This window comes from Armatimonas sp. (assembly GCF_043757465.1).
Taxonomy (GTDB): domain Bacteria; phylum Armatimonadota; class Armatimonadia; order Armatimonadales; family Armatimonadaceae; genus Armatimonas.
The window spans coordinates 57,672-100,593 of the sequence record NZ_JAYVPL010000145.1 but is presented as its reverse complement, the minus strand read 5'-3'; the positions used below and the strand labels follow the sequence as shown (position 1 = coordinate 100,593).

The 42,922-nt window shown below is 56.6% G+C and carries 32 protein-coding genes and 1 pseudogene; 18 read left to right on the top strand and 15 right to left on the bottom strand.

From position 1 onward, the window contains the following. Positions 1-151: 151 nt before the first annotated feature. The 6 genes and pseudogenes from ACH2ED_RS20315 to ACH2ED_RS20290 all read left to right on the top strand — a co-directional run bounded on the left by ACH2ED_RS20315 (position 152) and on the right by ACH2ED_RS20290 (position 9,795). Positions 152-3,358, top strand: a complete 3,207-nt coding sequence (locus ACH2ED_RS20315) for a helicase-related protein (RefSeq protein WP_395094554.1) — start codon at positions 152-154, stop codon at positions 3,356-3,358. Continuing rightward, positions 3,355-7,161, top strand: a complete 3,807-nt coding sequence (locus ACH2ED_RS20310; RefSeq protein ID WP_395094553.1) for an Eco57I restriction-modification methylase domain-containing protein — start codon at positions 3,355-3,357, stop codon at positions 7,159-7,161. Before ACH2ED_RS20315 ends, ACH2ED_RS20310 begins: the two co-directional genes overlap by 4 nt. A gap of 26 nt (positions 7,162-7,187) precedes the next feature. Continuing rightward, positions 7,188-8,137: pseudogene (locus tag ACH2ED_RS20305) on the top strand (YhcG family protein). Positions 8,138-8,211: 74 nt separating this feature from the next. Beyond that, positions 8,212-8,412 (top strand): hypothetical protein, encoded by a 201-nt coding sequence (locus ACH2ED_RS20300; RefSeq protein ID WP_395094552.1) that lies wholly within the window; start codon positions 8,212-8,214, stop codon positions 8,410-8,412. Further along, positions 8,413-8,718, top strand: coding sequence for a hypothetical protein (locus ACH2ED_RS20295; protein ID WP_395094551.1), 306 nt, complete (start codon positions 8,413-8,415; stop codon positions 8,716-8,718). Between the two features lie 36 nt (positions 8,719-8,754). Beyond that, entirely contained in the window at positions 8,755-9,795 is a 1,041-nt protein-coding gene (locus ACH2ED_RS20290) for an NAD-dependent epimerase/dehydratase family protein (RefSeq protein WP_395094550.1), read from the top strand. On the opposite strand, the gene ACH2ED_RS20285 is transcribed toward ACH2ED_RS20290, so the two are convergent. Next, entirely contained in the window at positions 9,782-10,771 is a 990-nt protein-coding gene (locus ACH2ED_RS20285; protein ID WP_395094549.1) for an aldo/keto reductase, read from the bottom strand. The genes ACH2ED_RS20290 and ACH2ED_RS20285 overlap by 14 nt on opposite strands. Before the next feature lie 38 nt (positions 10,772-10,809). Here ACH2ED_RS20285 and ACH2ED_RS20280 point away from each other — a divergent pair, with 38 nt between their 5' ends. Further along, positions 10,810-12,162 (top strand): peptide-N-glycosidase F-related protein, encoded by a 1,353-nt coding sequence (locus tag ACH2ED_RS20280; protein WP_395094548.1) that lies wholly within the window; start codon positions 10,810-10,812, stop codon positions 12,160-12,162. Positions 12,163-12,171: 9 nt separating this feature from the next. On the opposite strand, the gene ACH2ED_RS20275 is transcribed toward ACH2ED_RS20280, so the two are convergent. After that, positions 12,172-13,005, bottom strand: coding sequence for a helix-turn-helix domain-containing protein (locus ACH2ED_RS20275; RefSeq protein WP_395094547.1), 834 nt, complete (start codon positions 13,003-13,005; stop codon positions 12,172-12,174). A gap of 43 nt (positions 13,006-13,048) precedes the next feature. Here ACH2ED_RS20275 and ACH2ED_RS20270 point away from each other — a divergent pair, with 43 nt between their 5' ends. Beyond that, entirely contained in the window at positions 13,049-13,873 is an 825-nt protein-coding gene (locus tag ACH2ED_RS20270) for a phytanoyl-CoA dioxygenase family protein (RefSeq protein WP_395094546.1), read from the top strand. Between the two features lie 17 nt (positions 13,874-13,890). Here the strand turns inward: ACH2ED_RS20270 and ACH2ED_RS20265 are convergent, their stop codons facing one another. Beyond that, a complete protein-coding gene (locus ACH2ED_RS20265) occupies positions 13,891-14,718 on the bottom strand; it encodes a nitronate monooxygenase (RefSeq protein ID WP_395094545.1) in 828 nt (275 codons plus the stop codon). A gap of 171 nt (positions 14,719-14,889) precedes the next feature. On the opposite strand from ACH2ED_RS20265, the gene ACH2ED_RS20260 reads away from it, so the two are divergent. The 4 genes from ACH2ED_RS20260 (at position 14,890) to ACH2ED_RS20245 (ending at position 18,109) form a co-directional block, all read left to right on the top strand. Beyond that, positions 14,890-15,354, top strand: coding sequence for a hypothetical protein (locus ACH2ED_RS20260; RefSeq protein ID WP_395094544.1), 465 nt, complete (start codon positions 14,890-14,892; stop codon positions 15,352-15,354). Positions 15,355-15,450: 96 nt separating this feature from the next. Then, on the top strand, positions 15,451-16,185 hold the full coding sequence (locus ACH2ED_RS20255) for a hypothetical protein (protein ID WP_395094543.1): 735 nt from the start codon (positions 15,451-15,453) through the stop codon (positions 16,183-16,185). Continuing rightward, a complete protein-coding gene (locus ACH2ED_RS20250; RefSeq protein ID WP_395094542.1) occupies positions 16,182-17,060 on the top strand; it encodes a hypothetical protein in 879 nt (292 codons plus the stop codon). Before ACH2ED_RS20255 ends, ACH2ED_RS20250 begins: the two co-directional genes overlap by 4 nt. A 17-nt stretch (positions 17,061-17,077) precedes the next feature. Continuing rightward, positions 17,078-18,109 carry a hypothetical protein gene (locus ACH2ED_RS20245; protein ID WP_395094541.1) on the top strand — a complete coding sequence of 344 codons (1,032 nt, stop codon included), beginning with the start codon at positions 17,078-17,080 and terminating at the stop codon, positions 18,107-18,109. A gap of 17 nt (positions 18,110-18,126) precedes the next feature. Here ACH2ED_RS20245 and ACH2ED_RS20240 read toward each other — a convergent pair whose 3' ends face one another. Continuing rightward, positions 18,127-19,227 (bottom strand): HEAT repeat domain-containing protein, encoded by a 1,101-nt coding sequence (locus ACH2ED_RS20240; protein ID WP_395094540.1) that lies wholly within the window; start codon positions 19,225-19,227, stop codon positions 18,127-18,129. Further along, positions 19,224-19,991, bottom strand: a complete 768-nt coding sequence (locus ACH2ED_RS20235) for a polysaccharide deacetylase family protein (RefSeq protein ID WP_395094539.1) — start codon at positions 19,989-19,991, stop codon at positions 19,224-19,226. Before ACH2ED_RS20235 ends, ACH2ED_RS20240 begins: the two co-directional genes overlap by 4 nt. Positions 19,992-20,020: 29 nt before the next feature. Here ACH2ED_RS20235 and ACH2ED_RS20230 point away from each other — a divergent pair, with 29 nt between their 5' ends. The 3 genes from ACH2ED_RS20230 to ACH2ED_RS20220 are packed head-to-tail and all read left to right on the top strand — an operon-like array spanning position 20,021 to position 22,769. Then, entirely contained in the window at positions 20,021-21,061 is a 1,041-nt protein-coding gene (locus tag ACH2ED_RS20230) for a hypothetical protein (RefSeq protein ID WP_395094538.1), read from the top strand. Further along, entirely contained in the window at positions 21,058-21,897 is an 840-nt protein-coding gene (gene rarD, locus ACH2ED_RS20225; RefSeq protein ID WP_395094537.1) for an EamA family transporter RarD, read from the top strand. Before ACH2ED_RS20230 ends, rarD begins: the two co-directional genes overlap by 4 nt. A gap of 5 nt (positions 21,898-21,902) precedes the next feature. Further along, positions 21,903-22,769, top strand: a complete 867-nt coding sequence (locus tag ACH2ED_RS20220; protein WP_395094536.1) for a hypothetical protein — start codon at positions 21,903-21,905, stop codon at positions 22,767-22,769. Between the two features lie 40 nt (positions 22,770-22,809). Here ACH2ED_RS20220 and ACH2ED_RS20215 read toward each other — a convergent pair whose 3' ends face one another. The 6 genes from ACH2ED_RS20215 to ACH2ED_RS20190 all read right to left on the bottom strand — a co-directional run bounded on the left by ACH2ED_RS20215 (position 22,810) and on the right by ACH2ED_RS20190 (position 29,230). Next, positions 22,810-23,247 (bottom strand): hypothetical protein, encoded by a 438-nt coding sequence (locus tag ACH2ED_RS20215; RefSeq protein WP_395094535.1) that lies wholly within the window; start codon positions 23,245-23,247, stop codon positions 22,810-22,812. Between the two features lie 169 nt (positions 23,248-23,416). Continuing rightward, positions 23,417-24,286, bottom strand: a complete 870-nt coding sequence (locus ACH2ED_RS20210) for a hypothetical protein (RefSeq protein WP_395094534.1) — start codon at positions 24,284-24,286, stop codon at positions 23,417-23,419. A gap of 51 nt (positions 24,287-24,337) precedes the next feature. Further along, complete coding sequence (locus tag ACH2ED_RS20205) at positions 24,338-25,696, bottom strand: hypothetical protein (protein WP_395094533.1); 1,359 nt, start codon at positions 25,694-25,696, stop codon at positions 24,338-24,340. Between the two features lie 31 nt (positions 25,697-25,727). Beyond that, on the bottom strand, positions 25,728-25,874 hold the full coding sequence (locus ACH2ED_RS20200; protein WP_395094532.1) for a hypothetical protein: 147 nt from the start codon (positions 25,872-25,874) through the stop codon (positions 25,728-25,730). 50 nt (positions 25,875-25,924) lie between these two features. Then, positions 25,925-26,851, bottom strand: a complete 927-nt coding sequence (locus tag ACH2ED_RS20195; RefSeq protein ID WP_395094531.1) for a hypothetical protein — start codon at positions 26,849-26,851, stop codon at positions 25,925-25,927. 150 nt (positions 26,852-27,001) lie between these two features. Continuing rightward, a complete protein-coding gene (locus ACH2ED_RS20190; RefSeq protein WP_395094530.1) occupies positions 27,002-29,230 on the bottom strand; it encodes a BTAD domain-containing putative transcriptional regulator in 2,229 nt (742 codons plus the stop codon). Between the two features lie 140 nt (positions 29,231-29,370). Here ACH2ED_RS20190 and ACH2ED_RS20185 point away from each other — a divergent pair, with 140 nt between their 5' ends. The 3 genes from ACH2ED_RS20185 to ACH2ED_RS20175 all read left to right on the top strand — a co-directional run bounded on the left by ACH2ED_RS20185 (position 29,371) and on the right by ACH2ED_RS20175 (position 33,468). After that, positions 29,371-30,813 carry a rhomboid family intramembrane serine protease gene (locus ACH2ED_RS20185; RefSeq protein ID WP_395094529.1) on the top strand — a complete coding sequence of 481 codons (1,443 nt, stop codon included), beginning with the start codon at positions 29,371-29,373 and terminating at the stop codon, positions 30,811-30,813. Between the two features lie 73 nt (positions 30,814-30,886). Next, positions 30,887-32,329: an Asp-tRNA(Asn)/Glu-tRNA(Gln) amidotransferase subunit GatB gene (gene gatB / locus ACH2ED_RS20180; protein WP_395094528.1), complete on the top strand. Its 1,443-nt coding sequence runs from the start codon at positions 30,887-30,889 to the stop codon at positions 32,327-32,329. Between the two features lie 131 nt (positions 32,330-32,460). Then, positions 32,461-33,468 carry an RNA polymerase sigma factor RpoD/SigA gene (locus ACH2ED_RS20175; RefSeq protein WP_395094527.1) on the top strand — a complete coding sequence of 336 codons (1,008 nt, stop codon included), beginning with the start codon at positions 32,461-32,463 and terminating at the stop codon, positions 33,466-33,468. 11 nt (positions 33,469-33,479) lie between these two features. On the opposite strand, the gene ACH2ED_RS20170 is transcribed toward ACH2ED_RS20175, so the two are convergent. From ACH2ED_RS20170 to ACH2ED_RS20155, 4 genes are all read right to left on the bottom strand, one after another. Further along, complete coding sequence (locus ACH2ED_RS20170; RefSeq protein ID WP_395094526.1) at positions 33,480-35,531, bottom strand: invasin domain 3-containing protein; 2,052 nt, start codon at positions 35,529-35,531, stop codon at positions 33,480-33,482. A 63-nt stretch (positions 35,532-35,594) separates the two neighbouring features. Next, complete coding sequence (locus ACH2ED_RS20165; protein WP_395094525.1) at positions 35,595-36,341, bottom strand: hypothetical protein; 747 nt, start codon at positions 36,339-36,341, stop codon at positions 35,595-35,597. A gap of 43 nt (positions 36,342-36,384) precedes the next feature. Then, positions 36,385-39,402 (bottom strand): FlgD immunoglobulin-like domain containing protein, encoded by a 3,018-nt coding sequence (locus ACH2ED_RS20160; protein WP_395094524.1) that lies wholly within the window; start codon positions 39,400-39,402, stop codon positions 36,385-36,387. 220 nt (positions 39,403-39,622) lie between these two features. Further along, on the bottom strand, positions 39,623-42,472 hold the full coding sequence (locus ACH2ED_RS20155) for a S8 family serine peptidase (protein ID WP_395094523.1): 2,850 nt from the start codon (positions 42,470-42,472) through the stop codon (positions 39,623-39,625). Between the last annotated feature and the right edge of the window lie 450 nt (positions 42,473-42,922).

Genomic DNA, 42,922 nt, shown 5'->3' with positions numbered 1-42,922 from the left:
ATTCCTATTTTGTCCCCCTTCGCAGGGAGGAACGACCGAGAGCCGGAGGGGGAAGCCGAGGAACGAGGCAGGGGGAGGTTAAAACTGAATGACCGTGTCCTCACCCTCCGGCAAGCAGGAACGAGAGCTATAGACGGCGAACAAGATCGTAATGTCTACCAGCAGTATCATTGATAACCACGAGCTAAATACCCTCCTTGCTAAGTTAAAAGAAATTGGTACAGGGGGTAAAGAACTCTGCATTGCAACAGCGTTTTTTTCGCTGGACGCGCTCTTTTTAATTGCGGATGCCCTGGAGGGATTTGATAAGGTCAGGATTCTTTTTGGGGGTGATGCGGATGCAAAGCAGCGCTTACGGCTCCTTCAGTTGCTTCGGACTCAATCTGATGAGGATCTTCTTACTCAGCGGGAAAGTGTGCCTAATCTGTCGCCGTTGAAGCAAGTGGAAGCACTTTTTGTGGCAGGCAAGATCGAGGCGCGTTGCTACACGACCAAGAAGTTCCATGCCAAAGCCTATCTGGTTCGCCGTCCCATGTTTCCGCCTGAACTGGGTGTTCTAGGCAGTGGTAATTTTACCCGCGCCGGGCTGACTCAGAATATCGAGCTGAATGTCTTGCTGACCACCGAGCAGACATCGCAGCTCGGGGTTTGGTTTGAAGAGCGCTGGAAGGAAGCCATCAAGGACGACGTGACCGCCGATGTACTCCACGAGATTCGTCGGCAGATTGACCTGTACAATCCGTATGCCCTCTATCTAAAGGCACTTACACTGTGGGGGCAACAGCAGCAAGACAACTCCGCGCTGGTAGGCAGCACACTGGCACAGATGCTCGACCCGCACCAGGTTCAGGGGTACCGTCAAGCACTTCGGATCATCGAGCAACAGCACGGGGTGATGGTCTGTGATGGCGTGGGGCTGGGAAAGAGTTTTATTGCCCTGGCCCTCATGGAGAAGTGCTGCCGTGATGGGCTGAATGTCTTGCTGATCGCTCCTAAAAGTATTCTCGTTTCGAGCTGGCAGGGTTATCTAAAAGAATATTTGGGCTGCTACACCCAGCCCTTCGGCTCGATCTACGATATACCGATGACCTCTTTCGGCTTTGATCTGGACGAGGAAAAAGCCGACGAGCCCACACAGGCGAAGATTGAGCAGCTACGACGGCTGGCGGAGCGGGCGGATGTGCTGGTGATTGATGAGTCCCATAACTTCCGCAAGACCTCGGCTTTGCGCTACAAGAACTTGATGGAGATTGTCGCACCCAGCCGAGGACGCCGTAAGAAGACGATTCTGCTGACAGCGACTCCGATCAATACGGCCTACCACGATATGAGCGCACAGCTCGCGCTGATCACCCACCAGGAGGGAAGCATCGGGGGGTACAGCATTGATCAGATTCGGCGTTTTGCCCGTGAGCTGGACAAAATAGCTTCTCCGACAGACGTTCCCTACGGCCAGCTCTCGATGGAGCTTTTTGAGACTCCGAGTGAGTCTCTGAACCGGGTATTGGAGAGCGTGCTGATCCAGCGGAGCCGCAAGACCTGTAAGGCACTCTCTGAGGCGGCAGGGAAGCACCTAATGTTTCCCAAGCGCCGTGACCCGGAGTGTGTGGAGTACGAGTTCGGGGAGCAGAGTTCAGGCTACAGCGCTCTGGTGGATCTGACCGACAAACGTTTTCGCCCTGGAGTAAACCTCTTCAAGAAGCTCAAGAAGACACTGGACGATGCCGAGGCGGAGATCAATGTCGCGGCGCTGACGAAGCTTATCAAGGCCAAGATCGAAGGCATCAAGCTGGCGGCGTTTCTGATGGAGCAGTACCGCTACGAACCTAAGCCAGGAGGCAAGGTCTATCAGGACGAGGTGCGGCTGGCAGGTCTGGTGTTCTCCAACACGCTCAAGCAGCTTGAGTCCAGCCCGGTGGCGTTCCAGGGGATTCTTCAGAGCCTCGGCACGGGACTAATCGCTCGCCTGAAACAGTCACTTAAAGAAGAGGCCGATGGTCTGATCCAACCGCATCTGGACTGGGTTCGAACGCCACTGTTCCCCAAGCAGATCGAGGAGGAGGAGACCGAGGAGGGGCTTGGGCTCTTTGCCGATCCCGATCTTTTAGATGATGGCGAGGCGCTTGATACATCGGGGGATGAGGTTGATGCGTGGCTCGATAAGGCGATTCGGCAGCGTGGTCTGGGGAAGAAGCTAGAGGACTTCAACGCGCAGGACTTCGATGTGGAGCGATGGCGCGAGGATATTCTTGCCGATCTGAAGTTTCTAAAAGAGATTCACGCCGCAACGCTCAAAGTACGCCAGCAGCCGGACCCGAAGCTCGAAGAAGTTATCACACGGCTGCGCTTTGACCTGGCGGAGGGGAAGCGTATTCTGGTCTTCACGCAGAGCCAGCGGACGGCGGAGTACCTGGAGCGCGCACTGAAGGCACGTCTGGACGGCGCGGGTGTTGCCCGGATTGACTCACGAGTGGAGAAGACACGGGCAGCGATTCTGCACGCCTTCTGCCCTGGCTATAACCCCCCGCCCTATGGCTATTGGCCCTACTCGATTCCGCGTCGGGTGGATATTCTCATCTCGACCGATGTGCTTGCAGAAGGGGTGAACCTGCAAGAGGCGGGGGCGATCCTGAACTACGACATTCACTGGAACCCGGTACGCTTGATCCAGCGAATCGGGCGTGTGGACCGCCGCCTGAACCCGAAGATCACACCGGAGACGCACGAGTTCTCTATCTATAACGTACTTCCGCCCCCCGAGATTGAGAAGATTATCGGGCTGGTGGGGGCTGTGGAGAACCGGACACTGAAGATTAGCCGGACTCTGGGACTTGATGTCTCGTTCTTCAAGTCCAATGACCCGGCGGGGAACCTGAAGGAGTTCAATAGCCAGTACGAGGGTGAGCTGAGCCGCACGGATAAGGCGCTGACCCAGTACGTCCACCTGACGACAATCGAGCCGCCCGATCCCGCCGTGCAAAACTTGATTGACCAGCTTCCCCTCGGCGCGTTTGGTGTTTGGAAGGGCGCACCGGAGGCGGGAGTCTTTGCCCTCTTCACACTGGAGCCGACGAGGAAAGCGACCGAGGCGGATAAAGAGAAGTTCGCCGCCTTGCTCGGCTACCCCGTTCTGGGCCTGGCCTACGCCAGCGGACGCACGAGCTTTGACGCGGGGCGGATTCTGGAGGTTCTGAGCGGCACCACACCGGGAGAGCACTCCGGGAACCCGTCGGAGGAGGCGATACTTGCAAAGCAGCTCAAGGCGCTGAAGAATCTGGCGCGTGATCGCTTCCGGGATATTAGCCTACCGGGTACCATTGTCCCGAAACTTGTCTGCTGGATAGAATTAAAATTATGAGTATCACACCCGAAGACCTGAGCCAAATTGTTGACCGCGAGAGCCTCTTTGCCCTCTTAAAGGACAAGCTGAGCTGGCCGCTCGACCCGGAAGACCCCTATACCTACAACGAGCAGGAAGTCGCCGGGCGCACGTCGGCACGGGCGCAGGTGAGCCGCCTGATCCCCTTCACGGGAAGCGATCCGTTCGCGATTTTCCTCGTTGAGTTCGCCACGCCCTTCAAGCGCACGGACTTACGCGAGATTCTCCGGGGAGTTCGCCAGAGAGTCCGCGAGCGAGCCGCTTACAACAATGCCGCGCTGGAGAGCCTGGTTTTTGTCTGTGCCACGGAGGACTACAACGGGCTACGGTTCTGTCACTTTGAGGAGCGCGAAGGGGGGCTACCTCGTCTGCGGACGTTTGGCTTCGACCGTGACAGCCTCGCGGAGACGTATACGCTACGCAACGTCAACTTGCCCGCACTGGAGCTCACGGCGAATCTTGACTGGGGGAAGTGTCGCTCGGTCTGGCTGACGGCCTGGGATGTCGAGAAAGTCACGCGGGCGTTTTTCGATGCGTATGAGCAGGTCTTTAACGCAACTCGAAACGCGATTGTCGGTTTTTCGGGTCAGCCCAAAGCAAAACAGCTCTTCACACAGCTTTTCTTTAACCGCTTGCTTTTTATCCACTTTCTCTCAAAGCGCGGCTGGCTGACGGCTCCGAACGGGGGAACGGACTACCTCCGCGACCTGTGGGCGGGGCGTGACACCAAAGAGAGCTTCTATGTGGCACACCTTGCGCCCCTGTTTTTCGCGGGGCTGAACAATCCCCAGGCACTCAATCTGGTCAAGGACAACCCCGCTCTGCACGCACGAATCGGTAGAGTCCCGTTTCTGAATGGCGGGCTTTTTGAGAAAACGCCCGAGGAAACCTCCGATATTGTGATCCCCGACGCGGTGTTTGCGACGATTTTCACGGACCTTTTCGCACGCTATAACTTCACCATCACCGAATCGTCGCCCGATGATACCGAGGTTGCCGTTGACCCGGAGATGCTGGGCAAGGTCTTTGAGAAGCTGATTCTGAAGGCGGATCGTGAGGCGACCGGCGCGTTCTACACGCCGCGCTCGGTGGTGCAGTTCATGTGCCGGGAGTCACTGAAGGGCTATCTTACCAAAGCTCTGCCGAGTCCCGAGAAGCCCGATGCGATTGTCCGGCTGGTGGATGAAGAGGACGACCAGGCGATTTCTGTGCGCGAGGCAAAGCAACTGATCGGGGCGCTGGAGCGGCTACGCGTGGTTGATCCGGCGTGCGGCTCCGGCGCGTTTCTTTTGGGGATGATGCAGAGCATCTTCACGCTGATGGGCCAGCTCGACACCCGCGCCGCCAATACTCGCGAGCGCGACAACTACGACCGGAAGCTCTCGATCATCCAGAAAAACCTCTACGGCGTGGATTTGGAGCCACTGGCGGCCAATATCGCGATGCTCCGGCTCTGGCTCTCGCTGATCGTGGACTACCGGGAGAGTGCTATTGATCGCCTCCCGCCGCTCCCCAACCTGGACTTCAAGATAGAGGTGGGCGACAGCCTCTCCGCGCCCGACCCACGGGTGCAGGGCGACATCTTCCGCAGTCGCGCCCTAGACGATGCTGACGCACTGGCGAAGAAGAAGCGCGATCACTTCCACGCTATCAATAGCAAGAAAACCACGCTGGCTGCCGAGATTCGTGCCGAGGAGGCCAAGATCGCTGCCGAGCTGGCGAAGAACGCCGCCGTGGCGCTTCCGACGGACTCCTTCGACTGGCGCGTGCAGTTCATCGAGGTTTTCAAGCCCGATGAAACCGAGCGCGGCGAGGCGGGCGGCTTCCACATCGTGATCGCGAACCCGCCCTACGGCGGAACGCCCGTCCCTGATGCTGTTCGGTACCGTATGTTCCCGAGGGCAGAAGGCTCGATCAGCAAAGACCTCTACGGCATCTTTATGGGCCGCGCTCTGGAGCTGCTCGTCCCCGGCGGAGTCGCGTGCTACATCGTCTCGAACACCTGGCGAACCATCAAGTCGTTCAAGCCGCTACGGGTACGTCTGGCACAAAAAACATCGCTGTTGCACGTCTTAGACCTGCCCAACTGGATCTTCGAGGCCACGGTGAACACGGGAATCGTGACGCTGACCAATACGCCGCCGCCTGCGGGTCATTCCCTGATCGCGGGGGATTTGACGGGAATCAAGAAAGACGACTGGCAGACACTCGAAGCCAACCTGCGGCTGATTGCAAGCCAAAGCCCCGACATACAAACTCCCGCCTACGCCCGCTACACCTATCCTCAAGCGACAATTGCAACCTACGAAAACCATTCGTTCTTCATTGCGTCACCGAAGCTGTACGGATTGATGAGCGATGCAAGATTTACTAAACTCGGAACGCTAGCCGACGTAAAAGTGGGCCTTCAAACGGGATATAACGAGTATTATCTCCGTAAAAAAGATGGAGTTCGTGGTAGCTATCAGATTCTGAACGAAGCAGAGATATTGACGGAGAAAGAGATTGCAAATCTGACTGACAATGAAAAACAAAATGGTGTCGATCTTAAAAAATATGGAGGAAGATTTATAGTTCCCTTCGATAAGGGTGGTGAGAGTGAAGCTAGTGAAGGCTGGATACCTAATTATTATGTACCAACTGGATATTTTATTGATTGGTCGAAATCGAGTGTTGACGACCTGCGAACTCTGACTATCGCTGATGTAAAAGAAGATAAGAATGAAGATAATAAGATACAACTAGATGATAATGAAAAGCGCGCTGCTGTTATTCGCAATCCACAATATTATTTTCGAAAGGGAGTTACTTTTTCACCAACAGGGATTTATAGCCCGTCCTTCCGAATAGGATGTGGAACAGTATTTGGAAATAAAGGCAGTACGATATTCTCAGATAATATATCTCCAGAAGGAGTACTCGGATACTCAAGCAATCTTATTGCACGATACGTATTAAAATCATATCTATCTCATACTGTAGAAACAGGTGAGGAAGTGCTTTCACAATTGCCCATACCTCTGTTGGATGTCAATATTACATCACAAATCGAAACACTCATCTCTTCTATTATCGAAAAACAAAAAGCTGATCTACGTTATCCGTACCACCTTCACGAACAAAGAGAAATTGATGCGCTTGTCTATTCCCTCTACGGCCTCACCGACGACGACATCCGCGAAGTGACGCTCTGGTACTGCCGCCGCTACGACAAATTGGCACGGGCGCAGGGCGTTTATGATGAAGCGATTGTGAACTACGCCTCGTACCTCGAACGTGCCGAAGAGCTGCTCACCAGGCCGACGGACTACTGGCGCTCCCACCCGCTTCTCACGCAAATCGCGGCGGGAGAAGGCCTGAGGATGGACTTCAAAGAGTTCATGGCCGTCAATCCGCTCGGCGCAAACACCGACGGCAAGCACATCGCCAAAGCCATCGCCGCGTTTCTCAACACCGACGGCGGAACCGTGCTGATCGGTGTCAAAGACAGCGGCGTGGTGGTCGGCATAAAACCCGATCTGGCGCACGTCAACAGACATAACAACGACGGCTTCGAGCTGAAACTGCGCCAAATACTCGGCGCACTCGACCCCGCGCCACGAGGCAATATCGAAGTTTCGTTCGCACCTCTTCCTGATGGCACGGTCTGCGTCATCACGGTTTCTCCAGCGCTGGGTGCCACCTACCTCGACGACAAAGTCTATCTACGCGACGGCAACCGCACCGTCGAGCTTTCCGGGCGAGAGCTGGTCGAGTGGTCGGCGAAGCGACGTGGCGGATAGAGGGGTTGTACGGGGACGAGCGAAATATGAGTGGCGCACTGACCGAAGACGGAACACTGGAAACGCTCCTGCACGAGCTACGCGCTCTGATCGTCTCGGCGCGACAGAGTGCGCTTCGTGCTGTGGATGTGATCCAAGTACGAACCTGCTGGGAAGTCGGGCGGCACATTGTCGAGTTCGAGCAAGGAGGAGCCGCGCGAGCCGCCTATGGCAAGCGCCTTCTCCCCCAGCTCGCTGAGGCACTCACCACCGAGTTTGGCAGTGGCTTCGACGAGCGCAATCTGCGCCACATGCGTGCCTTCTACAACGCTTTCCCGATTCGGAACGCACTGCGTACCGAATTGAGCTGGACGCACTACCGCACTCTCTCCCGGATCGAGAGCGAAGCGGCGCGGCTCTGGTACATGGACGAAGCCGCCGACCAGAACTGGAACACCCGCGACCTGAACCGGCAGATCGGGCGGCTCTACTACGAGCGCCTCCTCGCCAGCCAAGATCGCGCCGCCGTAGAGCAGGAAGCCCAAGAGAAAACCGAGCGCACGCCGCGTGAGTTTGTCCGAGATCCTGTCCTGCTGGAGTTCCTCGGGCTACCCAGCGCGGGCCGCCTGCTGGAAGCCGACCTAAAGCAAGCCCTCATGAACCAGCTTCAGGCGTTTCTGTTGGAGCTGGGCAAGGGCTTTGCCTTCGTAGCATGCCAGCAGCGCATCAGTACCGATTCGACTTGAAGACCGGCGAGCTCACCCACCAGGACATTGGGCAGATAGACATGTACGTCCGCATCTACGACGATCTCCGACGCGGCGAGGGCGATAACCCGACCGTGGGTATCATCCTCTGCTCCGACAAGGACACCTCCGTGGTGCGCTACTCTGTCCTCCATCCAAACGAGCAACTCTTTGCCACCAAGTACCGGCTCATCCTCCCTACCGAAGAAGAGCTACGTCGAGAGCTGGAGCGCTTGCAAGGCGGCGATTGACGGGCTGGTGGCGGGGTTGTACGGACTATAGCCAAGAGATACAATGCGGCAAGAAAACCGGAGAGGAAACCATCATGCCCGCACCGACACAAACAGACAACACGCCACGTCCCAACGGAATGACCGATGAACAAGTGCGCTACGCCCGAGCGGCTCTTGGGCGGCGTAAAAATGACCCGGAGTACCTGCGGCGCTTGGAAGAGGGCGTGGCGGAGTACCGTCAGAAGATCCAGGAAGAACTGGAGCGCGACCTCGCTGATGAGGGCAAGAAATAATTGTATCTTCTGGACACCAACACACTTAAACTGGCAATAGAAGGCGATGAGAGCGTTGTGCAGAGAGCTCAGCGGAATCTCGATAACATTCAAGCCCTGGAAGACCTCCGCATCTTCCCACTCTTCCTCTACTCTCCGGAAGCCGAAGCCATCTACCGGACATTTGCGCCCGCCACACTCCGTATCGGGCCGCAGGATTGCCGGATCGCTGCGCAAGCAATGGCACACGAAATGATAGTGGTTACTCGCAACCTCCGAGACTTTCAAGCGATTGGTGCCCCCTGTGAGGACTGGAGCGTGGCCTGAGCGGTGTGTACAACATAGTGTACACTGACAAGCAATATGAGAGTTATCATCACGGGGGGCGGTGGATTTCTGGGCCATCAGCTCTGCCAAAAACTGCTGGCTTGCGGCACGCTCATCGGGGAGTCGGGGGCGGAGGAGCCCATCGAGGAGCTCGTCCTCTTTGATGCACAGTTTCACCCCAAGCCTCTGTCCGAAACACCGATTCGTGTCGAGCAGCGTGTCGGGAGCGTGGACTCAACGGAGGACGTCCGAGCGGCAATCGGCAGTCACCGCAGTACCTCGATTTTCCATCTCGCCTCCATGGTAAGTGGCGAGTGTGAAGAGCGCTTCGACGATGCCCTGCGGGTCAATCTCGACGGGGGGCGCAACATCTTTGAGGCCGCCCGCGCACGGGGCAGTAAGACGCGCGTGGTCTTTGCCAGTAGTATTGCCTGTTTTGGGGGCGACGCCATGCAGGAGCTTTGCACCGACCACACCAAGCTCACCCCGCAGACCACCTACGGGATCACCAAGACCATCTGCGAGCTTCTCCTCAACGACTACACGCGCAAGGGATTCTTCGACGGGCGCACGGCACGGCTCCCAACCGTGATCATCCGCCCCGGCAAGCCCAACGCCGCCGCATCGAGCTGGGCCAGCGGGATGTTCCGTGAGCCCTTGAGCGGCGAGGTCTGCCTGCTGCCCGTTGCCCGCGACCAGCGCCACCCGATGACCGGCTACCGCACCGTGATTGACTCCCTCATCGCCCTCCACAACGTCCCCTCCGAGGCCATCGGACGGGATCGAGCTATCGGGCTCCCGGCACGGAGTGTCACCCCGAATCTCGCAGCACAAGCCCTGCAACAAGTCGCGGCAGAGCTGAATCTCTCGCTAGGGACTATCGAAGACCAGCCTGATGCACGGATTCAAGGGATCGTCGCTAACTGGCCCGTGGCCGTGGACGGTGCAAGAGCCCTCGCCCTCGGGCTTCCCCCCGCACCGAGCTTGCAGACCATTATCCGAAACTACCTCCAGGATTTTTCACCAGCCCCCTGCCCCCCGCTTGCGGGGGGCAGGGGGCTTCCTAGTCCCAGATAGGCCGTCCGTTGCGCACCCATTTCGTGAGTTCATTAAGCCGCGACTGCTCCTCGGGCTTGAGGCGGTAACCCGCCGCGCCAAGGCTGTCTTTGAGCTGCGCGGGGTTGTTGGCCCCGATGATCGGCGCGGTCACGATGGGGTTGGTGAGTAGCCACGCCAGCGCGGTCTGGGCGACCGTTTTTCCGTTCTCCTGCCCGATCTGCTCCAGCGCCTCGATCACGGCCCAGCCGCGCTCGTTGCCATAGCGGCCCAGTGCACCGTCGGCGCGGACACTGGCGGGTTTCTCTGACCCGGCGCGGTACTTGCCGGTCAAGAAGCCTCCTGCGAGCGGGGAGTAGGGAATCACGCCCAGGCCGTGGTGCTTGCACAGCGGCATCGCCTCGTACTCGAAGAGCTGGCGATCCATTAAGTTGTACTCGGGCTGGTAGCTGTCAAAGCGGGCAAAATTGCGCTTGTCGGAGTGCCAGAGCGCCTCCATCAGCCGCCACGCCGGGAAGTTACTTGCCCCGATGTAGCGAACTTTTCCCTGCTCGACAAGCGTCTGCATCGCGGCGAGCGTCTCCTCAATGGGCGTGTTTAAGTCCACCCAGTGACACTGGTAAAGATCCAGATAGTCGGTCTGGAGGCGACGCAGGCTATCCTCGCAGCACTGGATCACGCGCTTTCGTGAGAGCCCCTCACCGTTAGGGCCGGGGGCCATACGCCCGCGCACTTTGCTCGCAAGGATCACTTTCTCGCGATTGCCACGCGCCGCAAACCAGCGCCCCATGTATTCTTCCGTCTTGCCTCCATAGCTTGCATCGCCCGCCCAAGTGGTGTAGATGTCGGCGGTATCTAGAAACGTCCCCCCGGCTTCCACATAGGCATCCATGACCGCATGCGATGTCGGCTCATCAGCAGTCCACCCGAACTGCATCGTCCCCAAACAAAGCTCCGAGACAAGAAGGCCTGTGCGGCCTAGTTTTCGATATTCCATGGCGAGAGTGTACCCAGCCTTGCGGGTAAAATGCCTTCATGCGAGTCCATGTCCAGTGGCAAGTAGCCACGCCCGCCGATCCCCGAGGCTACACGCTGGCTTTCCTGCCCGCCTCCACGCCGACACCGCCCCACCTTGACGATCCGGCGGAGCCCAATCTCCCCAGTGTCTTTGCGCTAGGCTTTGATACCCACAACCCACCGCCGCCCCCTGGTGCCAGCCAGCGGGATATTTATTTTGGGCCGCAGGGCAATATCGAGAACCGCCCCCAGCGCGAGGTCTCGCTCCACCGCGATGGCCGCGAGCTGGCCAACCGCCTCTCGCCCCACCCCCTGACAGAGCTTCTGGCGCTCACTGTGGACGAAGTCGTGGGGGGCGTCGAAGTCACGCTAACAGCGGGCGGAGAGGCCATCTACGAGCGCTATTTTGTTTCCGAGGTCTCGCTGACTTTGGTGCAACCCGTGCTGATCGGCGCGGGAGCCAGCTCCGCCCTGACCGTCCGTCGCCAGGGAACGTCCCGCTGGCTCAGTAGCCCACGCCGCGTAAGCGCCTTCTCTCACGCTCTCAACGATGCCCAGCACCACAAAATCCAGAGCACCGTTCCCTTCCCAGAGTCCGTGGCGGGGATCGGGCGGGTGGTCTGCACGCTGACCCTGGAAAACACGCCCAAGGGAATTGACCCGTGGGACCGGCTGGCACAGCTCTTCCTCACCGACGAAACCGGGGAGCGCTACGAGATTCTTCGCTGGATCACGCCGTATCGCAAAGCCTGGCAGTGGAAGGTGGATCTCACGGACTTCCTGCCACTGCTGCGCGGGAAAAAGCAGCTTGAAATCGCCTGCGAGACCTACTCCGAGGGCTGGCTGGTCTCTGTTGACTTCGACTTCTACCCGGGCGCGATAAGCCGCGAGCCCTACAAAGTCATCAAGCTCTGGAATGGCGTGGCAAGGATCGGGCTCGCCAACGAGCCTATTGAAAAATTTCTCACGCCCCAGAGTGTTCCCACGGATCGCGAGACGGTCGGCGCGGCGTTTTACTCCCTTGTTACCGGCCACGGCGGCTCACCCAATGCTCTGAATGCGGGGGAGTTTCACCCGCTCTGGCGCAAGCTCCACTGCGATGGCCGGGCCTTTACCAACCGTCTCTGGAAAGACGATGTGTATCTCAATCCCTGCCGTCCTCAGGGCGGCACCTGGAAGTTTCCCCGCGCGGGCTGGTCACCCGGCGATGTGGTCACCCCCTGGATCGTGGACCTCACCGCCGCCGTTGCGCCCGGCAAACCCCTACGCCTAGCCTACGAGCTGGAGTCCTACACCAACCCCACCCCCGATAAAGGCTTCCCTGCCAACCACACCTTCGCCAGCTACCTGATTCTGTACAGAAAACCGTAACCCGCACCTTCACCTGCCGCGCTGACGAAACTCGCGGGGACTGAGGGCGAAGGCTTTCTTGAAGCGGAGCGAGAAGTGGATCGGGCTGGCGAAGCCGACTTCCTCGGCGATAGCGGCGATGGGGCGCGTGGTGAACTGGAGAAGCTGGGAGGCACGGGCCAGACGCTCGTGCTCCAGAAACTGCCCCGGCGTGATCCCGACTTCGTCCTTGAAGCGATGCGAGAGCCGTGAGACCGAGAGCCCCACGGCGCTAGCCACCCCGGAAAGTGTTAGGGGCAGTGCCAGATTTTCAATCAGAAACGCCATCGCGGCGGCCACACGCGCATCGTGCCGCTGGGCGGATGGCAAGGCGGAGGCACACCCGAGCAGAGCCTCCTCCAGGCTGTGCATTGCCAGTGCTGCACGCAGAGGAGCGGCACTACGGGCAAAGCTGTCCATGAGCCGCAGTGCCGCTTCGATCTGGGTACAGAGCGCCGACTCGGGAACTAGGTGCAAGATCCCCGGGGCGGGCTCGGGCCAGGTCAGCCACTCCAGCCAGTGCGGACGCGGCTGAAAGTGTGCCCAGATCAGCTCCCAGTGGGTCGCGCCCCGCGCCGTGCCGTAGTCGTGGCGTGTTCCCGGGCGGATAAGAACGAGCTCGCCCGGTGCAGCGCACACGTCGCCCCGCGCATGCCCGACACGCCCACGGCCCGCGAGCGTCAGCATCAGCAGATAGTCGGGGGTGCCCCTCGTGCGCCAGGTGGTGTAGCGTGCATCGCCTTGCAAGACACCCGTAACGATAGGAGTGGCATAAGGGGTGTGGTCATCAGGACGTGTAGCAAGATCTTTTAATTTTTCAGCCATGTATGACCTTGTGCTCAGAAAATCCTAGCCGTATCTTATCATTATGAAAGATCAAAGCGCACTGGCCGAGGCATTTCACCGCGATGGTTTCGTGGTGGTGCCTGGCCTCTTCTCTCCCGAGGCTGTGGAGAGCATCAAGACGACATTTATGCTACAGAACGCCGAGGGGCCGGTAGACGGACTCTCGGAGATTCGGCGCGGGGGGAAAGATGGCTACTCGCTCGACGATCCCTTGGCGTTTTATCCCCGAATGATGCACCCCCATAACCATCCCGACAAGCCCGTGGGGCCGCTCGCGATGCGCTACATGCTGGATAGCCGGGTTCAGGAGTTCCTGCGCCTCCTGATGGGCGAGGAGCCTGTGGCGGCGCAGAGCATGTTCTACTTCAAGCCCGCGGGAGCACGTGGGCAGGATCTGCACCAGGACAACTACTACCTAAGAGTGGCCCCGGATACCTGCTATGCTGCCTGGACCGCTATAGACGACGTGGATCAGAAAAATGGCGGGATGGTGGCAGTGCCTGGCTCGCATCTCCTGCCCGTTCTCTGCCCGGGCCCAGCCGATAAGGCACTCTTTTTCACCGACCAGCACGTGGATATTCCGGAGGGCATGGGGGCAATCCCCGTCAATATGAGGGCGGGTGACACCCTCTTCTTCAGTGGCTCCGTGATCCACGGCTCGTATCCGAATCAGAGTAAAGACCGGTTCCGAAGGGCATTTATCTGTCACTACGTCCCCAAAGCCTCAGCGGAGCTCTCGCACTTCTACCGCTGCATTGACTTCGACGGCAACCCGGTCAGCTTTGCGGACTCCACCATGGGCGGCCCTTGCGGCGGCACGTGGACGGAGGTCAAAGGCCCGCACTAAGAGATCAAAGGCCCGCACTAAGCCTGCGTACGACCCGCACTAAGCCTGCGTACGACTTCAGCAGCACTCGGCAGGCCATGAATCTGGGAGAGTCCCGCACCGGCGTAGAGGCTAGGGACATCGGGGAGTGTGGCAGTGCCCAGGCGGCGGCGTGGGGAGCAGGGCCACTGCCCCACCAGACGCGTGTCTAGGGTAAGCTGCTGCGTCTGAGCCTGAAGTAGCCTGTGCTTATGTACCAAGGGGGCATTGGCCTCGCGGGTGAGTAAGAAACGGGTTCCTAGAAATGCGGCGCTCGCTCCCAGTTCCAGAGTCCGTTTAATATCCTCTTTGGTTGCCAAACCTCCCCCCGCGATCACAGGAAACTCAGCTCCAACAAGCGCACGAACCCTGGGAACAAGCTCCTCTAGAGTGTGCGAGCTGCGCACCGGCCCCCCCGCCTGGGTGCTTTGAAGAATCAGAGCATCTGCCCCCTGACTGAGGGCTTCGTCTACTTGGTCAAACGTCCCCACCTGCCAGAGAGCCAGCCCCCCCCCCGCATGGATACGCCGCACCTGGCGCATTCCATTCCACCAGAAGACCTGAAAGTGGCGAAAACCATGCTCCAGACAGAGCTCCAGCACCCGCTCTTTTTCCCACTCGGCAGTGAGGGCCAGAAGAACCGGCCGCGTGGTATAGCCGCGCAGCCGCGCCAGGCGCACCCGAGTGGCTTCCAAGGACGGCGCAGAGAGAGTCAGTGTCCCGAGACCACCCGCGCGAGAAACCGTGCCCGCAAGCCATGGGCCATCACAGACACCCAGAGGTGCCTGAACAATAGGGGTAGACAGAGGCAGCCTGATAGATCTCATAGCTCTCAGTTTACCGTATTCTAACATCAGAAATTTTCTCTGCGAGGAATGAAGGAACATTGCTAAAGGATGATCAATCTATAGTGAGTAGAGCGGGTTGCGAAAAGGCCCGACTTTCGGCTATACTCTCTACTGTCATTTTGGCTAGCTCTGGATGGGGCGGCTTGGAGGATGGGAATGATTTTTGGCAAGAGCCATCACTACGCGGTTGTCCTTGCGCTTAGCGCGTTCTTGGTAGTGCCGCTTGTGGGTTGTGGTGGAGGCGGTGGTACTGACACCCCCCCCTCCGTAAATCCAACCGCACGGGCGACCTTTAAAGGGGTCGTGCTTGACTACAATAATGAAAGTCTGCCTGTCCCTGGTGCACAGGTAAGTTTCAATGGAGTCAGTGTCTTTACAGCAAACGATGGCAGTTTCACACTCGATGCTCCCGCCACCGTAGGTACAGTTAATGCAACAGTCGTTGGTCCCAATAACAACTTCTATAGCACTGGCATCGTCAATGGGGTGCAGTACAATACGGTGAGTCCAGGTTTCCCTGTACCAAGTACTGCGGGGGGGGTGTCCCGCGATCTGGGTGTTATCAAGATCGGGAACCAGAGTGGCCCACCACCACCGCCACCTTCAGACTTCTAGTCACGTGTTAAGGCTCTGGGCAAGCCTTCGGTAACATCATACGAGCTCCCGGCCCTCTGCCGGGAGTTTGTTTTTATTGGCGTTGCTATATTTCCTATGAATGAAAGAACCCAGCGCCTCCTACTGATCCTGGCTGCGATCCTACTCACTTTGGGAGTCGGCATTGCTCTCAAGCGGGTACGCCTGGGCGGTGCCCTCACTCTCGCTCCCGCCATCGCCCCGCGCCTAGCCGCAAGTGTCGCCGTACGTTTCCGCGATGTCCGTGTGACCGGCTACGAAAATGCCCAGCCCGCCTGGGTTATCTCCGCCCCCGTCATCGAGACCGAGCGTGACCGACGTACCATGCGCTTCACGGGCGGCCTAAAAGCGACTCTCTTAAACCAAGGCAAGCCCGGTGCGTATCTTTCCTCGCCCTCCGCCGCCTTCACGGACCAGATCACACTAGACTTCACGGGGGGGCTCGACGCTAAACTCCTCCAAAACGGTCAGGTTCGTGTGCTTCTCTCCGCTCCCACCGCATCGTTCAATACCAAAGTGCGCTCTTTTATGGCAGCGGGTTCTATCACCGTAAAAGTCCTCCCCCCCACCAAAGTCATTGCCGGTGAGCTTCCCAAGTCCCTGGGAATCCTCACGATTACCTGCACCCAGCTCCGCTATGAAGTGGGCACCAAGCGGGTCACCTGCCCGGGCGATGTCAAAATTATCACGGAGAAAGGCGATGAAGTCTTTGCACGCGACCTGACTCTAAATATCGAGACGCGCAGCCTCTCCCTGGCAGACTGCCGGGGCCACATCCGCGCCACAAAAGACGAGCAAGACGAAATTCTATGAAACGCCTCCTTCCCGTGAAACGCCTCCTTCCCGTTGTCCTTACGCTGGCTGGTTGCCTAAGCGCCGCCGCACTCTATGCCCAGCCCAAGCGCTCCGCGCCGACAAAGCCCGCGACAGTCAAGCCTGTCGTGCTCCCTAAACCCAAGCCCAAGCAGGAGCCTGAAAAAATCATCCCACCTGCCAAGCCGCTGGAGCCCAAAGACAGCAACGACCCCGACTACTACCCCTACGGCAAGCTCATGAAGCGAGACTCCACCGCACAGGGAATTCTCTGGACTCTCACCGGCGATGCCCAGCTCTCCCACAAAGATGTCAAGTTTCTCTCGGATACTGTGCTCTACAATGAGGACAATAAAATCGCCAGCGCCCCCGGGAAGCTCCGCATTGATGATCCCCAGAACACCCTCACCGGAGAGAGCGGCGTGGCCTACTACAAGAAAGAGCTGCGCTACGCCGATCTCACCGGCGACGTGAAAATAGTCGCGCGGCCCAAGCCCGACGATCCCAAGGCGACAGTCAAGTCGCTGCGCAAAGAGTTCAAGAACCCGGTGACGATCACGTGCGACAAGCTGCGCTACTGGTGGAAGCAAAAACGTGGCTTCACCGACGCCAATGTGAAGATCGCCTTCACCCACAAAGAGAAAAACTGGACCATCACCGGCGATAGCCTGGAGTACTTCGGCAGCGATGAGCACGCCGTGGTGACTGGCAATGTACTGGCTGTCAGCGATAAAGGCGACCGTATTCTCTGCGACCTAGCCGACATGATCCTCAAAGAGGGGGCCGAGAAAGTGACTCTCTCTCCCGTAAAGATCGGCACTATCATCAAGGGCGACAAAGAGGACGAAGAAGACGGCAGCACGCTCACGCTCTGAGCCGGTAAAATGCCCCCATGAAGACACTCAGCGGGCAGGGATTTGGGATAGGCCATGTGATGGGCCGCGCGGCCAAGCTCACACTGGAGAGCGGGCGGGCGACACTGGAGGAAAGCCTGCTGATCCAGCTTGATCGCTGGCGTCGGCGCGAAGATATCCCGATGGGACTAATCCTCGTCGCGGAAGACCCGGCCATGGCGCTCCTGCTCCCCCTCCCTGAGGGTGCGGCGCTTAATGGCGTGATCAGTGAGCACCTCCCCAACCGACCACCAAACCTGCCCGAGGGGGTTGTCCTGCTGGCTGGAGTCGAGGAGGCACTGCTGGCAATCGGCGAGGGAGAGCTGCTCCTGCTAGAGCCCGAGCGGGGCCGGGTGACCGTGGAGCCCAGCGCAATGGAGGTGGCACGTCTCCAGGCAAAACACCAGCCCCGCGTCCTTTTAGATGAACAAAACTTCCCCGCCTTCACCACGGAAGGACTCAAGATCACGGTATGGGGAGAGGCAACCAACCTCGAAGAAGCACAGGCGGCGATGGCGGCGGGCGCGGATGGCCTGCTCTTGACGGGCAGCCCCTGGGACGAAGAAGCACTCTGGGCGGCGCAAGAGCTTGTGGGGGGAGGTGATCTGGCGCTCGCCCTGGCCTTTGAGGATATAGATCCCGAGTGGGTTGTCCGACTGGCAGCACGCTCCACACTGCGCTGGTGCCTCGATCCCGCCACACTCCCTCTGCCCATCGAGACACTCCGCACGGAGCTGACCACACTCATCACGGAGCTGGAGGAAGAGAATCAGCGTGCAGCGCTACCGCGTCTTGCTTCGCTGGGTGCAAGCCTCCCAGGATTTGACACGCTGGTTGCCCTCGCGGGTGACTTTCCCGCCCCAGACCCGGAGATTCTTCCCTGGGAGCAGCCCACGCTCTACATTCGTGTGGAGTCGGTATTTGGGCAGCTTCTCGGGCTGGAGGAGGCCCTGGAGCGCGGTGCGACCGGCGTGATCGTGGCTCCGGATGCCGTGGAAAAAGTTAAAATAAAGATCCGTGAGTGGGGTTAAGCTGCCTTGGGGTGGGGCTAAGCTGCCTTGAGCTGCTCGCGCCAGAGCCGATCGAGCGCCTCTTGCGCTGCGGTGGCTGCCCAGCCTGTCGCGGTGCGTAGCTGTGCTCTGAGAGCAGTCTCAGCCAGAGTCCCCATACCACTCAGTGCTTCAACGGCGGCATGGCGCACCCGTGGCTCGGGCTCGCCCAGAAGCGGCACGAGGGCACGCACTGTCTCCTTGCCCCCGAGCTGCTTGGCCGCCTCAATGGCAACCAGCCGCACTTCCAGGTTACTGTCTTGCAATGCGGGGAGTACCAGAGCGCGCCCCGCAGGATCCCCCAGCTTCCCCAGTGCCAGAATCGCGGCACGGCGAATATCCACGGAGCTCGCACAGAGCAGAGGCGTGAGCGCGAAGACGGCCCGACTGTCCCCCACTTCGCCCAGCGCCCAAGCCGCCGCAGCGCGTACTAGCTCCAGCTCATCTTGAAGACAGCCCGTCAGTGCCTCGACTGCCGACCGATCTGCAATCTGTCCCAGCGCGGTCACCACGGCCCAGCGTACTTGCCCTTCCCCATCTTGTAACCCTGCAATCAGCCCCACAACGGCTTGAAGCGCCCGTAGCTCGCCCAGTGCTACCGCAGCACGCCAGCGTGTCTCGGTATCGGTATCTTGCAGACACTCCATCAGCACAGGAGCAGCTCCCAGTACCCGCAGCATCCCCAGTGCTTCAACAGCGGCACGCCGACGGGTTACCTGCTTGCTTTGCGCCGCCACGATCAGTGTGGGATAGGCCGCTTTCTCCGCCACTCGGAGCCCCGAAAGCGCTGCTTGGCGCACCAGGTCACTCTTATGAGTCAGCGCGCCCAGCAGCTCCTCTGTTGAAAAAGCTCCCATGTGCCCCAGCGCCTCAGCAGCCGCACGGCGCATACGAAAATCCGTGGCCCCTAGGCTCTGGATAAGGCGCCGGACAAGCACAGGTTCCTGGATCTCCCCCAGAAGCTCAGCCGACTGAACGCGTGTCTGCCAATCCGCCGAGCCCAGCTGGGTGAGAAGAGCCTCAACCCCCGGCTCAAGTGAGGCAACGACAGCCTTTTTTTTCTTGGGCTGTGGTAGCTCTTTCAGGATTGCTTCGTTCATTCCCCTTGATTATAGGTATTTTGTTTACGTAGCTGGAGAGGATCTTGCTGGGGTAATTTCATTCGCCCTACTGCCCGTAGCGCCTCGGCCCAGCGGCGGTGGGTGGAGTAGCGGTTGATTCCCAGGCAGTGCGGGGATTTCTCGGCAAGCCCGAAGTCCTCCGTGAGCCCCAGCGTGTAGCCTGCTGTCTGCGCCGCTTGCGCCACTCGGGAGTCCCACTTGCCCGACGGATAGGTGACGTAGCGCAGGGGAGAGCCAAGGTGCTTGGCCATCGAGGCCCGGGAGAGCGTAAACTCCTTCGCGAGCTTGGCATCCGAAAAGGCGCGTAAGTCGGGCGGGTGGGAGTGCGTCTGCGAGGCAATGGTCGCGCCGCCCTGTGCCATGGCTTTTAGCTCCGCCCAATCGGCATGCGCTTTTCCCGTTCGGACTCCCACAAATGCCGTGTGCGCCGAGACCACAAACGGCCAGCCGCGCTTCTGTAGTTCAGGAAAAGCAAAGTCAAAAATCCCCTGCGTGTTGTCGTCGAAGCAGAGCACGACACTTCGCTCGGGCAGTGGTTTCTGGCCCGTAGTTAGCCAGCGCTCGACCCGAGGCAAGTCCACAGGCCGTGCTTTCGCCTTCTCCAGCGCCGTGAGCTGCGCCACAAACTCGGCAACCGTCGTGTCGAACCAGACCAGCTTGTCACTTTGGACAATATCGTGCCAGACCAGAAAGAGCGTGTGGGGCGCACGGCGGGCTTGGGGATGGATGGGAGACAGACTCATAAGACAATTTTACCGGGTAAACTCCCTCCATGACCTCCCTCTTCTCCCCATTGCCGCTCGGCGATGGCTTCCCAGCACTTCCTAATCGCATCGTGATGGGGCCGATGACTCTCAATCAAGCGACGGACGACGGCCATATCACCGACTGGATTGTCGAGTGGTATCGGCGGCGTGCAACAGGTGGCACAGGCACGCTAATCGGGGCGGCGGTCTTTGTCTCGCAGGGTGGACGCGGCTGGGCTAACGCGGTCGGGATCGCGGACGACTCCTACACGGAGGGCTGGGCACGCTGCGTGGAAGTAGCCCACGCACACGGGGCACTCTTTGGGACGCAGCTCTTCCACGGGGGCGCGGCCAGCAAAGTTGCTCTGCTCGGACAGCAGCCAGTCTCGGCATCGGACTGGACACGCGAGGGCTTCGACCCCGCACGGGCACTGTTAGACGGTGAGATCGAGCAGATTATCGAGGACTTTGCCGCAGGCGCTCGCCGCTCCGTAGAAGCGGGCTGCGACTTTGTGGAGCTGCACGGAGCGCACGGCTACTTGCTCCACCAGTTCTGGCGGCAGGACGTGAACAAGAGAGAAGATCAGTGGGGCGACCCGCTGGCCTTTCCTGTCGCGGTGACGCAAGCCGTTCGCACGGCGATTGGCCCCAAGATTCCGCTGCTCTACCGGTTCTCCGTCCACGCCGACGATCCCACAGCGCCCAACTTCCCCGTCACGATCGAGAGCCTGCGCGACTTCCTCCAGACACTCGAAGCCGCTGGAGTAGATGCCTGGGATATCTCCTGCTGGCGTGAGTCCCGGCGCGGCTACTTCGGCACCGAGACACTTCTCTCGGGCTGGGTGCGGCAGTTCTCAGAGAAGCCCCGCATTGTCGCGGGCAATATCATGACGCCGCAAGAGGCAACGGACTACCTCAACGAAGGCCACGCCGAAGCCGTCGCGCTGGCGCGAGCGCTGATTGTGGATGCCCAGTGGACCAACAAGGCAAAGAAGGGCGAGCTCCCCCGCCCCGTTTTAGACGACTCCTGGCGGGTGATCAATCAGGGCACGGACCCCGGCGCATGACCGGTATTCAGTCCGGGATTCTGGCGTTTGTTCTCTGGGGGATGGTGCCGCTATTCTGGAAACAGCTCAGCACGCATAACTCCTGGGAGCTCGTGGCACACCGGGCCGCGTGGTCGTTTCCCCTGCTTCTCGGTGTCGTGCTCTCGCAGCGCCGTGGACGAGAGTTTCTAGCCGCGCTCCGCAAGCCCAAGCTCTGGGGCACGACGCTTCTGCTCAGTGCCAACTGGCTACTCTACATCTGGCTCACCACCAACGGGCGCTTTGTGGAGGCGAGCCTGGGGTACTTTATCGTCCCGCTCCTCAACACGCTTCTTGGAGTCGCCTTCTTAGGGGAGAAGCTTCGGCCTCTGCAAAAAGTCTCGATTGTGCTGGCGGGTATCGCGCTCCTCTTCCCGCTCCTGGGCGACCTGCGTGTCTTCCCGTGGGCAGCACTGCTCATCGCGTTTCTCTGGAGCTTCTACGGCTTTGTGCGTAAGAGTATCGGAGTGGAGGGCACCGTCGCGCTGGCGGCGGAGACGGCGGTGGCGTTCCCGTTTGCACTAGGTTTTCTGCTCTGGCGGCACGCAGCACTGGGCAGCCCCCGCGAGGCGCTCTTGCTTATCGGAACCGGCCCAGTGACCGTCGCGCCGCTCCTGCTCTTTGGCCACGCTGTCACACGGGTTCCCCTCAGTACGCTAGGCTTGCTTCAGTATCTGGGGCCCACCATCACGTTTATCATGGGCCAGCTTATCGCCCCGGAGCCCATCCCCTGGCACCGCGCCGCACTTTTAGGAACCGTCTGGCTTGCGATTATCGTCTATATCTTCGACAGTATCAAGCACCGCTCGGTAAAATAAACCTCATGAACGCCTTTTTTCTTCTCACTCTGCTCTGTGTCGCTCCCCAACCCCTTCGCGAAGCCGGAGGGGTCGCCGTCTCAGCGGCGGGGGAGGTACAACAGCGCACGAGCACCAAGCGCCCCGCCGCGCAGACCCGAACCGTCGTGGGAGTTATCACCGCGCTGAGTGCCGAGAAGAACACCCTGACTCTCCAGCCCGATAATCGCACCTCAAGCATTGCCGTCACTATCCCCGCCGATGCCGCTTTCACCAGGAAAAACGAGATCGCGAAGCTGACCGACTTTATGATCAAAGACCACGTCTCCGCACGCCTCTCAATCCGCCCGGATAAGCCTACCGAAGGCGTCCTCAAAACCCTCAAAGATGCCGCCACTGCCGCCGAAACTAGAAAAACGGCGACAGCGATCTACACCGGCACCGTCGTCACTTCGTCGCTGACCAACCTAGACGCGAAGAGCGCAGATGGCAAGACCACACGCTTCCGTGTCTCCGAGAAGACAATTTTCATCAAAAACGGCAAGCCCGCCAAGCCGTCGGACTTTCTCGCCGAAGCGCCCGTCGCCGTGATCGCCCGCTCGTCGCCGTCGGGGAGCCTGCTCGCCAGCCACATCGCCGACACCGCCGCCGCCGCCGAGCAGACCAAAAACGACAGCCAGAGCACCTGGACCGGCCAAGTCACCGAGAAAAAAGACGGCAAGCTCACCCTCAAGCGCGACGATGGCGCAGTACGCATCGTCCAAATCGCCGACGGCTCCTCGGCGCTCTTTGACAAGCTCACGCCGGGCCGCACAGTCCACCTGCACCTCCTCAAAGGCGAAGCCGACAAAGACGGCCACCGCACCACCGACAAGTTCACCAACGCCCGGTAAGTGCAACTTCCACTGAAGACAGGCCTATTTAACTACTCACCTAATCACTATAGGTAACATTCTTCAATGTCACATTAAGCCTAGTAGGATATTGGCCATCTACACGAATAGTCGAAGAAGCTATAACTCCTATATCAACGTTCTGCTTATCAATAACAAGATCAAGATGACCTTCATATTTCCAATAGTCATAGAATAATATAAAAGACGTATCACCTATAATTTCATAATCAAAACTTAACTTCTTAACAGATTCATTTTTGAATGAAGCTGAAATAGAAGCAGTATTATAATCTTCTGTAAAATTCTGAGTTATAAGAAACGTACCAATTTTCCCACCTGTATCATTTTCAACAACTACAGATTTGTTTCTTATCAACGATTGTCGACTATTTCTACCGCTACCACAAGCAGAAAGTGATATAAGTAAGAATATTAAAATGGTTGCAAATTTTTTATCCCAAACTTTAATTATCAATTTCAAATCTTTCAGACATATCAGATACTAAAATAACGGTACGGATGGGCTATGTTTTTTAGGCTGTGGTTGGATAAAGGGACGCTCCGTTGAAACCTTTCCAACGCCAACAACAGCCTTATTGCTAATCCTAATTTGGTGCCCTTGCTCTAATTATAAATTTTTTCAACTATTTTCCACTTTTTGTATTGGCACTTAACCATGCACAACTAACATAAGACAATGTAGAGCAGGTACCGGTTCCTACCGTTGGTGCATTACTACAAAGTTCAGCAGCACTTCGCAAGTCTTCCATCATCGACAGCGCATAGCTCGTAGCATTTGAAGAACCAATCCGAGCGGATGCTTCGGCCCCCCACGCTTTTGCCATAGCACCAGCAATATTTCCATCCCTAATACAAGGATTAGCTAATCCAGTGGTATTAGGAGCAACGAGGGTAGTATCACTAGCATTTTTGGGATATTTGTAATAAATACCTGATGCATCTAATTTCGACAATAAGTATGCAACTTGTGCAGAATAGATTCCTTTATATGATCCACCACCTGTCCCACCACTTACACTTGAAGCACCGATATCAACAGCATTGATATCACCTATAATGTCAATAATCTTGCCGTTTGATTTTTTTTTCTTCCCTTTAACAGTACCTTTAATGTTTGCAGTTTTACCATTATTTTCATATGAAGTAACATTTACAGTTACCTCACTCAATTTTTCTTGAACAGAACGCGATCTACTATCATCATATGTAACATAATTACTATTTGCATACATCTCTTCATTTGGCTCGAAAATCCCTACCCCACTAATTGGACTAACACCAATTGCGACCCTGCCTCCATCTTTCAACTTACCAGATATAAACGTTGAGTTCGCCGTGGATGAGATATAACCTTCTGAACGATTAGCATCCGTGCCATCCATCGTCCATACAATGGATCCGAGATTAAGTTTACCAGCAGAGCCACAACCACAAAATACAAGTACCATCCCTGTAACAAAGACTAAGCTTAACAACCCTTTATTGAATTTCATTTCCTTACCTCCATTTAGCTTTCGTAAATTTTCATGACGACTATTTATCCACTATGCGGGTTTTATCGCGATTTTTGCTTCGCCCGTAATTTTATTTGTGGCTACTTCCACCGTTGCTACTATTTCAGGTTTAAGATTATAATCTTTTCCACGTGCTTCTTGGAACGTTTTACTAAAACTTTTCGTTTCAGCACCAGCAGTAATAACTATTTTTGCGGTTTCAGGACCTATGCCTTCAAAATAATTGACACCAATTTTATAAATACCATCGGCTAGTCCAGTTTTAGGACGATAATGTTCCGTGCCACCAGGTTCTGTAGCATCAAAATCCAGTTCACCTGAAGTTCCTTTAAGATTATCATAAAAAACCTGAGTTCCATTTGGTTCAATAACATGTAAATCCATGTCAGGTTGTGCACCCCATCGCAATTCAACAAGAAATGTAACTTTAGGAACAAGGCGCAAACGCTTTGTATTTCTTACATCTGTTAAAAAGTAAGACTTTATCTCAGAGAATTTGATGCGTCTCGGACCACGGCCAGTTCCGTACATTTTTTCACACTCAGTCTCTATTACTTTGCCATTATTATCACATCCCGTATTACCATTGCTCTGAATAATGGAAATCATCGATGGGTTATCAAAAGCAAAGAAACCGACATGCCCAGTAGTACCAATAATATCGCCATTTTGATAACGATCACTATCTTCTAAAATGACCATACGAAGATTCCATTCGGGTGGCAATATTTTATTCCAGGTTTCTGGGATAACCAGTGTCTTAGCTTGAACTTTAGAAGGCAAAGGCACACCAGCATGATTAGCACATACATAAATTAAACCGGAGCAGTCCAAACCATATAACATTTCAGTGCAGCATCCTGCGTTTTCAGTTGCTTTAGCACGCTTCGTAATATCTCGTCCACCCCATACATACGCTAAGCCATTTTGTTTCTGCCCAATATCATCTTTAAGAAACTTATGATTGGAACGATCAATGAGGAAATTACCTTTTTCGGTCATACCTTTAATAAAATCTCGTTTATATTGTTCAGGGGTTTTTGCTGCTGTTTCCGCTCGACCTACCACTCGCGTGGTCTTGCGGCTATCTTTGCGCACACTGGGTGGTTGTGCGGTACGCCCCGCCAATTCGGCGAGAGTGGTTCCATCTGCTAGTACAACCGCAGCCAGATTAACTGGAGGAAGTGTCTCCGCCGAATCAAAGAGCAACGCATCAGCTCCCACCAATCCTTCTTGTCCATCAGTAAGAGGTTGCTCCTCAGTATCTCCCCCACCGCCACCGCCGCATGCTGTCAAGGTACCCAGGCCAGCGATTGCAAGGGCTCCTCCTGATAGGCGCAGAAACTCGCGACGCTGAAAATTTTTAGTATTAGTGTCTTGTTTCATCATTTCAAATCCCGTTTTTGTAAACTGCCAACCATTAAGCTTCGATCATGGCCTGAGATAGAGCCCGTAGCACTCTGTGCAGGAGCACTTCGATCAGAGCTGCCGGTGTGCTCTCCGTCTCCGGGGCGCGTAAGAGGATTGCCAGCAGGGCATTGACTTCAAGGTGAGAGAGTTGGAGCACAAGCTCTCTGCTGGAATCCCCGTTCACTGAATCTTCCTCGCTCGAGAAAATCAGTGCCCCTGATCGTGAGGAACGGTCACCTGAACGGTGCGTGTTCCCACATTGCCTTCCCCATCCGTTGCGGTGATAGTGATGGTATAGACCCGTCCATTCGGATCGTTGCCACGGCGTGAGGCGAGCAGCTCCACGGGTAGAGAGAAAGACCCGCCGCTTGGCAGGGAACCTCCACCGCTCATTTCCCCGTAGCTATCGCTGAGCGCCCAGGTCACGGAGGCCACCCCTGAACCTGTGTCATCGGTCGAACCTGTGATCGTGACGGTGTGATTTTTTCCGTTGGGTGGCCAGAGGGTTGTCTTATCTGCAGCCGCCTCAATGATAGGTGGAGCCGTGTCTACCTCCTCAATACGAACCCGATCCAACAACAGGTCGGTGGCGTTGGTACTTGAGCCGTTATCGCTTAAGCGAATACGTGTCACGGCGGAGCTCGCCTGGAATCGAACAGTAACATCATTCCAGAGGGTCAGTGCCAAAGGATCATAACGAGGATCGCTTGCCGTAGAATCAACAAAAACCTGACTTATGAGATTTTGATTATTGGCTACATCATCCACGGAAACATTCATGATCTGAGTGCTAATCCCATAGCCAAAGTTTCCAAAATAGAACTTTAGATCATAGGTCTTACCAATCTCCGTCGTTAAATCTTGACTAATTGACGATCCCGAAGGACGTTGTCCGTTGTTATAGGTCAATATTCTTGTTTCATCCGGAGGTGTGGTTCCATAATAGGATGTCATGTTCTCGACTCCTACATAACGAAATCCTCCCAGTGTCCAGTTCGTCACAGCAGAAGGAAAAGGATTACGTGGATCCGCTTCAAAACTTCCATTGAGAACTTGAGCACTCATTACGGCGTATGCACCGAGAGCAGATATTGCCAAAGCCACAGCAGTCATTACCATCACTTTTTGATTCATGGAAAAACCTCTTTGTTGAAAAGCATTTGCCCTCTCCTCATTAGAGTAGATGGGCGAAATCGGCTGTAGTAAGCATATCAGAGCGAGGTAGTATCAAGTCGTAAAGACTGCGTAAATTTAGCGTAAATTTTGATTTCCCAATCGTAAATTTTAGGGATTGGCACGAAAAATCAGAGAAATCACTTGCAGAGCCGCCTGTTTACCCAGCTCATGGCGCTGACCGACGAGAACGGGGGGACACGGATCAACCTGACCGAGAGCATTGTTGACATCCGCGGCCAGATCCGCTACAGGGTGTCCGTCCTCGGAGGAGAAGCGCTGGGTTTCTTGCAGAACGCCTGCCGGACTAATACGAAAAAATGCCGTATCACCGTTAACCTCAAGGTTGAAAATCACTTGTTGTGTCACATTCGCAGCAACGCACACAGCGCCGTTTGCATCGGCGAGAACCCGTGGCCCGGCGATGCTTCGATCCGGCTTCCGTGCGACCAGAGGGAGCTTCCAGCGCAGGCGCCCTACCTCATCGAACATCACGACCCGTGACTCAACACCGCCATCCGCGTGGGTAAACTGCCCCGCCACTGCCAGACGCTGGCCATTACTGGAGAGATGGGCACTCTCCAGCCGCAGATCAGGCTGCACTTCAGAGTCCCATGAGGTTCCCTGCAACTCACCGGAGGTTGAGTAACGTGCCACAGCCAGCACAGAGCCTGCGGGGGATACCAACTGTAGTGTCCCGACTAAAAAAACTTGATCGAAGCGACTTATCTGGATCGCGCCCGCTTTATCGGCACCATGACCTGGCCCATCTACCGTCTTTTGCCAGAGACGTTGCCCCCCTGAGTTGTAGGCAACGATAAGCCAGTCCGTGTTGGGGTTGTTCGGTGCGGACACAGTCCCGGCGAGAAAAACCTCACCGCGCGGGTTGGTACAGAGCCCCCCGAACACGGCTTCTTTGCCTGTAACGGTGGTCCTACAGCTCCAAAGCAGATTACCATTGGCAGCATAGTGGAGCAAGAGCAACTGCCGCTTGCCTGCTACCAATGCTGTCCCCCCGAGATAGGCTCCTCCCTGTCCGTCGCTGACCACCCGGACAAGTTGGTCGTTATGGATACGTTCCGGGGAAAAGCGCGACCAGAGCCGGTTACCCTCGCCACCGTACTTGAGCAGAGTGAGCCGCCAGCCTTCAGGCTGGCCGGGTGCTTCTGGGAAGTAGGACTCTCCCGCGACGTAAAAACATTTCGGCTCGCCTGCCGCCACGGAAAGCGCCCGGTCGCAGTCGTGGCTCGGCCCTGAGAAACGATCTCGCTTGAGAAGTGTGCCATCGGGCGCGAAGAAGACAGCCAGGATATCCGCATCCTCTTTCTCGGTGTCCACGACCCCCGCCACACAGACCCTACCATCCCGGAGTGCCGCCACCGCAAAACCCTCGGAGCTCGCCTCCGTTTGTGATTTTTTCTCACCCGGCTCAGGGTGATCCAGGTAGTACCAGGCGATGTTGGCCCTTTCGGAAAGCTTGGGGGAAGGAGGGGACTTTTTCCAAAGGGCCAGGTTTAGGATAGCCGCTGCTAATAAAAACAAGGGAACCACCAGCCAGAGAAAGCCAGTGCGGTGAAGAGCGATGGGACTTACAGGAAGCGCTGGAAACTGGCTTAGAGGCTGTAAGAACTCTGTTAGGACGGCGGGAGGAGCACTACCCAGAACTTCCTGCCAGACCCGTTCCGCTTCTTGGTACTGCCGCCGTGCGGCTCCAGACTGTCCCTGAGCCTGGTAGAGGCGCATAAGCTCGGTGTTGGCCGCAAGATTAAGAGGATCGCGCACCAGAAGCCGCTGGAGTGCGGTCACCGCGTCGGTGTTTTTCCGGTGCTCACGTGCCCAGAAAACCTGCCGCCAGAGTGCTCTCTCGAAGATCTCCTCCACCTCACTTCGGTGCCCATTCACCAGCTTATCGTGGCCGGTAAGTAGTGGCCCCCGATAGAGGTCAAGGATCCTGACAACTGCTTGCTCTTCGTGGGGCGAGCCAAGCTGGCAAGCGGCGACCTGAAAACCAGCCCAGTCACTTAGAATGCGCTCAGGCACCACAGCGACCGTCGTACGGGTGATTTGAAGCGCCCCCCCCTCTTCTTCCGTCCCAAAGAGACGCCGCAGCACCGCCAGCTCCTGACGCAGGCGGGTACGTTTACTTGTCAGCTCCTGGATGGGCCAGAGGAGTTCTGCAAGAGCCTCCCGCGTGTGAGCTTTCCCCGGCTCAAGACAAAGATAGGCAAAGAGCGCCTCCGCGTGACGCCCCGAGAAAAGAACGCGTTGCCCGGAAGCATCGTGTACCTCTACTTCGCCAAGTAAAAAAACATTCCATATTGGCCCCGCCTTGGTTGTCATAAGCCCTCTCTGGGAAGTTTACCCGTACAATCCTCATTTCACAATCTTTAGGATCAGGCAAGAAAATGATCGTTTTATCCACCGCCTTATGCAACCATTCTTTGTTATAATAGGTCTGTTCACTCAAGGAGGCTGAGTCTATGATTCCATACCGCGCTAAAAACCCGCCAGAGAGTTTCCCCTATGCCACGATTGTCTTAATCGCCGTCAACACACTGATCTATATTTTTACCAGCGAGTATTTGCTCAGTGCCAAAGAGGGTGTTGTTAAGGATTGGGCGATCTCCCACGATACTTTCTCCCCGATTCGCATGGTCAGCTCGATGTTCTTGCATGGGAGCCTCATGCACTTGCTGGGCAATATGCTCTTTCTCTGGCTCTTTGGCGCGGCTGTCGAGGGCCGCCTTGGCGTTCTTAAGTACTTGCTGGTCTATTTTCTTTGCGGGCTGGCAGGCGCTGGGCTTCATGAGGTGATGGTTGGGCTTTTCCACCCGAAACAGTTCAGTCTGGGCGCATCCGGGGCAATCATGGGGCTTGCCGGTGCCTATCTCTATCTGTTCCCGTTCGCCCGCATCTGCATCTTCTGGGGCTGGAACTGGTGGCGCTACTCCGCCGGATTGGGCCCCGTCTCGGAGTGGCAGGCGCAGTGGGTGATCCTCTACTACCTGGGCTTCGACATTCTGGAAGGCTTCCTGACAACGACGGCTGGTTTTTCCAATGGGGTTGCCAACTTCGCGCATATCGGCGGAGCAGGCGCGGGGTTACTACTGGTAATGGCGCTCCGGGCGCGGCGTGACACCGAGGAAGCCTCTGACGCGCAGGCGATGCGCTCCGAGTTCGGCGGTGACTACCGCTCGCTCTCGCTACCGGATCTCGAAGCGCTGGTGCAGCGCGAGCCCGACAATTTGGACCTGGTGACGACATTCTGCCAGAAGGCGCTCTTTGGAACTCTGGGAGGAACCGCTCCGCTCGCTCGCTCTCTTTTTCTGGAGAAAGCCGATAAGCTCGTCCAGAGCGGCGACGCCGACACGGTAACCAAGCTGGCGCTCCTGCTCAGCAGCGGCCCGGGCGAGGTTCCCAGTGGGATTCTCCTGCGCCTAGCTGCTCGCCAGGAGCACGAGGGCGATTTTGGCCAGGCCGACCAGCTCATGCGTCGCGTGCTCTCGTTTGACGACCGCAGCCCCGATACCGAGATGGTCTGGGCGCGACTGGCGCGGCTCAATGAGCAGAGCATGGGCGACAAACCCGAGGCGATCAAGCTCTACACCGAGCAGCTCTTGCGCTTCCCGAACGGCGCACAGTCTACCTACGCACGCACCGCCCTCACTCGTCTTGGTGGCCCCCCGCCCCCCGCAGGCGCTGCGCCGCCACCCACCGCCTCGGCTAATAAAGCCACTCCCACACCCACGCGACCAACCGATGCCACGGTCGCGCCGCCAGGCCAGATGCCCACGCTCCAAGCCCCGCGCCGCAAGCCCGAGAGCCAGAGCAAGCCCGAGAGCGACGCCCCTGCCTCGTCCAGTGGCCACGCCAACGAGGGCAAGAGCGCCGAAGCCAGCGGCCTGCGCCCGATGGGAGGATAGGGCCCATTTAGGGGTCTCGTCGCAACAGCGGGCTGCTTTAGCCGCCCGCTGATTGGCACGATACAATAGCCCCATGCCTGAGTATGTGGTCTCAGTCGGGATGGAGTGCCATGCCGAACTTCTGACAAAGTCCAAGATGTTCTGTGGGTGTGAAAACGCCTTTGGGGGTGAGCCCAACACCCGCTGCTGCCCGATCTGTCTCGGCCTCCCAGGGACGTTGCCGGTGTTCAATAAAAAAGCCGTGGAGCAGGTCGTGTGCACGGCACTGGCGCTGAACTGCGAGATCACGCTGCGGACGATCTTCCATCGCAAGAACTACTTCTACCCCGATCTGCCCAAGGGCTACCAAGTCAGCCAGTACGGCAATACGCCCATCGGGATCAATGGCTGGCTGGAGATCGAGGAAGCCGACGGTAGCCTCAAGAAGATTCGGATCACCCGCGTGCACCTGGAAGAAGACACCGGCAAGTCGCAGCACGTAGACGATCTGGGTTACTCCGTGATGGACTACAATCGCGCCGGAGTGCCGCTCATGGAAATCGTCACCGACTTCCCACCCGATGTGGAGAGCGGCGAGGAGGCGCGGCTCTATGCCGAGACACTGCGCTCGATTCTGCTCTATCTGGGCGTTAGCGACGGCAAGATGGAGCAGGGAAGCTTACGTGTGGAGCCTAATCCATCGGTTCGGGAGAAGGGCAGCGAGGTCTACGGAACCAAGACCGAACTTAAAAACCTCAACTCGTTTCGATTTGTCCAGCAAGGTGTCGAGTACGAAGCCAAGCGCCAGATCGCCGCGATTGAGAAAGGCGAGTCCGTGCTCCAGGCGACATTCGGCTGGGACTCCGAAAAGAACGAGACCGTCCTGCAGCGCATTAAAGAGAGCGAGCAGGAGTACCGCTACTTCCCGGAGCCCGATCTGATTCCCATCGAGTTTCTGCCTGAGTACATCGAGAGCTTGCGTGCTAACCTCCCTGAGCTGCCCATCGCCCGCAAGCGCCGCTTTATCGCGCAGTACAGCCTTCCCAGCACCGATGCCGCCCAGCTAGTGAGCGAGCGTGCCACAGCGGATTTCTTCGAGGCTGCCGCTCAGCGCGCCGATCCCAAGCTCGTTGCCAACTGGATGCTTGGAGATCTAACTCGCCTTGCCAACGCGGCTAGCCAGCCGGTGTACGCCACCCCTATCACGGTGGAGCACTTGGCCGGGCTGGTGAACGCCATTGGGAAAGGCACGATCACCGGTAAGATCGGCAAAGAGCTGATAGATTCCATGCACGCGCAGAGTAAGAGTGTCGAGCAGCTCATTCAGGAGCGTGGCATCAAAGTAGTGGATGCGGGCGCCGTCCAGGAAATCGTCCAGCGCGTGCTGGCTGCCAATCCCGATATCGTCGCAAAAATCAAGGCAGGTAACGACAAGAGCAAGGGTTTTCTCGTCGGCCAGGTCATGAAGGAAGCCAAGGGGCAGGCACGACCAGACGATGTCAACCGGTTTTTGGACGAGGGCCTTGAAAGGCTCTGAAACCAGAGATAAAATAGTCTCCAAAAGGGGAACCATTTCCCCTGTTTTTGCTGTTTAATATAGAGAGGGTGGCGGGACACGCCCCCTATTACCGCAGACGGAAGTTTAAGGCTAAGTCAAGAATGTCCAGGATGGGAACCCTCCCTCTCAAGGATCACCCGGTCTTCTCCACGATGACCCGTGGCCGTGCGACCTCTTCACCCGATCCGCATCGGGAGTTCTCGTCCCCCCTCAGCGGGGACGAAGACGATTTTTCAGCTCCCCCGCATTCTTTTGCGGGCGACCCTGAGGAAGAAAAGTCGAGTGCATCCGCCGACGAGGCTCGGGAGCACGAGCAGCAGCTACGGCGCTATCTAGGCCACCCGCGCTCGTCGCGGCTCCTGACGGCCCCGGAGGAAGTTTCTCTGGCACACCGCGTCGCCCGGGGGGATCAAAGCGCCAAAGACATCTTGATTGAGTCCAACCTGCGACTGGTGATCTCGGTGGCACGCCGCTACTCCGTTCCGGGTGTCGCTCTGGCGGATCTCATTCAGGAAGGCACGATCGGGCTGATCCGTGCGGTCGAGAAGTACGACCCCGACCGTGGCTTCCGCTTCTCGACCTACGCGACCTGGTGGATTCGCCGCTCCATCGCCCGCGCAGTTATCAATCAGGGGCGAACTATTCGAATCCCTGTCTATGTGGCGGACATGATCCATAAAATCTCCCGAACAACAGGCAGTCTCCGGCAGGAGCTTGCCCGAGAGCCTAGCCTGGAAGAGATCGCCGCCGCAGTTGCCATGCCCCCCGAGCGTGTGGACGAGATATTGAGGGCCGCTTCGGAACCCCTCTCTCTGGAAGCACCGATTGGGGATCGAGAGTCCTCACAGCTCGGCGACTTCCTGCAAGCACAGTCCACTCCCACTCCCTCCGATGTGGCGATGAATCTGATTCGTCGGGAGGAACTTGAAGGCGTCCTCTCGCAGCTCTCCGAGCGTGAGCGTGAGGTTCTGAGTATGCGCTTCGGCCTAGAAGGTGAAGCACCTTGCACACTAGAAGAAGTAGGACAGCAGCTACATGTCACCCGCGAGCGTGTCCGACAAATTGAGCTCCGTGCGATCAAGAAGCTACGTCGCCTTGGCCCCCAGGAAAAATTCTAGAAGCTAAAGTTTTAGAAACTCAGGCCCGTCAAGTCAAGCTGGAAGCGGCGCGCCGTCGTGGAGTAGTAGAGCGCCACTTCTCGCCCATTGACCATCCGAATCAGTGCGTATTCCAGATCAGTATAGCCCACGGACGAAAACTGCGTATCTGTCAGCCGCACGCGGGCATACCAAGGGCCTTTGAGCAGAGTTCGCGCTTCGGTGTAGAGCGTACTCTGGAACGCGTCCAAGCCCCGTGAGCCGCTCAAGGAGAGATTCCAGCGGTCGCCCTGGTTCAGGAATGTCGTGGCGCTTAGCCGCTGCCGCCCTTGCCGAATCACTATGGGCACTGTGGGCGTCGTTCCTGGAGCGGTTCCAGAAGGTATCCCAGCGGCAACAAAGAGGGGCGGTGTCTGAAAGTAATCGTAGCTCACTTGGAACGTCCCCAGAGGCAATGCACGCCAGCGCACCGGCTGTGCCACGGTTGTCGTTGTCTGAACAGAGACTCCCGATTTCCCAATCCCGCTGGTTCCAACGGGCGCTTCCACCCAGGTATAGCCAAGTACTCCAGACTGTGTCAGTGATGTGCGTGGATCGAGCTTAAGTGGGTTAGCATAGAAGCGCGTTCCCAAGTTCTGCGACTGAATTGCCCCACGAGCATTCTGCCCACCAAAAAACTGCTGGTCCGTATGTGCCGCTGTTAGTGCATAGTGCACCCCAGATTTAGGCCCCAGAAGCCTGGGATAGGACTCCGCCGTTGTTTGGACGCGCCAGTCGCCGCTCGCAGGAACTCCCAACCCCGTGGTTGTGTCGGTGAAGCCACGGTAACGATTTAGGGCAGCGCTCATATTGACCCGAAATGCGGGGAAGTTGTGTCCAATCTGGGTGGAACCAAATAGATTCTGTCCCCCGATCAAGTCCATGAAGAGGCTCGCATCGGTTTTTGTATCCAGCTTCTGATTATGCTGGAGTCTAAGTCCCCGGTTCGTACTGGCAAGGTTCAAGACCTGAAGCTGCCCCTCCATCGCCCCTGCACTGTTATAGGACTGCTCCATGTCGAGAGTCCAACCCTGCCGCTGGGAGTACACCGATGAGCCAAACGGAGCACCTCGCCTTAGAAAGAGAGTCCCCACTCCACGCGGCTGAACATTGAAGTAGTAGGGTAAGTTCAGCCACATACCACTGGCTCCCACGCCAACCAACTGCTCTCGATAAAGTGACTGTTGCCGTAGAGTCATAATGTGATACGGAGTCGAGTAGGCTTTCTGCCCCTCCAAATAAAAGGTTGCTTGGCGAAACTGAACCATCCCTTCCTGATTGAGAGCAATGGAGCGTGCAGCAATTACCAGAGGGGCGGCTCCAAGATCCATAAACTGCCAGGAGGCAGCTTCCGTGGGCGGCAATGCGATCTCCTGCAAACCGCGACCAAGCTCTATGCGCCCTGTTGCTGTCTCCGCGAATCCCGTTTGTTGTAGTAGGTCAAAGGCAATGCGATAGTACCGACGGCGCACTTTCCCAACTTCGAGGACAACGTTGCCCTCGGCGTAGACCACTGGCACACCCAAACGGTACTGAATATGATCAGCGGAGACGGTGACATCCCCGTAGCTAGCGCGCGCATCGTGGGTCTTGCCTAACACGTCAACAATGCGCAGCGCCGGGCTCAGCACCGCCAAGGAGACGTAGACACTCCCGGTAAACCGTAGCCACTGATTGGTCAGCTCTGTAGATTGTGTATCGTTGCTAAAAGCGACTTGGGCGCGTGCTGGAACGGCTCCACCGGCTTCCAAGTTCGCCGTAATGGTGGCAGTCCCTGGTTGATCGGCAGCGGTGAGCGTAACTCGCGCAAAACCACCACGCGTCTCAGCAACTTGGGTGTCTAGGCGTCCCAGTGTCGTCGAGAACTGCACCCGCGTTCCGTCAGCCACGGGGGCACCGCGGTCATCAAAGACCCGTGCAGCAATAACACTGGTGCTTCGTCCATCTGCACGTATCACGGGTTTCTCGGGCTTGAGATCTACCGCGATTAGTGGGAAAGTATTTGTAGCGGCGAGTACGAGAGTGAGGAGAGGTAGATAGTCCACGATTGGTTTAGAATAAAAAAACGCCCCGCCGCTTCAGATTTGCAGCGGGGCGTCCTAGATTTTTTAACGTGTGGAGAAGTAAAGAACTCCTAGCAACGCCCCAAAAATCGTCACAATGTTCTTATCGCTGGAGCGCTTCGTCCCTAGGGGCTTTACTTGTTGGTTCTTAATCACCAAAGCCGCAGCCTGGGGGAACAGAGCAGCACCTGCTTGCTGGCCACCTGTCTCTGCAGCACGCGCCATGGCAGAGCTTTCATGAAGTGCTTTAGGAACATCTGACGGAGCAATTCCCTGTTGAGGCTTCGCAAAGGTTCCCATCGCTTTACCATTTTGGGTGTTATAGCGCGAGACACTCAGGTTAAACTTGGCCGTCCGGCTAGCAGCATCAAAAGTATAACCATCTACAAAGACAGTGACATACTCAGATGCTCCCACAACTTCGGCGAAGCGCTGTGCTTTCCGATTATCGTCGCCCGGTCCATTTTCGACATCTTTCTCGGTGAGAATCTTATCGCTCTCATTAAGAGCACGTTGGACACTAGGGAGACGTTTGGTGTAGACCACCGCCGCGATCCCCAGCTTACCCAGCTGGTTACGAACGGCCTCGGTCACAATTTCTTCAGCAAGTTTTGTACTCTCAGACCGGTCACCATCAACGATGGCGGGGAAGAGCAGTACATTGCTCGGAGTTTGGGCATAGGCATGGCCCGGCATCAGGGTAAGTCCTGCAGTCAGCAGGAGTGCCCCCGAAGCGAGCGTGCGGCGCATTGTTATCGGGCTCATCATAGGTTTGCTCGAAAATCCTTCCATTTCACTGTCTCCCCAGTAGCTTACACCACTGGGGAATTCCATTTTATCGAACTGAGTTGACTGGTAGATCTCTCATCACACGATCACCGCTGTCACTTACAGCATTCACTTCTAACCGATACATGCCTGCGGGAACAGGTGCCCCACTCTGATTTCGCCCATTCCAGACCAGCCGGGTCTCCCCAGCAGTTGTGGCTCGTCCGGGGTTGATTACAGCAATCACTGCCCCAGTCTGAGTTTTCAGAGTTGCCGTTAACATCGCATCTTGAGTCAGTCGCACGGCGAAAGTATGACTTTGAATGCCACGCGCTCGTCCTTCGGCCACTTTTTTCAAACTCGTGATATTCAGAAGTTGACTCGTTTGCCGTTGAGCAGTTACGATGAATCGGCTGGTGACTCCCTTGCGAATGTTTACCCGCAGAGAAGACGTATTACGCAAGTTGGTGGTATGTCCCTGAGCATCCGTAATGCTCAAGCGAACCTGTTTGGGCACAACGCCCAGGCCTTCCCAGAGAAGAGTCGCGACTCCGTCCTGATCGGCTCCCTCAACCACAAGATCCCAGCTTGCCTTACCGCCCGGCGTCTTTAGAACCTGAGCGTAGCGGCTTGCAGCATCCCCCTTGGTGATCGCTAAGCGCACAGCATTATCAATAGGTGCCGGTGGCTTCGGATAGTCACTCTGTCCAGAAGACGCTCTTGGAGCAACCCCGATCCGAGTGGACGCATCCTGTTTACCATCCGCGCTACGAATCACGAGGCCCAGCTTCCAGCTATCAGTAGTCATCGTTTTCTGAGCACGAGTTGCGGGCTCAGGGATCGGGTTGACAGGATCAGGAAGAACGACGGCATCTCTCTGTGTGGGAGTGGCAAAGAGGACACTGACACGAGTATTCAGGTAGACCCAGTAGCCTTGCCATGGTTTCAAGGCAGCCGTCAGATCCTCGAAGAAACGATAACCGCTCTCAGAGGCACTGTAGTAAAACACTCCACCCCGAATCACGTTGTTTCGCACCGCTTCACTAAAGGAGATGGAGCTAAGCGACGGATTATTTTCCAGGGGCACAATTCGCAAGTAGTTGAGCGGAATCTCGTAGACATAAGGGTTTGAAATCATGTTCCAGCCCTTCTCCAAGATTATCTGCAACGGTATGGTCAGTGCATTGCCTGTCGGAGCCTGAAGTGCCTGCGGCTGTACTCCCCTAAGATAGAGTAATCGCTTCCCGCCGCTTCCTTGAGCAGGCCGATAGAAGTAGGCTACCCCTGGCTCAATCTTCGTTTCTTTAACGTAGCGGCCACCTCCCGTGGTTGACAGAGGATCAGGCACCCAACGGAAAAGCAGGACAGGCTCATCAATAGGCCGACTGAGCGAGTTAATGATCGTATCAGGATCACCATTATTGGACAGCAGCGGATCGAACTGGAACGGGAATCCCAGCATCTGGAACGATCCCGTCTTTAATTCAACCAAAGGTGTCGCAGGAATAACAATCGTACGCCCGATTGACCGGGAAAGCGGGTTTGGCCGCTCGACACCCATTGCTACCTGATAAGTAACAGGTCCGTAGACCTCACCCGTTGGTTCCACCAGCCAGGAGGCAGTCCCGGTCTGATCACCGACAAGCTCCCCAGGTCGAGTGGAGCCGGATCCCGTCGGTTGAACCAGCTTTCTTGAAGGATCGGTGAGACCAGTGGCAGGGTTCGTCACGAAACGTAAACCAGGAGGCAATGTCAAGCTGACAGAAACACCACTGAGTGGCACATCCGCATCAGGGAGACGCTGCTTCTGGCTAGTGACACTAGCAAAAATCTGGAACTGGTTATTTACTCCCGTAACCGCAGGGTTACCAGAAGCATTTGTGCCTTTAATAGGAGTTCCAATAAACTTAGAGGCTACTGATGCGAGGGTTGCAGAGGTGTTTCCCATAACTCCAGGAAGCACCGCGGCCCCCGGATAGTAGGGAAGCGCTGTGGGAGACTCAGTCGAAAGAATCAGGTCGTCCGCAACGAGGTCAGACGTGCCTCCGGGGCCAACATAGGTAATAACAACCCGCCGTCCCCCGGGAGGAACCACATAGCCTTGCGGAGTGTTGCCGTAATAAGCCGTTGTTGCAATTCCCGTCTCAAACGTGGGAACTCGAATTCCCTGGGCTTGCGGAAGCCAGGCACCACGCGGAGTCGCTGTCCCAGGTGCCATTTCAATGGCATCCGAGAGATAAACCGACAAAGGTAGTGTTGTATCCAAGCCACGGAAAATCTGTCGGTTATGGAATCCTGGATCGGTAAGCGTATCGGCTCTGCGTGCAAAAATGTCCAGTGTATCGGGGATCGGCGGAACAATCACTCCAGGTGAGGAAGGATCCGACCCAAGGACAAGGGGCCGGGGACTGACACCACGATCACTGTTCACAAAGTAGAAGCCTGCGGCAGGACGCTGATTGATTGTCCAACGCAGTCCCACAGTATGCGCTTGAACATCCGTATTGACAATCGTCCACTCAAACTTAGCAATGGAACCCTGGAGCCGAACCCGCTGTTCGAGATAGACGGTACCATTCGCCCCAAGATTGTAGCTACCGATAATGAGAGGGCGATCCGCATTACTTCCCGGCAGACCATCTGTCTGTCGAAAGGTCGGAGATAGGCGGTTTTGATTCGTATCAAACCCGACATTAACCTGCGTCGTTCCATCTACCAGTGCCCGAAGGTAAGCAGGGTAATCCTGATAGGTTCCCTCGGAGCCTCCCACTGTACTGGTAGTGCCCGCTCCCCAGCCATAAGGGAACTGAGAATCATCTGGCGGCCCCACGGAGGACAGCTTCGTGACTCCTCCAAGTAATGCCTGATTATCATCCTGACTTAAGCGGAGATTACCCTGTACGGTTCCAAAGGAAATCCGCCCTGCAACGTCACCCGTGGCGTGAGGAGGCTGTGGTGGTGCAAGAGCACCCGTCCAACCCACCGTCACCAGCATGTACTCATTGTAGATATAGGCATACCAGGGTGTTGTCGTAGAGGGGGGCCAGCCAAAGAGACTCCCCGAGGGCAAGTCTGCGATAGGCACAGGGGAGACTCCCCCCTTGGTATCCGCCCATGCAGCAGGAATGCTACAGGACAGAGCCGTGAACACACTCAAGGCGGCAACTGACAGCCGTGTGGCAGTCCTCAGGGAACGGTTTGCTATTTTCTGCTTCCGAACAGCGAAAATCGCCATCGAATAACCTCTCTTTGCTTCGTCAGCATCTCTGGGCTGTGCTAGTTTACTTGCACAGCCCGATTCATGTCTAGCGAACATTAATAATCGTCGCCTGTTGTGATGCAATCTGGCCGTCTGCCGTTTCGGCATAAACCTTAACTCGGTACGCTCCCGCAGGAATGTAACTGCCACTAGAGCTGCGACCATCCCAAGTCAGGGTTGATTCCCGACCTGCTTGAGCGCGTCCCTTAGTGCCCAATACAGCAACCGGACGCCCTGTCATGGTCTCAACAACCCCCTTGACATTAGCATCCAAGTTGGTAGTCAAGCCAAATGCCCAGCCCTTCGCTGCCCGTCCGCCTGACACAGCTCTCAGAGAACGCATCGTCAGCACACCGCCGCTAGGAAGCTTTTGCATCGAAATCGTAAAATTACGAGAGCTTCCGGGGGCACCAGACTTGAAAGTGTACGAGGACTGCGACGACATGGGGATCGTCGCACCTGTCACGGTGTCATGGAGAACAAACTTGGCGTTACGCGGTGCAGATTGCAACCCTGGCCAAGACACAGCAACCGTGGCATTGGGGCGTGTTGTCGTTACAACCGCTTTCCATTCCTGGCTATTGCCCTCAGTTCCTGTAAGCGGGCGCATATCAAACGCGAGCGAGCGGCTCGTTCCAGAATTAGTTTTGACAAACCGCGCATAAACATTGCCCGAACCAGAAGGTGGTTTGAGGATGTCAAAGCGGTCTTCGTTCTGATTTGCATCGCGTAGCTGACCAAAGTAGTTCTGGCCATCTCTATCACGATCACCCGCGATAGTGACTTCAAATCGCGCTCGCCACTCATCCGCGCCCTTGGCAGCTCCGGTCTGTGCACGTGAAGTTGGCGCACCCGGAACCGGGGGAATAAGTAGTGTGCAGTCATGGAAGACACGCACCCAGTAACCGTTAAAAGGCTCAAGCTGTCCCGCAGGTGCAACGGAGTAGACATAATCTCCATTGGCAAAACCGATCAAAGCGGGGGAGATAATTCCCGCCTTGGCCGCATCTGCCATGGAGTAGCTCACTCCCTCCACCATAACCGTCACCACACTCCAGTCTACCGGGTAGGTAAACGGTGCCCCGATCATGTTCCAGCCGCCGCCGGAGGCATAGGCCCGTATTCCAACAGAGTTTTCCGCAATGGGACTCACTCCAGGAATCTGAGTCGGGTAAGGGAGCAGTACGGTGCTAAGGGCCGCCTCACGGTCAAGATCAAGCCAGTAGCCTAAGCCAATAGGCGCGATAGACGCTCCAGGATTCGTCGTGTCGAAAACCGTGATACGCCGATCCAACTGATCAATCAGATCGAAGCGCGCTGCGTTCTTCAAGACGTAGGGATCATTTGAACGGAAACGAGCATAATCATCATCGCTCAAGCTACGCAACGGGTTGTAACGTGCAATCGCAAATGATGTTGTCTGCCCTAGCAGTGCTGCCTCAGGGGTCATATTAGGACTAGTAACTGGTCGAAGGAAGACGCCTGCCTTAAACGGTGTCGCAAACATACTGCGTCCTGCACTTAAGCGCTTCTCAACAATCGTGATGAACTGTACTTGCTCTTGGGTCGCGACAATCCCTGTTTTGTCGCGAAGGTTCACCTTCCCAACAATGCGGTACTGCCCCGGCGAAAGACTAATCGGCGAATAGGAACCATCGGCGTTGACTGCGGGAACTCGAATTCCCGAATAGACCGTTGCCTTAGATACATTTGCAGGTAGCACGGGAATCTCGAAACGGTTAGGTTGCCCTGTAACTCCACGCCCGCCCACAAAAGACTTCACGATGCTCGGGGTACGTCCGATCGTTTGAACTTCAACCGTCAAATCTTGTTCAAGCGACCAACGTCCCGTAATGGTGCTGGGAGGACCACTCGCATAGATTTTCCCAACCCCAGAAAGAGAAATGCTGATGGGAGTGGCGCTAAAGTAGGAGTTGCCACGATCACTCGGCCCCTCTAAAGTCATCCGAGGTTCTGGATTGGAAAACGGCAACAAAGAGGAATAGACATCAAGAACTCCAGGCCCATACCGAGCTACGCTAGGAGCATCTCCGGGCGGCTGTGCACCGTCTGCTAGAGCCTTATAGATCTCATTTGCCGGAACACCAGCCGCGACCAGGAGAACCGCAGCGCCCGCAACATGCGGACAAGCCATAGAGGTTCCATTTGCGGGGTAATAACCACCGGGAGTAGGAAAGTCTATTGATCCTGCGACAGGCCCCGTTGACCAGACGGCCCCCGCACCAGCAGCGGAAAAATCATCACCGCCCGGTGCCGCAATTTTTTGAGGATTGCCCCCGAAGTTCGAAAAACTGCTTAAAGTTTTCGTCGGCCCTACCGCAGTAACTTTAATGACACCAGGTATATCAGCGGGCCAAAATTTAGTATTTGGATTGTCATTGTCTGACGAGTTGTTTCCAGCAGCGACAACAACCACAACCCCTGCCGCAATCGCAGCATTGACAGCATCTACCTCAACTTGGGCTGCCGACGGCCCTTGAAAGCCAAGGCTCATGTTGATAACACGAGCGCCTTGCGATACTGAGTAGCCAATACCCGAAGCAACCGTTGATGACGCCGCCCCTCCTGTGTCAAAGACTTTGGCATTGATGAACTTAACAATAAGCCCATTACGCTCTAGGCCAGCAACACCGGTCACACCGATTGTATTATTGGTACTCGCTCCTACTGTTCCCGCAACATGGGTTCCATGCCCAATCGAGTCCGTCCCAGGAGCATTCGCTCCTGAGAAGTCTTGTTGAGCAACAATCCGTGATCCACCGCTGGAATCCTTAAGGTCAGGGTGTTGTGGATCTATTCCCGAATCAATAATAGACACGAGGACAGGAGTACCATTGCCAATCTGGATATCCCAGGCTTCCGGCATGCGGATCATAGTACTGCCCCACTGACGACCAAAGAGAGCATCGTTAGGGGTAAATTGTGTCCCTGGGCCCGCTTGAGCTCGGCTGGAAGCAGCTTTACTTCCAGTCTTCTTTTGCCCTTGGGAAAAACCGGTCGGGTACTGTATCCAGTCAGGGCTAGCCACAATCCCTTGACGCTGCAAGGTTTCAATTGCAGCGAGGAGATCCGTTTTTGGCGCTTCGGGGCCCGCAAGCGGATTTCTCCCCTTAAGGCCAAAACGATAGTATCCAGGACAGTAGGCAACAGGCCCAAGGACCGTAGCATCTATAGTGGCAGCGAGTGCATCTGGATTTACATTGCCAGAAACCCGAACCACAATCTCTCCGGACTTTGCCAATTGCGTCGCTGCTTGCGCAACGGATCCCGGGACACTCAGGAGTGCCCCCGTTGCTAACAGGCCGCTTAAAATGGCTCGAAGTTT

Excerpts from the sequence above, each read along its gene's own strand:
- ACH2ED_RS20315 (WP_395094554.1), top strand. The coding sequence starts at position 152 with ATGTCTACCAGCAGTATCATTGATAACCACGAGCTAAATACCCTCCTT.
- ACH2ED_RS20310 (WP_395094553.1), top strand. The coding sequence starts at position 3,355 with ATGAGTATCACACCCGAAGACCTGAGCCAAATTGTTGACCGCGAGAGC.
- ACH2ED_RS20300 (WP_395094552.1), top strand. The coding sequence starts at position 8,212 with ATGCCCGCACCGACACAAACAGACAACACGCCACGTCCCAACGGAATG.
- ACH2ED_RS20290 (WP_395094550.1), top strand. The coding sequence starts at position 8,755 with ATGAGAGTTATCATCACGGGGGGCGGTGGATTTCTGGGCCATCAGCTC.
- ACH2ED_RS20285 (WP_395094549.1), bottom strand. The coding sequence starts at position 10,771 with ATGGAATATCGAAAACTAGGCCGCACAGGCCTTCTTGTCTCGGAGCTT.
- ACH2ED_RS20280 (WP_395094548.1), top strand. The coding sequence starts at position 10,810 with ATGCGAGTCCATGTCCAGTGGCAAGTAGCCACGCCCGCCGATCCCCGA.
- ACH2ED_RS20275 (WP_395094547.1), bottom strand. The coding sequence starts at position 13,005 with ATGGCTGAAAAATTAAAAGATCTTGCTACACGTCCTGATGACCACACC.
- ACH2ED_RS20270 (WP_395094546.1), top strand. The coding sequence starts at position 13,049 with ATGAAAGATCAAAGCGCACTGGCCGAGGCATTTCACCGCGATGGTTTC.
- ACH2ED_RS20265 (WP_395094545.1), bottom strand. The coding sequence starts at position 14,718 with ATGAGATCTATCAGGCTGCCTCTGTCTACCCCTATTGTTCAGGCACCT.
- ACH2ED_RS20260 (WP_395094544.1), top strand. The coding sequence starts at position 14,890 with ATGGGAATGATTTTTGGCAAGAGCCATCACTACGCGGTTGTCCTTGCG.
- ACH2ED_RS20255 (WP_395094543.1), top strand. The coding sequence starts at position 15,451 with ATGAATGAAAGAACCCAGCGCCTCCTACTGATCCTGGCTGCGATCCTA.
- ACH2ED_RS20250 (WP_395094542.1), top strand. The coding sequence starts at position 16,182 with ATGAAACGCCTCCTTCCCGTGAAACGCCTCCTTCCCGTTGTCCTTACG.
- ACH2ED_RS20245 (WP_395094541.1), top strand. The coding sequence starts at position 17,078 with ATGAAGACACTCAGCGGGCAGGGATTTGGGATAGGCCATGTGATGGGC.
- ACH2ED_RS20240 (WP_395094540.1), bottom strand. The coding sequence starts at position 19,227 with ATGAACGAAGCAATCCTGAAAGAGCTACCACAGCCCAAGAAAAAAAAG.
- ACH2ED_RS20235 (WP_395094539.1), bottom strand. The coding sequence starts at position 19,991 with ATGAGTCTGTCTCCCATCCATCCCCAAGCCCGCCGTGCGCCCCACACG.
- ACH2ED_RS20230 (WP_395094538.1), top strand. The coding sequence starts at position 20,021 with ATGACCTCCCTCTTCTCCCCATTGCCGCTCGGCGATGGCTTCCCAGCA.
- rarD (WP_395094537.1), top strand. The coding sequence starts at position 21,058 with ATGACCGGTATTCAGTCCGGGATTCTGGCGTTTGTTCTCTGGGGGATG.
- ACH2ED_RS20220 (WP_395094536.1), top strand. The coding sequence starts at position 21,903 with ATGAACGCCTTTTTTCTTCTCACTCTGCTCTGTGTCGCTCCCCAACCC.
- ACH2ED_RS20210 (WP_395094534.1), bottom strand. The coding sequence starts at position 24,286 with ATGAAATTCAATAAAGGGTTGTTAAGCTTAGTCTTTGTTACAGGGATG.
- ACH2ED_RS20205 (WP_395094533.1), bottom strand. The coding sequence starts at position 25,696 with ATGATGAAACAAGACACTAATACTAAAAATTTTCAGCGTCGCGAGTTT.
- ACH2ED_RS20195 (WP_395094531.1), bottom strand. The coding sequence starts at position 26,851 with ATGAATCAAAAAGTGATGGTAATGACTGCTGTGGCTTTGGCAATATCT.
- ACH2ED_RS20190 (WP_395094530.1), bottom strand. The coding sequence starts at position 29,230 with ATGACAACCAAGGCGGGGCCAATATGGAATGTTTTTTTACTTGGCGAA.
- ACH2ED_RS20185 (WP_395094529.1), top strand. The coding sequence starts at position 29,371 with ATGATTCCATACCGCGCTAAAAACCCGCCAGAGAGTTTCCCCTATGCC.
- gatB (WP_395094528.1), top strand. The coding sequence starts at position 30,887 with ATGCCTGAGTATGTGGTCTCAGTCGGGATGGAGTGCCATGCCGAACTT.
- ACH2ED_RS20175 (WP_395094527.1), top strand. The coding sequence starts at position 32,461 with ATGGGAACCCTCCCTCTCAAGGATCACCCGGTCTTCTCCACGATGACC.
- ACH2ED_RS20165 (WP_395094525.1), bottom strand. The coding sequence starts at position 36,341 with ATGGAAGGATTTTCGAGCAAACCTATGATGAGCCCGATAACAATGCGC.
- ACH2ED_RS20155 (WP_395094523.1), bottom strand. The coding sequence starts at position 42,472 with ATGATCCGCATGCCGGAAGCCTGGGATATCCAGATTGGCAATGGTACT.